Origin of the sequence: Microbacterium invictum, from assembly GCF_014197265.1 — a bacterium.
In the GTDB taxonomy this organism is placed as follows: domain Bacteria; phylum Actinomycetota; class Actinomycetes; order Actinomycetales; family Microbacteriaceae; genus Microbacterium; species Microbacterium invictum.
In genome coordinates, this window is the sequence record NZ_JACIFH010000001.1 from 1,527,990 (window position 1) to 1,583,241 (window position 55,252).

At 70.5% G+C, this 55,252-nt stretch carries 55 protein-coding genes (2 of these 55 only partly in view); 27 read left to right on the forward strand and 28 right to left on the reverse strand.

The window, feature by feature from the left end; all coding sequences use genetic code 11:
- The 4 genes from BKA10_RS07430 to BKA10_RS07445 all read left to right on the forward strand — a co-directional run.
- Positions 1–919, forward strand: the final stretch of a protein-coding gene (locus BKA10_RS07430) for a TPM domain-containing protein (RefSeq protein WP_183499304.1). Its footprint begins 1,145 nt before the window's first position; 919 of the gene's 2,064 nt are visible here — the last part of the coding sequence; its start codon lies off the left edge, out of view; it ends in the stop codon at positions 917–919.
- 63 nt (positions 920–982) lie between these two features.
- On the forward strand, positions 983–1,717 hold the full coding sequence (locus BKA10_RS07435; RefSeq protein ID WP_183499305.1) for a PspA/IM30 family protein: 735 nt from the start codon (positions 983–985) through the stop codon (positions 1,715–1,717).
- A gap of 70 nt (positions 1,718–1,787) precedes the next feature.
- Positions 1,788–2,600 carry an arginase family protein gene (locus BKA10_RS07440; RefSeq protein ID WP_183499306.1) on the forward strand — a complete coding sequence of 271 codons (813 nt, stop codon included), beginning with the start codon at positions 1,788–1,790 and terminating at the stop codon, positions 2,598–2,600.
- Positions 2,597–3,049, forward strand: coding sequence for a Fe-S oxidoreductase (locus BKA10_RS07445; protein WP_183499307.1), 453 nt, complete (start codon positions 2,597–2,599; stop codon positions 3,047–3,049). Before BKA10_RS07440 ends, BKA10_RS07445 begins: the two co-directional genes overlap by 4 nt.
- 31 nt (positions 3,050–3,080) lie before the next feature.
- Here BKA10_RS07445 and BKA10_RS07450 read toward each other — a convergent pair whose 3' ends face one another.
- The 3 genes from BKA10_RS07450 to BKA10_RS07460 are packed head-to-tail and all read right to left on the reverse strand — an operon-like array spanning position 3,081 to position 4,803.
- Entirely contained in the window at positions 3,081–3,545 is a 465-nt protein-coding gene (locus BKA10_RS07450; protein WP_183499308.1) for an SIP domain-containing protein, read from the reverse strand.
- A 32-nt stretch (positions 3,546–3,577) separates the two neighbouring features.
- A complete protein-coding gene (locus BKA10_RS07455) occupies positions 3,578–4,315 on the reverse strand; it encodes a tyrosine-protein phosphatase (protein ID WP_183499309.1) in 738 nt (245 codons plus the stop codon).
- Positions 4,312–4,803 (reverse strand): carboxymuconolactone decarboxylase family protein, encoded by a 492-nt coding sequence (locus BKA10_RS07460; RefSeq protein ID WP_183499310.1) that lies wholly within the window; start codon positions 4,801–4,803, stop codon positions 4,312–4,314. Before BKA10_RS07460 ends, BKA10_RS07455 begins: the two co-directional genes overlap by 4 nt.
- A gap of 178 nt (positions 4,804–4,981) precedes the next feature.
- Here BKA10_RS07460 and BKA10_RS07465 point away from each other — a divergent pair, with 178 nt between their 5' ends.
- Genes BKA10_RS07465 through BKA10_RS07495 form a run of 7 tightly spaced genes read left to right on the forward strand, consistent with a single transcriptional unit; the run spans position 4,982 to position 11,468 of the window.
- A complete protein-coding gene (locus BKA10_RS07465; protein ID WP_241739897.1) occupies positions 4,982–6,511 on the forward strand; it encodes an ABC transporter substrate-binding protein in 1,530 nt (509 codons plus the stop codon).
- A 56-nt stretch (positions 6,512–6,567) separates the two neighbouring features.
- On the forward strand, positions 6,568–7,518 hold the full coding sequence (locus BKA10_RS07470) for an ABC transporter permease subunit (protein ID WP_183499311.1): 951 nt from the start codon (positions 6,568–6,570) through the stop codon (positions 7,516–7,518).
- On the forward strand, positions 7,515–8,396 hold the full coding sequence (locus tag BKA10_RS07475) for an ABC transporter permease (RefSeq protein WP_183499312.1): 882 nt from the start codon (positions 7,515–7,517) through the stop codon (positions 8,394–8,396). Before BKA10_RS07470 ends, BKA10_RS07475 begins: the two co-directional genes overlap by 4 nt.
- A complete protein-coding gene (locus BKA10_RS07480) occupies positions 8,393–9,181 on the forward strand; it encodes an ATP-binding cassette domain-containing protein (protein ID WP_183499313.1) in 789 nt (262 codons plus the stop codon). Before BKA10_RS07475 ends, BKA10_RS07480 begins: the two co-directional genes overlap by 4 nt.
- Positions 9,178–10,005 (forward strand): ABC transporter ATP-binding protein, encoded by an 828-nt coding sequence (locus BKA10_RS07485; RefSeq protein ID WP_183499314.1) that lies wholly within the window; start codon positions 9,178–9,180, stop codon positions 10,003–10,005. Before BKA10_RS07480 ends, BKA10_RS07485 begins: the two co-directional genes overlap by 4 nt.
- 10 nt (positions 10,006–10,015) lie before the next feature.
- Positions 10,016–11,074 (forward strand): M4 family metallopeptidase, encoded by a 1,059-nt coding sequence (locus BKA10_RS07490; protein ID WP_183499315.1) that lies wholly within the window; start codon positions 10,016–10,018, stop codon positions 11,072–11,074.
- Positions 11,058–11,468, forward strand: a complete 411-nt coding sequence (locus tag BKA10_RS07495; protein ID WP_183499316.1) for a protealysin inhibitor emfourin — start codon at positions 11,058–11,060, stop codon at positions 11,466–11,468. The genes BKA10_RS07490 and BKA10_RS07495 overlap by 17 nt, the downstream gene beginning before the upstream one ends.
- On the opposite strand, the gene BKA10_RS07500 is transcribed toward BKA10_RS07495, so the two are convergent.
- The 3 genes from BKA10_RS07500 to BKA10_RS07510 are packed head-to-tail and all read right to left on the reverse strand — an operon-like array spanning position 11,445 to position 13,563.
- The gene (locus BKA10_RS07500; protein WP_183499317.1) at positions 11,445–12,062 is read right to left on the reverse strand and encodes a GNAT family N-acetyltransferase; all 618 of its coding nucleotides are present in this window, start codon (positions 12,060–12,062) and stop codon (positions 11,445–11,447) included. The two genes, BKA10_RS07495 and BKA10_RS07500, sit on opposite strands and share 24 nt — an antisense overlap.
- Positions 12,063–12,066: 4 nt before the next feature.
- A complete protein-coding gene (locus BKA10_RS07505; RefSeq protein WP_183499318.1) occupies positions 12,067–12,765 on the reverse strand; it encodes a uracil-DNA glycosylase in 699 nt (232 codons plus the stop codon).
- A 15-nt stretch (positions 12,766–12,780) separates the two neighbouring features.
- Positions 12,781–13,563, reverse strand: coding sequence for an SDR family oxidoreductase (locus BKA10_RS07510; protein WP_183499319.1), 783 nt, complete (start codon positions 13,561–13,563; stop codon positions 12,781–12,783).
- A gap of 169 nt (positions 13,564–13,732) precedes the next feature.
- On the opposite strand from BKA10_RS07510, the gene BKA10_RS07515 reads away from it, so the two are divergent.
- Positions 13,733–15,055: a bifunctional o-acetylhomoserine/o-acetylserine sulfhydrylase gene (locus BKA10_RS07515; RefSeq protein ID WP_183499320.1), complete on the forward strand. Its 1,323-nt coding sequence runs from the start codon at positions 13,733–13,735 to the stop codon at positions 15,053–15,055.
- 148 nt (positions 15,056–15,203) lie between these two features.
- A complete protein-coding gene (gene metX / locus BKA10_RS07520) occupies positions 15,204–16,406 on the forward strand; it encodes a homoserine O-acetyltransferase MetX (protein ID WP_183499321.1) in 1,203 nt (400 codons plus the stop codon).
- A gap of 1 nt (position 16,407) precedes the next feature.
- Here the strand turns inward: metX and BKA10_RS07525 are convergent, their stop codons facing one another.
- From BKA10_RS07525 to BKA10_RS07540, 4 genes are read right to left on the reverse strand one after another with little or no spacing between them, the layout of a single operon-like run.
- Positions 16,408–17,124, reverse strand: coding sequence for an NUDIX domain-containing protein (locus BKA10_RS07525; RefSeq protein WP_248198882.1), 717 nt, complete (start codon positions 17,122–17,124; stop codon positions 16,408–16,410).
- Entirely contained in the window at positions 17,121–17,429 is a 309-nt protein-coding gene (locus BKA10_RS07530; RefSeq protein ID WP_183499322.1) for a thiamine-binding protein, read from the reverse strand. The genes BKA10_RS07525 and BKA10_RS07530 overlap by 4 nt, the downstream gene beginning before the upstream one ends.
- Positions 17,430–17,443: 14 nt before the next feature.
- The gene (locus tag BKA10_RS07535) at positions 17,444–18,664 is read right to left on the reverse strand and encodes a glycosyltransferase 87 family protein (protein WP_183499323.1); all 1,221 of its coding nucleotides are present in this window, start codon (positions 18,662–18,664) and stop codon (positions 17,444–17,446) included.
- Between the two features lie 26 nt (positions 18,665–18,690).
- Positions 18,691–19,575 carry an ADP-dependent NAD(P)H-hydrate dehydratase gene (locus BKA10_RS07540; RefSeq protein WP_183499324.1) on the reverse strand — a complete coding sequence of 295 codons (885 nt, stop codon included), beginning with the start codon at positions 19,573–19,575 and terminating at the stop codon, positions 18,691–18,693.
- Positions 19,576–19,640: 65 nt separating this feature from the next.
- Between BKA10_RS07540 and BKA10_RS07545 the strand changes: the two genes are divergently transcribed.
- Positions 19,641–20,738: an NADH:flavin oxidoreductase/NADH oxidase gene (locus BKA10_RS07545; protein WP_183499325.1), complete on the forward strand. Its 1,098-nt coding sequence runs from the start codon at positions 19,641–19,643 to the stop codon at positions 20,736–20,738.
- Between the two features lie 149 nt (positions 20,739–20,887).
- Here BKA10_RS07545 and BKA10_RS07550 read toward each other — a convergent pair whose 3' ends face one another.
- Together BKA10_RS07550 and BKA10_RS07555 are read right to left on the reverse strand one after the other, a co-directional pair.
- A complete protein-coding gene (locus BKA10_RS07550; RefSeq protein WP_183499326.1) occupies positions 20,888–21,943 on the reverse strand; it encodes a hemolysin family protein in 1,056 nt (351 codons plus the stop codon).
- Positions 21,940–23,268, reverse strand: a complete 1,329-nt coding sequence (locus tag BKA10_RS07555) for a hemolysin family protein (RefSeq protein WP_183501106.1) — start codon at positions 23,266–23,268, stop codon at positions 21,940–21,942. The genes BKA10_RS07550 and BKA10_RS07555 overlap by 4 nt, the downstream gene beginning before the upstream one ends.
- Positions 23,269–23,397: 129 nt before the next feature.
- Between BKA10_RS07555 and BKA10_RS07560 the strand changes: the two genes are divergently transcribed.
- Positions 23,398–23,976, forward strand: a complete 579-nt coding sequence (locus BKA10_RS07560) for a GNAT family N-acetyltransferase (RefSeq protein WP_183499327.1) — start codon at positions 23,398–23,400, stop codon at positions 23,974–23,976.
- Positions 23,977–24,157: 181 nt separating this feature from the next.
- On the opposite strand, the gene guaB1 is transcribed toward BKA10_RS07560, so the two are convergent.
- Positions 24,158–25,615, reverse strand: coding sequence for a GMP reductase (gene guaB1, locus BKA10_RS07565; RefSeq protein ID WP_183499328.1), 1,458 nt, complete (start codon positions 25,613–25,615; stop codon positions 24,158–24,160).
- Positions 25,616–25,791: 176 nt separating this feature from the next.
- On the opposite strand from guaB1, the gene BKA10_RS07570 reads away from it, so the two are divergent.
- Together BKA10_RS07570 and BKA10_RS07575 are read left to right on the forward strand one after the other, a co-directional pair.
- Complete coding sequence (locus BKA10_RS07570) at positions 25,792–29,469, forward strand: multifunctional oxoglutarate decarboxylase/oxoglutarate dehydrogenase thiamine pyrophosphate-binding subunit/dihydrolipoyllysine-residue succinyltransferase subunit (RefSeq protein ID WP_183499329.1); 3,678 nt, start codon at positions 25,792–25,794, stop codon at positions 29,467–29,469.
- A 34-nt stretch (positions 29,470–29,503) separates the two neighbouring features.
- Positions 29,504–30,406 (forward strand): diacylglycerol kinase, encoded by a 903-nt coding sequence (locus BKA10_RS07575; RefSeq protein WP_183499330.1) that lies wholly within the window; start codon positions 29,504–29,506, stop codon positions 30,404–30,406.
- Between the two features lie 6 nt (positions 30,407–30,412).
- Here the strand turns inward: BKA10_RS07575 and BKA10_RS07580 are convergent, their stop codons facing one another.
- Together BKA10_RS07580 and BKA10_RS07585 are read right to left on the reverse strand one after the other, a co-directional pair.
- Positions 30,413–30,658: a zf-HC2 domain-containing protein gene (locus tag BKA10_RS07580; protein WP_183499331.1), complete on the reverse strand. Its 246-nt coding sequence runs from the start codon at positions 30,656–30,658 to the stop codon at positions 30,413–30,415.
- Complete coding sequence (locus BKA10_RS07585) at positions 30,655–31,314, reverse strand: sigma-70 family RNA polymerase sigma factor (RefSeq protein WP_183499332.1); 660 nt, start codon at positions 31,312–31,314, stop codon at positions 30,655–30,657. Before BKA10_RS07585 ends, BKA10_RS07580 begins: the two co-directional genes overlap by 4 nt.
- 50 nt (positions 31,315–31,364) lie before the next feature.
- Here BKA10_RS07585 and aroA point away from each other — a divergent pair, with 50 nt between their 5' ends.
- From aroA to bcp, 3 genes are read left to right on the forward strand one after another with little or no spacing between them, the layout of a single operon-like run.
- On the forward strand, positions 31,365–32,702 hold the full coding sequence (aroA, locus tag BKA10_RS07590) for a 3-phosphoshikimate 1-carboxyvinyltransferase (RefSeq protein WP_183499333.1): 1,338 nt from the start codon (positions 31,365–31,367) through the stop codon (positions 32,700–32,702).
- 16 nt (positions 32,703–32,718) lie between these two features.
- Positions 32,719–33,753: a ribosome small subunit-dependent GTPase A gene (rsgA, locus tag BKA10_RS07595; RefSeq protein ID WP_183499334.1), complete on the forward strand. Its 1,035-nt coding sequence runs from the start codon at positions 32,719–32,721 to the stop codon at positions 33,751–33,753.
- A gap of 20 nt (positions 33,754–33,773) precedes the next feature.
- Positions 33,774–34,235: a thioredoxin-dependent thiol peroxidase gene (gene bcp, locus BKA10_RS07600; RefSeq protein WP_183499335.1), complete on the forward strand. Its 462-nt coding sequence runs from the start codon at positions 33,774–33,776 to the stop codon at positions 34,233–34,235.
- A 22-nt stretch (positions 34,236–34,257) separates the two neighbouring features.
- Here bcp and BKA10_RS07605 read toward each other — a convergent pair whose 3' ends face one another.
- On the reverse strand, positions 34,258–34,659 hold the full coding sequence (locus BKA10_RS07605; RefSeq protein WP_183499336.1) for a histidine kinase: 402 nt from the start codon (positions 34,657–34,659) through the stop codon (positions 34,258–34,260).
- Positions 34,660–34,930: 271 nt separating this feature from the next.
- Between BKA10_RS07605 and BKA10_RS07610 the strand changes: the two genes are divergently transcribed.
- Positions 34,931–35,179 carry a WhiB family transcriptional regulator gene (locus BKA10_RS07610; protein WP_036295594.1) on the forward strand — a complete coding sequence of 83 codons (249 nt, stop codon included), beginning with the start codon at positions 34,931–34,933 and terminating at the stop codon, positions 35,177–35,179.
- A gap of 55 nt (positions 35,180–35,234) precedes the next feature.
- Here the strand turns inward: BKA10_RS07610 and BKA10_RS07615 are convergent, their stop codons facing one another.
- Genes BKA10_RS07615 through BKA10_RS07625 form a run of 3 tightly spaced genes read right to left on the reverse strand, consistent with a single transcriptional unit; the run spans position 35,235 to position 38,629 of the window.
- Complete coding sequence (locus BKA10_RS07615) at positions 35,235–36,722, reverse strand: sensor histidine kinase (RefSeq protein ID WP_183499337.1); 1,488 nt, start codon at positions 36,720–36,722, stop codon at positions 35,235–35,237.
- 9 nt (positions 36,723–36,731) lie between these two features.
- Positions 36,732–38,003, reverse strand: coding sequence for a CpaE/TadZ family protein (locus tag BKA10_RS07620; protein WP_183499338.1), 1,272 nt, complete (start codon positions 38,001–38,003; stop codon positions 36,732–36,734).
- Complete coding sequence (locus BKA10_RS07625; protein WP_183499339.1) at positions 38,000–38,629, reverse strand: SAF domain-containing protein; 630 nt, start codon at positions 38,627–38,629, stop codon at positions 38,000–38,002. Before BKA10_RS07625 ends, BKA10_RS07620 begins: the two co-directional genes overlap by 4 nt.
- A gap of 117 nt (positions 38,630–38,746) precedes the next feature.
- Between BKA10_RS07625 and BKA10_RS07630 the strand changes: the two genes are divergently transcribed.
- A complete protein-coding gene (locus tag BKA10_RS07630) occupies positions 38,747–39,028 on the forward strand; it encodes a helix-turn-helix domain-containing protein (protein ID WP_183499340.1) in 282 nt (93 codons plus the stop codon).
- Here the strand turns inward: BKA10_RS07630 and BKA10_RS07635 are convergent, their stop codons facing one another.
- A complete protein-coding gene (locus BKA10_RS07635) occupies positions 39,029–39,637 on the reverse strand; it encodes a hypothetical protein (protein ID WP_183499341.1) in 609 nt (202 codons plus the stop codon). It lies immediately after the preceding gene.
- Between the two features lie 129 nt (positions 39,638–39,766).
- Here BKA10_RS07635 and BKA10_RS07640 point away from each other — a divergent pair, with 129 nt between their 5' ends.
- Positions 39,767–40,186: an Rv3235 family protein gene (locus BKA10_RS07640; RefSeq protein WP_183499342.1), complete on the forward strand. Its 420-nt coding sequence runs from the start codon at positions 39,767–39,769 to the stop codon at positions 40,184–40,186.
- Positions 40,187–40,191: 5 nt separating this feature from the next.
- Here the strand turns inward: BKA10_RS07640 and BKA10_RS07645 are convergent, their stop codons facing one another.
- From BKA10_RS07645 to BKA10_RS07655, 3 genes are all read right to left on the reverse strand, one after another.
- The gene (locus BKA10_RS07645) at positions 40,192–41,415 is read right to left on the reverse strand and encodes a pyridoxal phosphate-dependent aminotransferase (protein ID WP_183499343.1); all 1,224 of its coding nucleotides are present in this window, start codon (positions 41,413–41,415) and stop codon (positions 40,192–40,194) included.
- A 47-nt stretch (positions 41,416–41,462) separates the two neighbouring features.
- A complete protein-coding gene (gene secA / locus BKA10_RS07650) occupies positions 41,463–44,261 on the reverse strand; it encodes a preprotein translocase subunit SecA (protein ID WP_183499344.1) in 2,799 nt (932 codons plus the stop codon).
- A gap of 100 nt (positions 44,262–44,361) precedes the next feature.
- Positions 44,362–45,039 carry a helix-turn-helix transcriptional regulator gene (locus BKA10_RS07655; RefSeq protein WP_183499345.1) on the reverse strand — a complete coding sequence of 226 codons (678 nt, stop codon included), beginning with the start codon at positions 45,037–45,039 and terminating at the stop codon, positions 44,362–44,364.
- Between the two features lie 71 nt (positions 45,040–45,110).
- Here BKA10_RS07655 and BKA10_RS07660 point away from each other — a divergent pair, with 71 nt between their 5' ends.
- From BKA10_RS07660 to BKA10_RS07670, 3 genes are all read left to right on the forward strand, one after another.
- On the forward strand, positions 45,111–45,434 hold the full coding sequence (locus BKA10_RS07660; RefSeq protein WP_183499346.1) for a DUF2249 domain-containing protein: 324 nt from the start codon (positions 45,111–45,113) through the stop codon (positions 45,432–45,434).
- A 125-nt stretch (positions 45,435–45,559) separates the two neighbouring features.
- Positions 45,560–47,284 (forward strand): DEAD/DEAH box helicase, encoded by a 1,725-nt coding sequence (locus tag BKA10_RS07665; RefSeq protein ID WP_183501107.1) that lies wholly within the window; start codon positions 45,560–45,562, stop codon positions 47,282–47,284.
- A gap of 71 nt (positions 47,285–47,355) precedes the next feature.
- Positions 47,356–48,684: a coiled-coil domain-containing protein gene (locus BKA10_RS07670; protein ID WP_183499347.1), complete on the forward strand. Its 1,329-nt coding sequence runs from the start codon at positions 47,356–47,358 to the stop codon at positions 48,682–48,684.
- A 123-nt stretch (positions 48,685–48,807) separates the two neighbouring features.
- Here the strand turns inward: BKA10_RS07670 and hpf are convergent, their stop codons facing one another.
- The 5 genes from hpf to mtrA all read right to left on the reverse strand — a co-directional run bounded on the left by hpf (position 48,808) and on the right by mtrA (position 54,397).
- Positions 48,808–49,470 (reverse strand): ribosome hibernation-promoting factor, HPF/YfiA family, encoded by a 663-nt coding sequence (hpf, locus tag BKA10_RS07675; RefSeq protein WP_183499348.1) that lies wholly within the window; start codon positions 49,468–49,470, stop codon positions 48,808–48,810.
- Between the two features lie 110 nt (positions 49,471–49,580).
- A complete protein-coding gene (locus tag BKA10_RS07680) occupies positions 49,581–50,237 on the reverse strand; it encodes a ComF family protein (RefSeq protein ID WP_183499349.1) in 657 nt (218 codons plus the stop codon).
- Positions 50,238–50,328: 91 nt separating this feature from the next.
- Positions 50,329–52,020 carry an LpqB family beta-propeller domain-containing protein gene (locus BKA10_RS07685; protein WP_183499350.1) on the reverse strand — a complete coding sequence of 564 codons (1,692 nt, stop codon included), beginning with the start codon at positions 52,018–52,020 and terminating at the stop codon, positions 50,329–50,331.
- Positions 52,017–53,705: an MtrAB system histidine kinase MtrB gene (gene mtrB, locus BKA10_RS07690; RefSeq protein WP_248198879.1), complete on the reverse strand. Its 1,689-nt coding sequence runs from the start codon at positions 53,703–53,705 to the stop codon at positions 52,017–52,019. Before mtrB ends, BKA10_RS07685 begins: the two co-directional genes overlap by 4 nt.
- A gap of 11 nt (positions 53,706–53,716) precedes the next feature.
- Entirely contained in the window at positions 53,717–54,397 is a 681-nt protein-coding gene (gene mtrA / locus BKA10_RS07695; protein ID WP_194385627.1) for an MtrAB system response regulator MtrA, read from the reverse strand.
- Between the two features lie 171 nt (positions 54,398–54,568).
- Here mtrA and BKA10_RS07700 point away from each other — a divergent pair, with 171 nt between their 5' ends.
- Positions 54,569–55,252, forward strand: the 5' portion of a protein-coding gene (locus BKA10_RS07700) for a DUF7847 domain-containing protein (RefSeq protein WP_183501270.1). It continues 600 nt past the right edge of the window; only the first 684 of its 1,284 coding nucleotides appear in the window; the start codon lies at positions 54,569–54,571; the stop codon falls past the right edge of the window.

Here is a 55,252-nt window from a genome sequence, read left to right on the forward strand (position 1 = left end):
GCTGGTATCGGCTCAGCAGGCGATCGGCGCCGGCAACGGCGGTGCGGCCGCGGTCAGCATCCGCGCCGCGGAGGAGGCGGTCGACCAGGCGAAGCACCTGCAGGACGCCGTCGGCGCCCTGGCCGACAACCTCGCCGAAGGCGAGCGCGAGGCGGCAGCGCTGATCGGCGAGCTTGAGACCGACATCGCCTCCGCGAGCGGTCTGCCCGACCCCGACGGCCGGATCGGCGCGGTCGTCGCCGCGACGCGACAGCGAGTGGATGCCGCGAAAGTCCACCTCGGCGCCACCGCCAAGCGCCCGCTGTTCGCTCTGCAGTCGCTCGAGCAGGCCAACACGGAGATCGACGCGCTGCTGGACGGCGTCCGCGACGCGCAGGCGAAGCAGCAGAAGGCCGCGCAGACCCTCGGTCACCTCATCGTGCAGGCCCAGGCACAGGTGAATGCCGCCGAGGAGTACATCACCTCGCGGCGGGGCGCGGTCGGAGCCCAGGCGCGCACACGACTGGCCGAAGCGGGAGCGTCGCTCGTGCAGGCCCAGCAGCTGCAGCACACCGATCCGGTCCAAGCGCTCCCGTACGCGCAGCGCGCGAACGACCTCGCAGGGCAGGCGATGCAGGCGGCGCAGAACGACGTCGGCGGCTTCGGCGGGGGCGGCATGTTCGGGGGCGGAGGCGGGGGCGGCGGCGGGGACGTCATGGGCGCTGTCCTCGGCGGCATCGTGATCAACTCGCTGCTCGGCGGCGGAGGCGGACGCTCCCGCGGCGGGGGCGGCATGTTCGGCGGAGGCGGCAGTCGGGGCGGCGGGTCTCGCGGCGGTGGCGGAGGCTTCGGCGGTGGCTCTCGTGGCGGCGGAGGCCGGTCGTCCGGCAGCTTCGGCGGCAGCGGCACCCGCGGGCGACGCGGTGGAGGTCGCTTTTGACGCCCGTTCACCTTCAGATCACAGACTCATCTCCCTGTACTTCCCTCTAGGAAAGGAAAACCGATGGCAAAGCAGTCCATCTTCGGCCGCATCTCGACTCTCATGAAGGCGAACATCAACGCCCTCCTGGATTCGGCTGAGGACCCGCAGAAGATGCTCGATCAGCTCGTCCGCGACTACACCAACTCGATCGCCGACGCCGAGTCGGCCATCGCCGAGACGATCGGCAACCTGCGCCTCCTCGAGCGCGACCACGAGGAAGACGTCAAGGCGGCCACCGAGTGGGGCAACAAGGCACTTGCGGCGAGCAGGAAGGCCGACGAGCTGCGCGGCACGGGCAACACCGCCGACGCCGACAAGTTCGACAACCTGGCCAAGATCGCCCTGCAGCGTCAGATCGGCGAGGAGAGCGAGGCCAAGGCGATCGCGCCGACCATCGCGTCGCAGACCGAGGTCGTCGACAAGCTGAAGGACGGCCTCAACGGCATGAAGCAGAAGCTGGAGCAGCTGAAGTCGAAGCGCTCCGAGCTGCTCGCCCGCGCGAAGACCGCCGAAGCCCAGAACAAGGTGCACGACGCGGTCAAGTCGATCGATGTGCTCGACCCGACCAGCGAGCTGGGCCGTTTCGAGGACAAAGTCCGCCGTCAGGAGGCCCTTGCCACCGGCAAGCAGGAGCTCGCCGCGTCGACGCTCGACGCCCAGTTCAACCAGCTCGAGGACGTCGGTGAGCTCACCGAGGTCGAGGCGCGCCTGGCCGCACTCAAGACGGGCGCTCCGGCACCCGCGATCGAGCAGTAGTCCACGCATCGCACGGCGCCGGGCATCGCACGATTCTCGGCGCCGTCGCGGCTGTGTCGAAGGAGGACGCATGACCCGATTCCTGGTCGTCCCGCAGTGGCAAGGCTCGCCGGCCGCGCGCGCGATGCTGCTCGCAGCCGGCGCCGAGGCGATCGCCGGCGACCTGCCGCGCTCGTCGTGCACCCGCATCGACGTGCCCGTCGAGGCCGGCGAGTCGCTCGGCACCGGCATCCGGCGGTACAGCACGCTCACCCGGGTGCGCGACCGCGTCCTCGACGCACTCGACGGCAACCACGAACCGGTCCTCATCGTCGGCGGCGACTGCGGTGTCGCCGTGCCCGGCATCGCACATGCGGCCACGCGCGACCCGGCCGTGGCCGTGCTCTGGTTCGATGCGCACGCCGACCTCCACTCGGTCGACACGTCCCCGTCGGGAGCGTTCGCGGGCATGGCGCTGCGGGCGGTGTTCGGCGACGGCGAACTGTCCATCGGTGGCGCCGTCTCCTCCGATCGCGTGATCCTCGCCGGCGCGCGCGAGTTCGACGACGCCGAGGCGGCTCTCATCGACGCGGTCGGGTTGCGCGTGATCCCGGTCGAGGGCGTCGCCGACCCCGAGAACCTCGCGGCGGCGGTCGTCGCCACCGGCGCGACCTCGGTCTACATCCACGTCGATCTGGATGTGCTCGACCCGGCGGTCATGACCGGTGTCGGGCTGCCGACACCGTTCGGTCTGCAGCCGGAGCAGCTGACCGCGGCGATCACCGCCGTCCGCGCCCGGCTCCCACTGGGCGGCAGCTCCATCACGGGGTTCGCCCCCGCGTCGCCGATGGCGGCGGTGGACGATATGGGAACCATCCTGCGCGTGGTCGGGGCGCTCGCATGACCCGCGCCCCGGCGCCCGGCTGGCGCGACCGCGCCGAGCGCGCGGTGGCGCGCGGCGAGCGCTGGGACCGGCTGATCCCGGGCGCCCTGCTCGATTCGCCGATCAGCCGGGTGGGGCTGTGGTGGGGAACCGCCGTCGGATGGACGTGGGGTGCGCTGTGGTCCACCGGCACTGTCGAGCGCAGCCACGGGCTGTGGGTGTTCCGAGGCATGCCGTCATGGGCATATCGTCGCGGCGGGGTATGCGTCGGGCGGTGCTATCTGACCGGCGACGGCACGCCCAGCGAGGCCGTGCTGCGTCATGAGGCTGTGCACGCGCAGCAATGGCGGCGCTACGGGTTCCTCATGCCGGTGCTGTATCTGCTCGCCGGATTCGATCCGATGACGAACCGGTTCGAGATCATGGCCGGCCTCGAAGACGGCGGCTACGTCCGTCGCGGGGCCCGCTGAGCAGTCGCGCTCGGACCGAGGCAGGCTCCGCTCAGCGAACGACGGCGAGGCCGAACTGTGCCGGCGTCGCGATCGCCGCGCCGTCGAGCTGCAAGTCGGCGGTGAGGTGATCGAAGATGTCGGCCGTGCCGAGATAGCCGCCGAGCAGGTGGATGCGCGTCTGGTCGTCCTCGCAGCACAGCATCTCGTCGGCCCAGGCGTTGACGGCCCGCGCGAGTGCCTGGCCGGGGGCGCAGGAGCGACCCGTGCCGGGTGCGCCACTGCGGCGCGAACGGTCGAGCCATGTGACGATCATGCGCGCGGGCACGGCGATCTCGCCGATCCACCCGGCGTCGGGGACCTCGATGAACACGCGCCCCGTGGAGCACATCGGCAGCGTGGCGATGAGCGCCTGAAGCTCGGCCAGTGAGTGCTCATCGGCGGTGATCAGCTGCTGCACGCGCGTGTGCTTGCTCGCCCGGCAGGCGGTGGCGTTGTGCGCGACGTAGGAGGTCATGATCCCTTCACTATACCCGAATGAAGGGTTGCCTAACCTTGGTGCGCGGGAATCCCCTCGATCAGCACGCGGCGCAGCTCCTGGATCTCTTCGTCGGCGAGCCCGTTCGCCCGCAGGAACTCGACCGGAGCCCCGTACTGCGTGCGCAGTTCGTCGAGCATGCCCTGCATGGCCGGCGCGGGCGAGCGGGTCGCGAGATCCTCGAGATGGCGGGCATGCGGGTGCAACCGCCGCAGGTAGGTCAGCACGCTCTCGTTGCGCCACGCGGGCAGCAGCTGCTCGGTGCGCGCGTAGTCGGCGACCACGGCATCCTCATCCACTCCTGCCGCCACGAGAGTGAGGGCGATGGTCACGCCGGTGCGGTCCTTGCCGACGGTGCAGTGGACGAGCACGGGCTGGTCGGCCAGCACCGCGCGGACGACATCGACGATCCCCGCCGACGACCCCTCGATCAGGGCACGGTACATCTCGGACAGGGACAGGTCGTCTTCGAAGAAGGATGCCGCCGACCCCACGAACAGCGGAATCCTGACGGTCTCGTGCCCGAGGTCCTCGAGTCGTGTGGGCTCGAGGGCGATCTCGGCGTCTTCACGCAGATCTACGATGCGCCGCAGGCCCAGCGCCCGCAGCGACTCACGGCCACCGGCATCCACCCGGGTCAGATTGCCCGAGCGGAACAGCACACCCGACCGGGTGCGTGCGGCACCGGCGGCCAGTCCCCCGGTGTCCCGGAAGTTGAGGGCCCCGGCGATGGACAGCGGGTCCGTCATGAGCCCGCGGCCGACGCCCGCTCTCCCCGGCGCGGCGGCACCGGGTACTTGCCGGCGACGGTGATGCGGTTGAACGCGTTGATCGACACGAGCAGCCAGCTGAGGGCGACGTACTCCTGCTCGGTGAGGATGCCGCCGACGTGGTCGTACACGTCATCGGGGACACCGGACTCGTGGATGTACACGTAGCTCTCGGCCAGTTCCAGCGCCGCACGCTCGCGAGCCGTGAACACGCCGGACTCGCGCCACACCGCGATCTGGGCGATCTCGTCGGCGGTCAGCCCCGCCGTCACGCCCCGATCGGCATGGATGCGCACGCAGTACGCGCAGCCGTTGAGCTGCGAGGAGTGGATGAGCGCGATCTCCTTGAGCCGGTCGTCGATGCCCGCTTCTGCCGCGATCGTCCCCACCGTCTTCGAGAAGGTCTCCAGTGCGTCGTAGGCCGGACGGGCCGAGCGGGACAGATGGACGCGACGTTCAGAGGCCATGTGCTCACCTTATCCGCGCGGTCCGGAAGAACGAGAGACGTGCTCGCCGACCGTTATGATGACGCCCGGTGACCGCGGCACCGCCGCGCGGACTCTAGGCTGTAACGCGCACCCGAGTTCGCAGGACCGCATTCCACAGCAACGATGCTCCTGCGCTTGCGAAAGGACCCCCCGCCACATGATTCGCCGATCGCCCCTGTCTCGCCGGGCCTCGTTGGCCGCCGCAGCCGTACTCGCCGCGGGCGCCCTGCTGCTCACCGCCTGCGCCGGGAACGCCGAGCCGGGTCCGACGAGCACCGAGGTGACCGCCGACCCCAGCGCATCGGTCGCGATCCGCCTGGTGCTCGAACCGGGCAACCTCGACGTGCGGGAGACCGCGGGCGCCGCGCTCGACCAGATCCTGATCGACAACATCTACCAGGGGCTCGTCTCGCGCACCGCCGAGCAGGAGATCGTGCCGGCTCTCGCGACCGACTACGAGGTCTCCCCCGACGGGCTGACCTACACGTTCACGCTGCGCGAGGGCGTGACCTTCCACGATGGGCAGGAGCTCACCCCCCAGGACGTCGTCTGGTCGCTGACCCAGGTCAAGCAGAATCCGGCGTACCGCGACTCGGCACGCCTGGCGAACGTCCAGGCGATCGCCGCCGAGGGGCAGACGATCACGCTGACGCTCAGCGCCCCCGACTCGACGCTGCTGTGGAGCCTGACCGGCCGGGCCGGCCTCATCCTCAAAGAAGGTGACACGATCGACCGCAAGACCGATGCCAACGGCACCGGTCCGTTCGTGTTCAGCGACTGGAAACAGGGCGACAGCATCACCTTCGAACGCAACGAGGACTATTGGGGCGAGAAGGCCCAGGTCGCCGAGGTCGTGTTCAGCTACATCCCGAACACGCAGGCCGCGATCAACGGGGCGCTGGCCGGCGAACTCGACGTGCTCACGGGCTTCGACGCCAACCTGACCGACCAGCTCGAGGCGAACGGCGACTTCGCCGTCGTCGTCGGGCCGTCCACGGACAAGGGCACGCTGGCGATGAACTCGACCCGGCCGCCGCTCGACGACGTGCGCGTCCGTCAGGCGATCCGTCAGGCGATCGACAAGGATGCCATCGTCGAGGCCCTCGGTGCCGGCCGGACCCAGTTCGGCCCGATCCCCTCGCTCGACCCCGGGTACGAAGACCTGTCCGACGTGGCGCCGTTCGACCCCGACGCCGCGAAGGCGCTGCTGGCCGAGGCCGGCGAGGAGGACCTCGACCTCACCCTCACGATCCCCGCCAGCTACGGGACGACGGTGACCCAGATCCTCGTGTCGAACCTCAACGACGTGGGCATCAGCCTCAACGTCACCACCGTAGAGTTCGGCGCGTGGCTCAACGACGTCTACATCAACCAGGACTACGAGCTGAGCTTCGTGCTCCACACCGAGGCACGCGACTTCGAGAACTGGGCGAACCCGGACTACTACTTCACGTACGACAACCCCGAGGTGCAGCGCCTGTACGCCGAGTCGGTGGCGTCGACAGATGAAGCCGAAGCCGAAGCGCTGCTGGCCGAGGCCGCGCGCATCGTGTCGGAGGATATGGCCGCCGACTGGCTCTACAACGGCGCTTCGGTGGTCGGGGTCGGCACGCACATCACCGGCATGCCGTCGACCAACGTGAACGAGCGGCTGAACCTCGCCGAACTGGTCGAAGGCAGCCAGTGAGCGACCGGATCGTCCGACGCCGTCACCGGACACGACAGACGGCCTGAGAACCGCGCGTGATCCGCTATGCGCTGAACCGGGTCGCCCTGCTGATCGTGGGGCTCCTGGTGGCCAGCGCACTCATCTTCCTCACCCTCCGGGTTCTCCCGGGCGACATCGCCCAGCTGATCGCCGGCACGAACTCGACACCCGAGCAGGTCGCGGCCATCAGCGATCGCCTGGGGCTCGACCGACCGCTGCCGGTGCAGTACATCGAGTGGATCGGCGGCCTCCTGCGGGGTGACCTCGGCGCCTCGCTGCTGACCGGCACGCCGGTGATCGACGAACTGGTGCAGAAGGCGCAGGTCACCGTTCCGCTGGGCCTCATGGCGATGGCCGTCGCCCTCGTGATCGCGTTGCCCTTCGGCGTGCTGGCAGCGGTGCGCCGCGGACGCGCGGACGGCACTGCGCTGAGCGTCGGCGCCCAGACCCTCGCCGCCGTGCCGGTGGTCTGGGCGGGCATGATGCTCGTGGTCGTCTTCGCGGTGTGGCTCGGCTGGCTGCCCGCGCAGGGCTTCCCGCGCGGCGGGTGGGACGACCCGGCGCGCGCATTCCAGTCGCTGCTGCTGCCCGCCCTCACCATCGGCATCGTCGAGGGCGCCATGCTCATGCGGTTCGTGCGATCGGCGACACTGCAGGCCGTCGGGCAGGACTACGTCCGCACCGCGGCGGCGAAGGGACTCACCCGCAACCGCGCGCTCGTCCGCCACGGCCTGCCGGCCGTGGGCCTGTCCATCATCACCGTGCTGGGCCTCCAGGTCGCCGGCATCATCGTCGGCGCGGTGGTCATCGAGGAGCTGTTCACCCTGCCGGGAATCGGCCGCATGCTCGTCGCCGACGTCGGCAACCGCGACCTCATCAAGGTGCAGAGCGAGCTGCTCGTGCTCACCGGCATGGTCCTGATCATCGGCTTCCTCGTCGACCTGTTCCACCGGGTCGTCGACCCCCGGCAGCGGGAGGCGGAATGACGCACCGACTCGCATGGCTGCGCCGCCTGTGGTCGTCGACCACGGGGCGGTTCGGTCTGATCATCGTGCTGACGGTGGGCGCCGTGGCGCTGGTCTCGGTGTTCTGGCTGCCGTTCGATCCGCGCCAGGTCGACATCTCCGCGCGCTGGCTGGGGCCGAGCTGGCCGCATCTGATGGGCACCGACGGCTCGGGGCGCGACATCCTCAGCCTCATCATGGCCGGCGCCCGCACCACGGTCTGGGTGGCGCTGGGCGCGGGCGTGATCGCCACGATCATCGGCATCCTGCTCGCCGCGCTCGGCGCCCTCACCGCCCGCTGGATGCGCGAATCGATCGCCGTCCTGGTCGACATCCTCATCGCATTCCCGGTACTCATCATCGCCATGATGATCTCCGCCGTGGCGGGCGGATCGCTGTGGGTCGTGATCCTCTCGGTCGGCATCGGCTTCGGCGTGAACGTCGCCCGTGTCACCCGGCCAGAGCTCCGCCGCGTGCTGCACAGCGACTTCGTCGTCGCGGGCCGGGCCTCGGGCCTCACGTCGTGGCAGAACCTGTGGCGGCACCTGTTCCCCAACGTGGCGCCGGTGTTCATCGTGCAGCTGTCGTGGGGCATGGCGGTCGCCGTGCTCGCCGAGGCGGGGCTGAGCTTCCTCGGCTTCGGCGCACCCGTCACCGAACCGTCGTGGGGCGTCCTGCTGAGCGAGCTGCAGGCCTACATCACCGTGCATCCGGTGTCGGTGATCTGGCCGGGCCTGGCGATCACCCTCACCGTGCTGGGCCTGAACCTGCTCGGCGACGCGCTGCGCGAGGCCACCGACCCGACCCTGTCGCGACGGCGCAGCGAGGCCGAGGCCCACGTGCCGGAGGTGGTCGCATGACCCTCGAAGTGCGCGACCTCGCCATCGAGATCGGCGGGCGCCGGGTCGTCGACGGCGTCTCGTTCGATGTGGCGGACGCCGCCCGTGTGGGACTCATCGGCGAGTCCGGCTCGGGAAAGTCGCTCACGGCGCTGGCGCTGCTCGGCCTGCTGCCCGAGGATGCCACGGCCCACGGCAGCATTCGCTGGAACGGCCAGGAGCTGATCGGGCTGCCTGACCGCGAACTGGCGGAGCTCCGCGGCGACGAGATCGGCATCGTGTTCCAGGAGCCGCGCACCGCGCTCAACCCGATCCGCACGGTCGGCAACCAGATCGGCGAGTCGCTGCGCATCCACGAGGGCATCGGCCGCCGCGCGGCGCGCGACCGTGCTGTCGCGGAAGCCGCCCGGGTGCACCTGCCCGCCCCCGAGCAGATCGTCCGCCGCTACCCGCATCAGCTGTCGGGCGGACAGCGGCAGCGTGTCGCGATCGCGATGGCCCTCGCCTGCCGTCCCCGGTTGCTGATCGCCGACGAGCCGACCACGGCCCTCGACGTGACGATCCAGGCCGACATCCTCGACCTGCTGCGCGCGCTCGTGGCCGACGACGGCATGTCGCTCGTGTTCATCACGCACGACCTGGCCGTGCTGTCGCAGGTCGCCACTCATGCCGTGGTGCTCGAAGAGGGCCGCGTGGTCGAGCAGGGGCCGATCTCGACGCTGCTGACCGCGCCGTCCTCTCCCGTCACGCAGGGACTGCTGCGCGATGCCACCGCGACCCTGTGGCGCCCGGGGGGTGCCCGATGAGCGATCCCGGCACTCCTCTCATCCGCGGCCGCGGCCTGACCCGGCGGTTCCGCGCGCCGAGCACCCGGCTCGCCGAGCCGCGTCGCCACACGGTCGCCCTGGACGACGCCGACATCGACGTGCGCGAAGGGTCGTCGGTCGGCATCATCGGCGAATCGGGGTCGGGCAAGTCCACGCTGATCCGGCTGCTGCTGGGCTTGGACACCCCGAGCGCGGGCACCGTCGAGGTCGAGGGCCGCCCGGTCGACGCGACGGCGGGCGCCCGGTCGCTGCACTGGCTGCGAGGGGCCACCGGCATCGTGTTCCAAGACCCCTACGCCTCGCTCGACCCGCGGATGAGCATCGGCCGCATCATCGCCGAGCCGCTGTGGGCGCTGGGTATCGAGGGCGACCGTCGCGCGCGGGTGCGCGAGGTCCTCACGAGTGTCGGACTCGAGCCCGAGATGGCCGGCCGCTTCCCTCACGAATTCTCCGGGGGGCAGCGACAGCGCATCGCGCTCGCCCGCGCGATCGTGCACCGCCCACGGGTGCTGGTCGGCGACGAGCCGCTGTCGGCCCTGGATGTGACCGTGCGGGCGCAGATCCTCCAACTGCTGCGCGAGCTGCGGGAGACCGAGCGGATGACGCTGGTGCTCGTCTCCCACGACATCGGCATCGTGCAGAACCTGTGCGATGAGGTCATCGTCATGAAGGACGGCCGGATCGTCGAGGAGGGCCCCACCGAGAAGGTGCTGCTGGAGCCTCAGGTCGCCTACACGCGCCGCCTGCTGGCATCCATCCCCGTCATCGATCCGCGCGGACACGATGTCACCGGCGGGCACTAGCCTGACCGCTATGCGCGCGATCATCCCCGAGTACCTGCTGGCCCGCCTCGCCGTCGCCCAGCAGCCGCATCTCGCCCGTGCCGCCGAGGCCGCTCGCAAGACGCTGGCCGCTCCACGCGACTATCGTCCGGACCGCGCGCGGTTCGAACTGTCGGTCGACGGCGACGCGCTGGTGGTCGAGGCCTCGCCCGCCCCCGACCGCGTCATCTCCGACGCGCACAACCGCGAGACGCTGCCCGGTGTGCGGGTGCGCGGCGAAGACGATCCGCCCACCGGCGACGTCTCGGCCGACGAGGCGTTCGACGGGCTCGGAGTGACGTTCGACTTCTTCTGGGATGCCTTCGGCCGCCGGTCGGTCGACGCGGTGGGAGGCACCCTCGCCGCGACCGTGCACTACGGCGACCTCTACGACAACGCGTTCTGGAACGGCGAGCGCATGGTGTTCGGCGACGGCGACGGCGAGGTCTTCGCCGGGTTCACGGGGTCGCTCACCGTCATCGCCCACGAGCTCACCCACGGCATCGTCGAGCACTCCGGCGGCCTGGTGTACCGCGGCCAGTCAGGCGCCCTCAACGAGTCCATCGCCGACGTGTTCGGCGCTCTGACCGAGCAGCATCACCTCGGGCACACCGCCGCCGAGGCGACCTGGCTCATCGGCGCGGGGATCTTCACCGACGCGGTGACCGGCGACGCGCTGCGGTCGATGAGCGCGCCGGGCACCGCCTACGACGACGACGTCCTGGGGCGCGACCCGCAGCCCGGACATATGCGGGACTACGTCGACACCGCGGCCGACAACGGCGGCGTGCACATCAACTCCGGCATCCCGAATCGTGCCTTCCACCTGACGGCGACCGCGCTCGGCGGGCACGCGTGGGAGCGCGCGGGGCGCATCTGGTACGCGACGCTGACCGGGGGGTTCCTGAACCCGTTGATCGATTTTGCGGGGTTCGCGGCGGCCACCCTGCAGGCCGCCGCGCAGGAGTACGGTGAGGACTCGGAGGAAGTCGCCGCCGTCCGGGCCGCGTGGGTCGGCGTCGGCGTGATCGATGATGACCAGGGCGCCTGAGCCGAACGAAGACCCCGCACCCGGGCCGAATCCCGGCCGCACCGCCGAGGTGGCCGTCACCGTCGTGCGCACGGGCGGCTTCGCGGGGATCGGCCGCCGGTGGCGGATCGAGGCGGATGCCGGTGACGCCCGCTTCTGGGTGCAGCTCATCGAGCGGTGCCCATGGGATCGTTGTGAAGCCGGCCCGGCAGACCCCCTCGGCGCCGACCGGTTCACCTGGGAGATCTCGGCCGCGCACGGGGCCGACGAGCACCGGGCGGAGCTCGCCGAGCAGCAGGTGCGCGGACCCTGGCGCGAGCTCATCGACGCCGTACGAGACGCCACCGCGCCGCCCGACGGCACCACCCCGGCCCCCGCCCGCCCGGGGCCGTCAGCCGCGCCGGCCGAACAGTGACTTCTTCTTCTTCTGCGGTGTGAGCGACTTCTGCAGGTAGATCGTGCCCAGCCAGCGTCCGAACTTGAACCCGACCCGGCCCATGCGCCCGACCTCGGTGAAGCCGAGCTTCTCGTGCAGCGCGACCGATCCCTCGGCGCCCTTGTCGCTGATCACCGCGACCATCTCACGGATGCCGAGCTTCTCGCACTCGGCGATGAGCGCCTCCAGCAACGCGCGCCCGAGGCCCTTTCCGGTCGCGGCCTGGCCGAGGTAGATCGAGTTCTCGACCGTGTAGCGGTATCCGGACTTGCCGGTCCAGGGGCTGACGAGACCGTAGCCGAGCACCTGCCCGGACGGTGAAACGGCGACGAGGAACGGCATGCCGATCTTCTCCAGGTGGTCGAACTTCTCCACCCATTGCCGGTGCGACCACCTCTTCTCGTCGAAGGTGACGACCGAATTGGTCACGTAGTAGTTGTAGATCTCGCGGATGTCGGGCACGTCCGAGCGCTCGGCAGGACGGATCTCGAACGAGAACGGCGTCTCGGGTGCGGGGGTACGGCGGAGGTGACGCGGCAGACGGCGACGGTCGCGGTCTTCTCCCTCGAGCATGGATTCAGCGTAATGGGCCCACGTGCCAGTCCACCGGTGCGGCACCCTGCTGCGCGAGCAGATCGTTGGCGCGCGAGAACGGTCGCGACCCGAAGAAGCCGCGGCGGGCCGACAGCGGTGAGGGGTGCGCCGACTCGATCAGGGGCGTGGTGCCCAGCAGGGGCTTCAAGCCCGCGGCATCCCTCCCCCACAGGATCGCCACCAGCGGCCGTTCGCGGGCCACGAGGGTGCCGATCGCATGATCGGTCACCTTCTCCCACCCCCATCCGCGGTGGGATGCCGGGGTCGCCGGCGCCACGGTCAGCACCCGGTTGAGCAGCATGACGCCCTGATCGCTCCAGGCCGACAGGTCGCCGTGCGCGGCGGGCGCGATGCCGAGATCGGCTTCGAGCTCCTGGTAGATGTTGCCGAGACTGCGCGGGAGAGCGCGCACATGCCGATCGACCGCGAACGACAGCCCGATGGGGTGACCCGGCGTCGGGTAGGGATCCTGGCCGACGATCAGCACCTTGACCTCGTCCATCGGACGCGAGAACGCCCTGAGCACGTGGTCACCGGCCGGAAGGTAGCTCCTGCCGGCCGCGGTCTCGGCGCGCAGCCGCTCGCCGAGCGCGGCGATGTCGGGGGCGACCGGTGCCAGCGCAGTCGCCCACTGCGGGTCGATGAGCCCCGCCTCACCGAGCTCTTCCAGGCTCCGCGCCATCGGCGTCATCCCGCGTCAGCGGTCGAGCTTCGGACGCAGGGGTCCGCGCGCGAGCAGATGCTGCGCGGACTGGGCGACCGGGCGCATCGTGATGAGGTCGAGGTTGACGTGGCCCGGCGCGTTCAGGGCATAGACGATGACGTCGGCGACGTCCTCGGCGGTGAGCGGGTTCGCCACGCCCTCGTAGACGCGTTCGGCCGCAGCCTTGTCGCCACCCAGCCGATTGAGGGTGAACTCGTCGGTGTGCACCATGCCCGGCGCGACTTCGACGACCCGGATCGGCTCGCCGTTCAGTTCGAGACGCAGCGCGCGGGCGAGCATCGACTCGGCCGCCTTGGCCGCGTTGTAGCCGGCTCCACCCGGGTAGGCGGTCTGCGCGGCCGTCGAGGTGACGTAGACGGTGTCGGCGTGGCCGCCGTCGGCGGCCGCCTCCCGCAGCAGCGGGAGCAGGGCCGCGGTCACCAGCTGCGCCGACAGGACGTTGACCTCGAACATCCACTGCCAGTCGGCGGGGTCGCCGTTCTCGACCCGCTGGGTTCCGCGCGCGCCACCGGCGACGTGGACCAGTGCGTGGACCGGCCCGGAGTCCGCCAGGTGCTGCGCGAGCGCATCGACATCGGCCTGCTGGGTGAGGTCTGCGGCGAACGACGCCGACCCGACCTCGGCATCGAGTGCGGCCAGCCGCTCACCGCGTCGCGCGACGCCGACGACGTCCCACCCGGTGGCGCGCAATGAGCGGACCACCGCCTCGCCGATCCCCGAGCTCGCACCCGTCACCACTGCACGTCTGGTCGTCATGCCCCCACGCTACCCACGCCGGCGACGGAATTCCCGCCTCACCGGGAGCGAGTCGCGCTCCGAGAAGGTTACGTAACATTTCCCACACCTTGGTTCCGCCGGTCGCGTTGCCTACCGTCTAGTGAGCGACCGCATCCGACCGTCGCAGGGAAACTCAGGGGAGTCCGATATGTCCGCACCCGAGAACTGGCGCTTCGAGACCAAGCAGATCCACACCGGCGCCGCGCCGGACCCGGTCACCAAGGCTCGCGCCACGCCGATCTACCAGACCACGTCGTACGTGTTCGACAACACCGAGCACGCCGCGAACCTGTTCGCGCTGGCCGAATTCGGCAACATCTACACCCGCATCCAGAACCCGACCCAGGACGTCGTCGAGCAGCGGGTCGCCGCGCTCGAAGGCGGCACCGGTGCGCTGCTGCTGGCCAGCGGCCAGGCAGCGTCGACGTTCTCGGTGCTCAACATCGCGCAGGCCGGCGACCACATCGTCTCGTCGAGCTCGATCTACGGCGGCACGTACAACCTGTTCAAGTACACGCTGGCCAAGCTCGGCATCGAGGTCACCTTCGTCGAGAACCAGGACGACGCCGAGGAGTGGCGTCGCGCGGTCCGTCCGAACACGAAGCTCTTCTTCGCCGAGACCATCGGCAACCCGAAGATCAACGTCCTCGACATCCGCACGGTCGCCGACATCGCGCACGAGGCGGGCGTGCCGCTGATCGTCGACAACACGATCGCGACCCCGTTCCTGATCCGCCCGATCGAGCACGGCGCCGACATCGTCCTGCACTCGGCGACCAAGTTCCTCGGCGGCCACGGCACCACCATCGGCGGCGTCATCGTCGACGGCGGCACGTTCGAGTGGTCGAAGAACGTCGACAAGTTCCCCGGCCTGACCGAGCCCGACCCCTCGTACCACGGCGCGTCGTACACGACCGCGGTCGGCGACGGCCTCGCCTACATCATCAAGGCCCGCGTGCAGCTGCTGCGCGACCTCGGCGCGGCCATCTCGCCCAACAGCGCGTGGCTGCTGATCCAGGGCATCGAGACGCTGTCGCTGCGCATCGAGCGTCACGTGCAGAACGCGCAGGAGATCGCCGAGTGGCTCGAGAACCGCGATGACATCGCCTCGGTGAACTACTCGGGCCTGCCCACGTCGCCCTGGTACGCCGCGGCGAACACCTACGCCCCGAAGGGCGTCGGCGCGGTGCTGTCGTTCGAGCTCAAGGGTGGCGTCGAGGCGGGCCGCGAATTCGTGAACTCGCTGAACCTGTTCAGCCACCTGGCGAACATCGGCGACGTGCGCTCGCTCGTGATCCACCCGGCATCCACCACGCACTCGCAGCTGACCCCCGAGCAGCAGCTCACCGCCGGCGTCACGCCGGGCCTGGTGCGCCTGTCGGTCGGTCTCGAGAACATCGACGATCTGAAGGCCGATCTGGAGCACGCCCTCGTCGCCGCGCGCCGCGTCTCGGACGCCGCCCGCGCCTGACCCCGCACACCATCCACGAGAGCACCCGGCCGCCGGAACAACGGCGGCCGGGTGCTCTGTCGTTCACGGGGTGTCCCCTGGCGCCCGGTGTGGAGGCGGCGGCGTAACACGGGGCCCGGAGTCCACCCCGACCCGGGACAATGGAGACATGGACTGGCAGACCTCCGAAGACACGGTGCCCAGCGCGCCGATCACGGAGGCCGACGCCCGGCAGTTGCTGGGGCGTCCTCCGGCCACCGGTGCCTGGCGTGACGGCGACCCGGTCGGCGAGCGCCTGTTCGCGGCATCCGGCCCCTTCCGTACCGAGGGCGGCCGTGAGCTGCCCGGCATCCGTCTCGCGTATGAGACGTGGGGCGAGCTGAACGCCGCTCGCGACAACGCGGTGCTCATCGCGCACGCGCTCACCGGCGACAGCCACGTCCGCGGGGTGGCCGGTCCTGGGCACCCGACCGATGGCTGGTGGGGCGATGTGGTCGGCCCGGGCGGTGCGATCGACACCGACCGGTGGTTCGTCGTCGCGCCGAACATGCTGGGTGGATGCCAGGGCTCGACCGGCCCGTCCTCCATCGCGCCCGACGGCTACGAGTGGGCCGCGCGCTTCCCGTATCTGACCATCCGCGACCAGGTGGCCGCGCAGGTGCGCCTGGCCGACGCGCTCGGCATCGACGCGTGGGCCGGGGTCGTGGGCGGATCGATGGGCGGCATGCACGCGCTGGAGTGGGGCGTGACCCACCCCGAGCGCGTGCGGCGGCTTGCCGTGCTGTCGGCCCCGCCGGTGACGACGGCCGACCAGATCGCGCACAACTCGCTGCAGCTGGCGACGATCCAGATGGACCCGAGGTTCCACGGCGGCGAGTACTACGACGCCGGTGACGGCGACGGCCCGCACCGTGGCCTGTCGATCGCGCGGCGCGCGGCGATGCTCAGCTACCGCAGCGACACCGAGCTGAACCAGCGGTTCAGCCGCACGTGGCAGTCCGGCAAGAGTCCGCTCGGGCACGGCGGCCGGTTCGCCGTCGAGAGCTACCTCGACTTCCACGGCAACAAGTTCACCCGCCGCTTCGACGCCAACTCGTACATCACCCTCGTCGAGGCCATGAACTCGCACGACATCGGACGCGACCGCGGCGGTGTCGAAGACGCCCTGGCGCGCGTCACCGCCCGCACGCTGATCGTCGGGGTCGACAGCGACCGCCTGTTCCCGCTCGACGGCCAGCAGCGCATCGCCCGCGGCATCGGCTCTACGATCGACGACGGCGCGGCGGTGCTGGCCAGCGACTTCGGCCACGACGGCTTCCTCATCGAGAAGGCCGCCGTCGGCGCGCACCTGCGGCGCCTGTTCGCAGACTGACTCAGTCGCGGGTGTAGACCCAGGGCAGCCCCGAGATGTCGAGGCGGTGCCGGGAACCGGATGCCGGGTCTGCGGCATCGACGTCGTATTCGGCGTCGTCCGGCCACAGCAGCAGCGGTCCGTCCGGCCCCTGACGGGCGAGGGTCTCGAATTGCTGCACCCCCGACAGCCGCGCCACCGCGAAGATGTCGTCGACGTCACCGTGCGCGGCGAGGTCGTGCAGCGTCACCCACGTCGGCGGGTAGAGCGTCACGTCGCCGCGACCGTGGCGCTCGAGGGCCTCGGCGGGGCGCACCCAGTCGCTGGCGACCGCTTCGTCCGCGGCGAGAGTGAGAGCGCCGCCGGGATCGCGTGCGACGAAGAACCAGGTGCGGATGCGGAGCGTGACGGTCGGCGGCGGGTTCCAGCGGCTGAGGGTCTGCATCGCCTCGCCGAGGAGCACGAGGCCGGTCTCCTCCTGCGTCTCGCGGACGCCGGCGGTCCGCGCGACGTCCTCCTCGGTGTCGCCGGTATCGCCGGGCTCGGTCTTGCCGCCGGGGAAGACCCACGCGCCGGCGAAGCTGCCGCGGTCGGGGCGCTCGATCATGAGCACCTCCGGCCCAGCCTCGCTGTCGCGCAGGATCAGGACCGTCGCCGCGACCGGGATGTCGACGGCGCGGGCGTCACCCGCGGTGTCGATCATGTCGGCCAGCACCCGCGCGAACCGGTCCCCGGTCACGGGGCGTCTTCGATCGCCTGCTCGAGCCGTTCGATCTTCGCGTCGAGCTCGCCGGTGTAGCCCGGCCGGATATCGGCCTTGAGCACGAGGGAGACCCGCGAGCCGAACGGCCCGACGGCCTCGGTGGCCGCCTTCACGACCGCCATCACCTCGTCCCACTCCCCCTCGAGCTCGGTGAACATCGAGGTCGTGCGGTGCGGCAGGCCCGACGCGCGGACCACCTGGACGGCCGCGGCGACCGCGTCGTGCACCGAGCCGTCGGCGCGTCCGGTGCCGCTGGGGGCGACGGAGAAGGCGATGAGCATGGGAACCTCCGGTTTCAGGGGATGGATGCCGGGCGTGCGGCGCCCAGCCTGCCGTGGACGGGCACGCGCGCGACGCGCGCGACCATCCAGACGAACAGGGCCACCAGGGCCGCGTTGCGCAGGGTGAGCACCGTGACGGCGACCGGCTCGGGGGTGAGGAGCCCGCCGTACAGCATGGGGTACACGGTCTGGGTCAGCAGGGCGATCGCGCCCGCGAGGGCGGCGGGAGCGAACCAGCGTCGCCGGTCGAACATGATGCCCACCACCAGCGAGGGGATCAGCCAAGAGGCGTACTGGGGCGAGCCGACCTTGTTGCAGACGATGAAACCGGTCACCAGCGCGAGCGACAGCGCCGGGAAAAGCGCCGCGAACCGGGCCCCGCGCACCGCCTGCACGCCGCCGAGGACGGCCACGGCGGTGACCACCGCGACCAGCACCGGGGTCATCGCGGCGATGAGCGGGTCGATGCCGGTGCCGGTCACCTCGAAGGTGAGCAGATCGGGCGAGTAGTAGACCCAGAACCCTTCGATCTCCTGCAGCGCACCCCACATGTAGGGAGTGCTCACGGGCGCTTCGATCTGCAGTCCGCGCGTGCCCTGGTCGGCGATGAACGAGAACAGGTTCGCGCCGCCGCCGGCGAGGATCACGCCGGCCATCGTGAACACGCTGATGAGGACGGCTCCGCCCATCAGCGCCGCCCGGCGGCGGACGGCGATGATCGCGGCGGCGAGGACGGCCGCCGGCCACACCTTGATCCACGTCGCTGCCGCCAGCAGCAGCGCTGCCGCCCAGGGGCGGCCGATCAGCCACAGGCATGCGACGATGACCAACGGCACCGTGAAGCCGTCGAGCCGGTACATGCCGACCGGCCCCAGCAACACCATGTAGCCGAGCCAGAACCACGCGGCCGCCCGGCGCCCGTTTGATCGGGCACGGCCGACCAGCATTGCGAACGCCACGGCGTCGACGGCGGTCACCAGCAGCGCCCAGCCGACCGTGTACCCGGCGATCCACGCGAAGCCGTGCGTGAGCACCATCGGGATCAGCGCGAGCTGCGGATACACCCAGCCCGAGTCGATGCCGACGATGCCGCCGCCGGTCAGTGCCGCCGTCGACCACGGCTCGTACACGCGGTAGACGTCGCCCATCGGCTCGTTGGGCAGGATGAAGCCGAGCACCGCGACCCAGACGTGCGCGACAGCGAAGACGACCCAGAGCACGGCACGCCTTGACATGCCCCCATCCTAAGGAGAGCCTCTCGTCATGCCCCGGCGAGCGCCTCGCCGACGGCGGGCGCGACGTGCTCGGCGATGTCGAGCGCTGTCACCGGTCCCCCCGCATGGGCCGCCGAGGCGCGGCGGGCGGCGGCGCCGTGCAGCACGGCGGCGGTGGCGGCGAGCGGGCCGAGCTGCTCGACGGTGAGCGCGCCGGCCCGGCCCGCGCGTTCCGCTTCCCCACCGGCCGCCTGCTCCGCGGCGGCACCTGCCGCAGCCACGAGGGCCCCGAGGATCCCGCCCAGCACATCACCGGTGCCGGCGGTCGCGAGCCATGCCGTCCCGGCACGCACGGTGCGCGTCCACCCTGCCGGCGTCGCCACCACGGTCTCCGCCCCCTTCAGCAGGACCGTCGCGCCGAGCTCGGCCGCGGTCTCGGCCGCCGACGCCAGGCGGTCGCCCTCGCCGTCGCCGGCCAGTCCGAGCTGCCGGCGCAGCCGCGCGTGCTCGCCGGCGTGCGGCGTCACGACCAGTGGAGCCGCGGCATCCATCGCCAGGTCGAGCGCGCCCGCGTCGACGATCACCGGCAGGGCGCGGCGGAGGATCGCGCGCAGCGCGTCGGTCTCGGCCGGAGTGCGCCTCGCGGCATCCGTCCCCGACCCGATCAGCCACGCCTGCACGCGGCCGTCGACGGTCACCGTCTCGGGGCGGCGGGCCAGCACGAGGCCCGTGGGCCGGTCGGGGCCGAGGTAGCGGACCATGCCGAGCCCCGTCCGCCACGTCGCCTCGACCCCGAGGACCGCGGCGCCGGGGTACGCGTCCGATCCGGTGCGCACGCCGAGCACGCCTCGGGAATACTTGTCGTCGGAGCCGGTTGGCACACGCAGGTGCGCTGCCGCCTGTGCCGCCGTCCATTCGCCGGTGGAGCCCATGGCGCCACCCTAGCGGCGACGCCGTCGCCGCGACACAGAGCCGTCACCGACCCCGGAGCCCACGCATGAGCCTGCTGCTGTCCCCGTTCGACCTCGGCCCGATCACGTTCCGCAACCGGCTGTGGGTGGCGCCGATGTGCCAGTACTCGGCCGTCGAGGGCGTGCCGAACGACTGGCATCATGTGCACCTGGCGCAGTTCGCGTCCGGCGGCGCGGGCCTGGTCATCGCCGAGGCGACCGCCGTGCTGCCCGAGGGCCGCATCTCGCCCGATGACACCGGCCTGTGGAACGACGCCCAGCAGAGCGCATGGGCGCCGATCGCTGCCTCGATCCGCGCGCGCGGGGCCGTCCCCGGCATCCAGCTCGCCCACGCGGGGCGCAAGTCGTCGACGTGGGCCCCGTTCGCCGACGAGCGCGGATCTGTGCCGGCTGATCGGGGCGGGTGGCAGACCGTGGCGCCGTCGGCTGTGGCCTTCGACGGGCTCGCCGCTCCGGTCGCGCTCGACCTCGCCGGCATCGACGCGGTCGTGGCCGCGTTCGGCGAGGCCGCGGCGCGCGCCGTCGCCGCCGGCTTCGAGGTGCTCGAGATCCACGCCGCGCACGGCTACCTGCTGCACCAGTTCCTCTCGCCACTGTCGAACCTGCGGGGCGACCAGTATGGCGGGCCGCTGCACAACCGCGCCCGGCTGCTGCTGCGGGTGATGGATGCCGTGGCTGCCGCCGCCCCGCACGCGACCCTGTTCGTGCGGTTCTCGGGCACCGATTGGGCCGAAGGCGGCTGGGACGAAGCGCAGACCGCGACGGTGGCGGGGTGGGCGGCCGAACGCGGCGCCCGGTTCTTCGACATCTCCAGCGGCGGACTCGTCGCTCACCAGCAGATCACGGTGGGTCCGGGCTACCAGGTGCCCGTCGCCGCCCAAGTGCGCCGTCTCACCGGGCTGCCGGTCAGCGCCGTGGGCGAGATCACCGACGGCGCCCAGGCCGAGCGGATCCTTCAGGCCGGTGAGGCCGACGCCGTCATGGCCGGCCGCGAGTGGCTGCGCGACCCGCACTTCGCGCTGCGCGCGGCAACCGAGCTGGGCGAGACGGATGCCGCGCCGTGGCCGCCGCAGTATCTGCGCGCCCGGCCGCGTCCGGCGCACACGCCGCAGGCCGCCCGATAACCGCGCCCGCCGCGCCGACCGCGCCCGCCGCGCCCACCGCGCCACCGCGCCGACCGCGAGAGAACAACGGGCGGCCGAGAGAACGGGTGTCACCCGTTCTCTCGGCGCCGAACTGTTCTCTCGACACCCAGACGCCCGCCCGCCGCGGGTTAGAACCCGCGACGGGTCGCGTCGTGCACCTCGCCCACGAGCTCTTCGATGATGTCCTCCAAGAACAGCACCGCCGTCGTCTCGCCCTGCGCGTTGCGCACCTGTGCGAGGTGACGGCTCGAGCGCCGCATGAGCGCGAGCGCGTCCTCGAGGTCGGTCGTCTCGGTGATCGGCACCATGTGGTGGATCCGCTTCGGCTTGACCGGCTCGACGGTGACCACCGCGGCATCCGTCCCCTCGGCCGCGCGGAGGATGTCCTTCAGGTGGACATAGCCCAGCGGCGCCCCCTCGTCGTCGACGATCACGTAGCGCGAGAACCCGTGCTTCGCGACCGCGCGCTCGATCTCGTCGGGCGTGGTCGTGGCGGGCAGGGTGACCAGCTGCGAGAGCGGCACCGCGATGTCGGCGGCCTTCTTGTCGGTGAACTCGACGGCCGCGGCCACCGCCCCGGACGCATCGTCGAGAACACCCTCGATGCGCGACTGGTTGACGATCGTGGCGACCTCGTCGAGCGTGTAGGTCGAGGCGGCCTCGTCCTTCGGCTCGACCCCGAACAGCCGCACGATGTGGTTGGAGATCCAGTTGAGCGTCACGATGATCGGGTGGAACAGCTTCGACACCCACACCAGCGGGGTCGCCAGCAGCAGCACTGCCCGGTCGGGCAGCGAGAACGCGAGGTTCTTGGGCACCATCTCGCCGAACACGACGTGCAGGTACGAGACGAGCACGAGCGCGATCGCGAACGCGAGCCCGCTGATCAGCCCTTCGCTCCAGCCGGTGAGTCCCAGCGGCACCGCGATCAGATGGTGGATCGCCGGCTCGGAGACGTTCAGGATCAGCAGCGAGCAGATCGTGATGCCCAGCTGGCTCGTCGCCAGCATGAGCGTCGCGTGCTCCATCGCGTAGAGCGCGGTCTTGGCCGGCTTCGAGCCCGCGTCGGCGAGCGGCTCGATCTGCGACCGCCGCGCCGAGATGACGGCGAACTCCGCACCGACGAAGAAGGCGTTGAAGGCCAGCAGGACCACCAGCCATGCGATTCCGGCCCAGTCGCTCATCGGCGCTCACCCCCATCCGTCTCGTCCGCGTCGGGGTGCGGTACGGGGGTGAAGCGCACGCGGTCCACACGCCTGCCGTCCATGCGCTGCACGGTCAAGGTGCCGTCCACGATCTCGACGGTGTCGTCGACGACCGGGATGCGCTCGAGCACCGACATCAGGTACCCGCCCACGGTGTCGTAGAGATCGTCCTCCGGAACGCGGATGCCGGTACGGTCGAGCAGCTCGTCTGGGCGCAGATCGGCGGGGAAGACCACCCCGTCTGTCAGGCGAACGATGCCCGCCCGAGTGCGGTCGTGCTCGTCGAGCACCTCCCCGACGATCTCCTCCACCAGGTCCTCGAGGGTCACCACGCCGGCGGTGCCGCCGTACTCGTCGACGACGATCGCCATCTGGTAGCCACGTGCCCGCAACTCGGACATGAGCGAGTCGAGGTGCACGGCCTCGGGCACGCGCAGCGGCTCCTCCGCAATCGCGGCCGCCGGCACGTCTGACCGGCGGTCGCGTGGCACACTGACGGCCTGCTTGAGGTGGGCGATGCCGACCATGTCGTCCATCGATTCGCCGTACACCGGGAATCGACTGTGCCCGGTGCGGCGGGCGAGCTGGATGACATCCTCGACGCTGTCACCGGCGGCGATCGCGTGGATACGCGGGCGCGGTGTCATCACATCGGCCGTGCTCAGCCGCGCGAAGGTGAGCGTGCGGTCCAGCAGCGACGCGGTGTCCTGCTCGAGTGAGCCGGCACTGGCCGACCGCCGCACGAGACTGGACAGCTCTTCGGCCGTGCGGGCGCCCGACAGCTCTTCCTTGGGCTCGACGCCCATGGCCCGCAGGATCGCGTTGGCGCTGCCGTTGAGGAGGGCGATGGCCGGACGGAACACCGTCGTGAAGCCGACCTGGAACGGCAGCACGAGCTTGGCCGTCTGCCGCGGGACGGCCAGGGCGAAATTCTTCGGCACCAGTTCGCCGATGATCATCGAGAAGATCGTCGCGATCGAGATCGCGATCACCGTCGCTATGGGACGGACGGCCGACTCCGGCATCCCCCACCCGATCATCAGCGGGCTCAGCAGATTGGAGATCGCCGGCTCCATCGTGTATCCGGTCAGCAGCGTCGTCAGGGTGATGCCCAGCTGTGCGCTGGAAAGGTGGGTCGAGGTGATCCGCAGCGCGCTGATGGTCAGCGCGAGGCGGGACTCGCCCGCGGCCTGTCGGGATTCGAGATCGGCACGGTCGAGGTTGACGAGGGCGAACTCGCTGGCGACGAACAGTCCCGTGCCGATTGTCAGAAGGAGCCCCACGCCCAGCATGACGAAGTCCATCACGCGTCGCCTCCGTTCGTGGAGGCCGCAGGTCGGTGGGGCGAGCGTCTACTACTGGGAGGGTCGTCCATCGTGCCAGAAATCTTACGGCATCCGCCCCCTGTCGAAGCTGCGTGCGACGATGGTCCGATGCAGTGGATCGGACGCGCGGAGTCGGTCGGGGTGCGCCTGCTCGCAGCGCCGGACATCGAGCAGCTGCGGCGGTGGTTCCAGCCCGACCAGGAGTGGCACCGGTGGGACGGCCCGTACTTCGCGAAGATGATCCCGGCCGAGGTGGACACCGCGATGGACCGGCTGGCCACGACCATCGCCGACGGGTCGTACGCCGCCGAACACCCGGTGCGGCGCGCCGCGATCGTGCCTCCGGACGACCCGGGCACCGTCATCGGATCGGTGTCGTGGCACTGGGAATCCGAGGAGTCGGACTGGCGCCGCATGGGCGTCACCGTCTACGACCCGGCCGGGCGCGGGCACGGCGTCGGCACTGCGGCGCTGCGGATCTGGACCGACTACCTGTTCGCCACGACCGACGTGGTGCGCCTGGACTACTCGACGTGGTCGGGCAACACCCGCATGCTCGCCGTCGGTGCCCGGCTGGGCTTCACCGAGGAAGCCCGGTTCCGCGACGCCCGCGAGGTGCGCGGCGCCCGCTACGACTCGGTCGTGATGGGCGTGCTGCGCCGCGAGTGGGAGATGCGCGAGGAGTGACCTCACGCGACCGCGCCCCTTCCCGGCATCCGCGCCACAAATAACCGGCGCGGATGCCGGGAAGTGGCGCCGATGGGCGTGAATGGGACCGCGGGGCGCGACGCACGGGGCGCGGACAGCGGCGCCGGACCCGTTCCACGCGGTATCGGTGCGCCGGCTACGCACCCACCGGCAGGCCGCGTCACCAGCTGACCGGCAGCGCCTTGCCCTCTTCGTAGCCGGCGGCCGACTGCAGGCCGACCAGTGCGCGCTCGTGGAACTCGGGGACGGATGCCGCGCCTGCATACGTGAAGGACGAGCGCACCCCCGACGTGATCATGTCGAGGAGGTCCTCGATGCTCGGCCGCAGCGGGTCGAGGTAGATCTTCGACGACGAGATGCCTTCGGCGAACAGCTCCTTGCGGGCGAGCTCGTACGGGTCGAGACGACCGAAGCGGTCGTGGACGGCCTTGGTCGAGGCCATGCCCCACGACTCCTTGTACACACGGCCCTGCTCGTCGGTCAGAAGAGTGCCGGGAGCCTCGATCGTGCCGGCGAACCACGACCCGATCATGACAGAGGCCGCCCCGGCCGCCAGCGCCAGTGCGACGTCGCGCGGGTAGCGCACGCCACCGTCGGCCCACACATGGGCGCCCGCCTTCGCCGCCGCCTCGGCGGTCTCGAGCACGGCCGAGAACTGCGGCCGTCCGACCGCGGTCATCATGCGGGTCGTGCACATCGCCCCGGGGCCGACGCCGACCTTGATGATCGTGGCGCCGGAGTCGGCGAGGTCGTAGACGCCGTCGGTCGTGACGACGTTGCCGGCAGCGATCGGCAGGCGCAGGTCGAGGGCGGCGATCGTGCGGAGCGCGGCGAGCATGCCTTCCTGGTGTCCGTGCGCGGTGTCGACGACGAGCACGTCGACACCGGCGTCGGCGAGCGCCTGCGCCTTGGACGCGACGTCACCGTTGATGCCCACGGCCGCGGCGACGATGAGACGTCCGTCCGCGTCCACCGCCGGCTCGTACAGCGCCGAGCGCAGTGCGGTCCGGCGCGACAGCGTGCCGACGAGGAACCCGTGGTGGAGGACGCACACCGTCTCCGCGTCGGCGGCGACCATGAGGTCGAAGGCGTGCCGGGCGTCTTCGATGTCATCGGCGTCGATCGACGCCGTGCGCCCGCGGGCGAGGTCGCCCAGCTGCGCGTCCGGCAGGGCGGTGCCCAGTCGGGCCGCCGGCACCACGCCGAGGATCTCGTCGATGTGGACGCGGGAGGCGGATGCCGCGGTGACCACGATGCCGTAGCCGTCGGTGGGCGGCAGCAGGCGCGCGGCATCGGCCACGGTCGCGTGCGGCGGGAGCACGAGCGGGGTGTCCCACGAGACGGGCTGGTCCTTGACCCACCGGATCGCGGCGTCCAGTTCCTGCAGCGGCATGTCCTGCGGCAGCACGCCCAGTCCCCCGCGGCGGGCGAGGGTCGAGGCCAGCCGGGCGCCGGTGACGGAGTTCATGTTGGCGGCCACGAGCGGAATCGTCGTACCCGTCCCGTCGCGCGGCGACAGGTCGACGTCGAGGCGGCTCGAGACCGCCGACCGGCGCGGGACGAGGAACACGTCGGAGTAGGTGAGATCGACCGTGGGCCGGGCGTCGAGGAACTGCATGGACACCACGGTACTCACTGCATCGGCGTTCCTCATCGGGCGCGCTCCGACGATGCAATGCGCACTCTAGCGCCGGGAGTCCGTTCCGCAAACCTGGGATACCCTTGATACACGTGTGCGCGGGACGAGAATCGTGACCCGCGATCTGATCTTCACCGATGAAAGCAGGCGCAACCGTGTCCAGTCCGACGACCGGCGTGGGAACTTCGAGCGACGGCGATTTCGGGGCCAATGAGTGGCTCGTCGCCGAGATGTACGACCAGTACACGAAGGACAAGAACTCGGTCGATCAGGCCTGGTGGCCGATTCTGGAGTCGTATCGCACACAGCAGGCGGCCGGATCGGCGAAGGTGGATGCCACGGCATCCGAACCCCACCCGATGACCGCCCCGATCCCCGTCGTCGGCGCGCAGCCGGTCGCACGCACGACGGCCCGTCCCGCCGCGCCGCAGCCGATCCCGGCGCAGGCGCCGAAGCAGGCCCCCGCCGAGGAGCGTGAGAACGGCGAGGACGTCGTCACCCCGCTGCGTGGGATGACCAAGACCCTCGCGACCAACATGGACGCGTCGCTGACGATCCCGACCGCGACGAGCGTCCGCACCATCCCGGCCAAGCTGATGATCGACAACCGCATCGTCATCAACAACCACATGTCCCGCACCCGCGGCGGCAAGGTCAGCTTCACCCACATGATCGGGTGGGCGCTCATCCAGGCCCTGAAGGTGTTCCCGAGCCAGAACGTGGCCTACGCCGAGGTCGACGGCAAGCCGTCGGTCGTCGCGCCGGCGCATGTGAACCTCGGCATCGCGATCGATCTGCCCAAGCCCGACGGCACCCGCGCGCTGATGGTCCCGGCGATCAAGCACGCCGAGTCGCTGACGTTCAACGAGTACCTCTCCTCCTACGAAGACCTCGTCAAGCGCGCGCGGGCGAACAAGCTCACCGCGGCCGACTTCGCCGGCACCACCATTTCGCTGACCAACCCCGGCGGCATCGGCACGGTCCACTCCGTGCCGCGTCTCATGAAGGGCCAGGGCTGCATCATCGGCGCCGGCGCGCTGGAGTACCCCGCCGAATTCCAGGGGTCCAGCGACAAGACCCTTGTCGAGCTGGGCATCGGCAAGACGATCACTCTGACCAGCACCTACGACCACCGCGTCATCCAGGGCGCCGGCTCGGGCGAGTTCCTCAAGATCGTGCACGAGCTGCTGACCGGTCAGCGCGGCTTCTACGAAGGCATCTTCGCCGCCCTGCGCATCCCCTACGCGCCGATCCACTGGGGCCAGGACATCAACGTCGATCTCGCCGAGCGCGTCGACAAGACCGCCCGCGTGCAGGAGCTCATCAACTCGTTCCGCGTCCGCGGTCATCTGATGGCCGACATCGACCCCCTCGAATACGTGCAGCGTACGCACCCCGACCTCGAGATCGAGTCGCACGGGCTCACCTTCTGGGACCTCGACCGCGAATTCGTCACGAACGGCTTCGGCGGCAAGCGCCAGATGAGGCTGCGCGACATCCTCGGGGTGCTCCGCGACTCGTACTGCCGCACGATCGGCATCGAGTACATGCACATCCAGGACCCGGGCCAGCGCAAATGGTTCCAGGACAACGTCGAGATCAAGTACGAGAAGCCCAGCCACGACGAGCAGCTGCGCATCCTCGCCAAGCTCAACCAGGCCGAGGCGTTCGAGACGTTCCTGCAGACAAAGTACGTCGGCCAGAAGCGCTTCAGCCTCGAGGGCGGCGAATCGCTCGTCCCGCTGCTGGACGAGATCCTGCAGGGCGCCGCCGTCGACGGACTCGACGGCGCCGCGATCGGCATGGCCCACCGTGGGCGCCTCAATGTGCTCACGAACATCGCCGGCAAGACCTACAGCCAGATCTTCCGCGAGTTCGAGGGGTCGGTCGCGATCGGCTCGAAGAGGGGGTCGGGTGACGTGAAGTACCACCTCGGCACCGAGGGCACCTTCGTCGCCGACGGCAAGCAGGAGCTGCCCGTCTACCTCGCGGCCAACCCGTCGCACCTCGAGACCGTCGACGGCGTGCTCGAGGGCATCGTCCGCGCCAAGCAGGACCGCATGCCGATCGGCTCGTTCTCGTGGCTGCCGATCCTCGTGCACGGCGACGCGGCGTTCGCCGGCCAGGGCGTCGTCGTCGAGACCCTGCAGATGTCGCAGCTGCGCGCGTACCGCACCGGCGGCACGATCCACGTCGTCGTGAACAACCAGGTCGGCTTCACGACCCTGCCGCAGGACGGCCGCAGCTCGGTGTACGCGACCGACGTCGCCAAGACCATTCAGGCACCGGTGTTCCACGTGAACGGCGATGACCCCGAGGCAGTGGCGCGCGTGGCCGAGCTGGCGTACAAGTACCGCCAGGAGTTCAAGCGCGACGTCGTCGTCGACCTCATCTGCTACCGCCGCCGCGGTCACAACGAGGGTGACGACCCGTCGATGACCCAGCCGCTGATGACCAACCTGATCGAGGCCAAGCGCTCGGTCCGGCGACTGTACACCGAGTCGCTCGTCGGCCGCGGCGACATCACCGAGGAGGAGTACGAGCAGGCCAAGCGCGACTTCCAGGATCGCCTCGAGATCGCCTTCGCCGAGACGCACGCGGCCGAGACCGGCTCGTCCGGGATCATCACCAGCGCCACCGAGACGACCACGATCGACGTCGCCGTCGGCGAGCCCGAGACCACCGGCATCCCCTCGGAGTCGGTCGGCAAGATCGGCGACGCGTTCGTGAACAAGCCCGAGGGCTTCACGGTGCACGCGAAGCTGCAGCAGCTGCTCGACAAGCGCCGCGACATGAGCCGAGGCGGCAACATCGACTGGGCCTTCGGCGAGCTGCTCGCGTTCGGCTCGCTGCTGATGGAGGGCACCAACGTCCGCCTCGCCGGTCAGGACTCGCGCCGTGGCACGTTCGTGCAGCGGCACGCGGTCATGCACGACCGCGCGAACGGGCAGGAATGGCTGCCGCTCGCGAACCTCATCGAGGGTCAGGGCCGCTTCTACGCCTACGACTCGCTGCTGAGCGAGTACGCGGCGATGGCGTTCGAGTACGGCTACTCGGTCGAGCGCGCGGACACCCTGACGCTGTGGGAGGGCCAGTTCGGCGACTTCGCCAACGGCGCCCAGTCTGTCATCGACGAGTTCATCTCCTCGGCAGACCAGAAATGGGGTCAGCAGTCGAGCGTGGTGCTGCTGCTCCCCCACGGCTACGAGGGCCAGGGCCCCGACCACTCGTCGGGCCGCATCGAGCGCTACCTGCAGATGTGCGCGCAGGACAACATGACCGTCGCCCGGCCGTCGACGCCGGCGTCGTACTTCCACCTGCTGCGCCGCCAGGCGTACGCGCGTCCGCGCCGGCCGCTGATCGTGTTCACGCCCAAGGCCATGCTCCGCCTGCGGGGCGCGACCAGCAGTGTCGACGACTTCGTGAAGGGCCGGTTCGAGCCCGTGCTCGACGACAGCCGCGGCATCGACAAGTCCGCCGTCACCCGCGTGCTCCTGCACGCCGGGAAGATCCACTGGGATCTGAAGAGCGAGCTGGACAAGAATCCGAACCCGGCCATCGCGCTGGTGCGACTCGAGCAGTATTACCCGGCGCCGATCGAGCAGTTGCGCGCCGTGCTCGACACGTACCCGAACGCCGAACTGGCGTGGGTGCAGGATGAGCCCGAGAACCAGGGGGCCTGGCCGTTCATCGCACTCGATGTCGTCCAGCACCTGGGCGAGCGTCCGGTCCGTCGCATCTCACGGGCGGCGGCCGCATCGACGGCGACCGGGTCGGCGAAGGTGCACGCGATCGAGCAGGCCGAGATCCTCGCGCAGGCACTCACGCTGTAGGCGTGCGGCTCCGGCCGCAGGCAGAACGGACGACATGCACGTCGCGCTGCTCGTGAACCCCACAGCGCGCAGCGGTACGGGGATCCCCGCGGCACGCCGCGCGGAGGATCGGCTGCGCGGCCACGGCATCCACACCACGACCCTCGCCGCGGCGAGCGCGGCCGAGTCGTCGCGCCTGCTGCACGCCGTGCTCGATGAGGGAGTGGATGCCGTTCTCGCCGCCGGCGGCGACGGCACCGTCAACCTCGCGATCCAGCAGCTCGCAGGCAGGCCGGTACCGCTCGGCGTCATCCCCATCGGCACCGGCAACGACCTGGCCACCGCGCTGGGGCTGCGCGACCTCGACGCCGAGGGGGCCGCCGATGCGGTGATCGCCGGCGTGACGCGCACGATCGATCTCGCGCGGGTGACCCGTGCGGACGGTTCGATCACGCGCTACGGCACGGTGCTGGCGGCCGGTTTCGACTCGCGGGTCAATGACCGCGCGAACCGGATGCGCTGGCCGCGCGGTCACGCGCGCTACACCATCGCACTGCTGGTCGAATTCGCCACCCTGCACGGCGTCCCGTTCGTCGTCGAGCTCGAACTGGCCGACGGCGGCGTCGAGCGGATCGACCGCGAGCTCATCATGGCGACCGTCGGCAACGGGCGCACGTACGGCGGTGGCATCCCGATCTGCCCGGACGCCGACCTCGAAGACGGTCTGCTCGACGTGACGCTCGTGCGTCCGGCGGGGCGCCTGCATCTCCTGCGCCTGCTGCCGCGGGTGTACAAGGGCACGCACACGACCGTCGACGAGGTGTCGACCTACCGCGTCCGGTCGGTGCGGATCGAGGCGCCGGGCGTCACCGCGTACGCCGACGGCGACCCCCTGGGCGCGCTGCCGCTGCAGGTCGACGTCGAGCCGCGGGCGCTGACGGTGTTCGCCCCCGCGTAGGGCGTGTCAGTGGTGGGTGGCCTGCTCGGCGCGCAGACGGCTCAGCACCTGGTTGCGCAGCTCTTCGGGCGCAGACTCCTTGCACGCGCGCGCGACGACCTCGGTGAGGGTGCGCGCGACCAGCGCCTCCTGCTGACATGTCGGGCAGTTGTCCAAGTGCTCCTTGATGTCGGAATGCTGGGTCTTGCAGACCTCGTTGCGCAGGTACTCCTCGAGGTCCTTCTGCGCCTTGTCGCAGCCGCAATCGCTCATTTCGTGCTCCTTGTGGCGGGCACTTCGATGCCGCGCTCTCGTGCATAGTCCGACAGGAGGTCACGCAGCATTCGCCTGCCACGATGCAGGCGGCTCATGACCGTGCCGATGGGGGTCTTCATGATGTCCGCGATCTCCTGATACGCGAACCCCTCCACGTCGGCGAGATACACCGCCAGACGGAAGTCTTCCGGAATCGACTGCAACGCGTCTTTGACGACGGATGCCGGCATCCGGTCGATCGCCTCGGCTTCGGCCGAGCGTGAGCTCGTCGCCGTCGTGATGGACTCGGCACCGCCGAGCTGCCAGTCCTCGAGCTCGTCGATCGTGCCCTGATACGGCTCACGCTGCTTCTTGCGATACGTGTTGATGTACGTGTTCGTCAAGATCCGGTACAGCCAGGCTTTGAGATTGGTGCCCTGCGTGAACGACGCCCAGGCGGCGAACGCCTTCACGAACGTCTCCTGCACGAGGTCGGCCGCATCGGCCGGGTTGCGCGTCATGCGCATGGCCGCGGCGTACAGCTGATCCATGAAGGGGAGCGCCTGCTCTTCGAACTGTGTGCGCGGGTCGTCGACCGCCTGCTCTTCCATCACGCGCCAGTCTACGTCGGGCAGCGCATCGAGCCCGGGAAGCGTGTCCGCCGTCGCGATCATGACGCTCCTTTCGGCTCAGCTGTCACATACCTTCAGTAGGCTAGGAACCGATGACCACCGCCGGGTATTCCCCTCAGTTCCCCGCCACGGGTGTCGCCTGGCCTGCGCCCGCGGCAGACGCTCCCGTGCACGCCACCGTGACCGTGCCCGGTTCGAAGTCGCTCACCAACCGCGAGCTGGTGCTGGCCGCCCTCGCCGACGGGCCGAGCCTGCTGGTCGCTCCCCTGCATTCCGACGACTCCGACCGCATGATCGGCGCGCTGCGCACGCTCGGCGTGCAGGTCGAGCAGGTCGAGGGTGCGGGCGAGTTCGGCCCCGATCTCGAGGTGACGCCGCCGGCTGCATTCGCCGGCGACACGGTCGTGGACTGCGGCCAGGCCGGCACGGTGATGCGCTTCGTCGCGCCGCTGGCCGGGTACGCCGTCGGGGACGTGACCCTCACCGCAGCCGAGAACGCCCTCCACCGTCCGATGGGCTCGATGATCAAGGGCCTGCGCGAGATCGGCGTGGACATCGACGACGGCGGCAGCTGGACGCTGCCGTTCACCGTCCGCGGGCGTGGGCACATCCGCGGCGGCGAGGTCACCATCGATGCGAGCGCGTCCAGCCAGTTCGTATCGGGTCTGCTGCTGAGCGCGCCCCGGTTCGACGTCGGCCTGCGCCTCACCCACGAGGGCGAGCGGCTGCCCAGTCAGCCCCACATCGACATGACGATCGAAGCGCTCGCGCGCCGCGGGGTGCACGTCGAGCACCCGAACGCGCACGAGTGGGTCGTCCCCGCCGGGCACCTGCGCGGCAAGGAGATCGCCATCGAGCCCGATCTGTCCAACGCGGCGCCGTTCCTGGCATCCGCTCTGGTCACCGGCGGCTCCGTGACCGTGCCGGGCTGGCCGGCGCACTCCACCCAGCCGGGCGGACTGCTCTCCGATATCCTGTCGCTCCTCGGTGCGCGCACGTCGCGCCGCGCCGGCGCCCTCACCGTGACCGGCGGCGACCGCATCGCCGGTGTCGATCTGGACCTGTCGGCGGCCAGCGAGCTCACCCCCGTCCTGTTCGCGCTCGCGGCCTTCGCCGACGCCCCCACGACCCTGCACGGCATCGGCCACATCCGCGGGCACGAGACCGACCGCATCGCGGCGCTCGTGGCGAACCTGCGCGCGCTCGGCGGTCACGCCGAAGAGCTGCCCGACGGCATCCGCGTGGTCCCCCGGCCCCTCCGCGGCGGCGTGTGGCGCGCGTTCGACGATCATCGCATCGCGCAGGCCGGGGCGGTCATCGGACTGGGCGTCCCGGGTGTCGAGATCGACGACATCCGCTCCACCGCGAAGACCATGCCGCAGTTCCCCGAGCTGTGGCGACGGATGCTGGACGGAGACGGGCCGCAGTGACCGGACGGCGCACCGCGTGAGCTGGCTCGGCGACGACGACGACGAACCGGAGTTCGACGAGTCCGACATCCGGGTCCGCCCGAATCCCAAAGCCAACCGCCCGCGCACCAAGCGCCGCCCCGCCCATGCCGACGCGCAGGTCGCCCGCGTGCTCGGCGTCGACCGCGGCCGCTACACGGTACTGGTCGACGAAGACGGCCCCGACGAGCATCGCGTGCTCGCCAGTCGCGCGCGCGAGCTGCGCAAGCAGGCGATCGTCAACGGCGACCGGGCCCGCATCGTGGGCGACATCTCAGGCGCCGAGGGCACGCTGGCGCGGATCGTGGGCATCGAGCCGCGCACCTCACTGCTGCGCCGCAGCGCCGACGACACCGACCAGGTCGAGCGCATCATCGTCGCCAACGCCGACCAGATGCTCATCGTCGTGGCCGCCGCCGACCCCGAGCCGCGGCCGCGCCTGGTCGACCGCTATCTCATCGCGGCTCTGGATGCCGGCATCCACCCCCTGCTCGTCGTCACCAAGACCGATCTCGCGGACCCTGCCGACTTCCTCGCGAACTTCGAGGGACTCGACGACCTCGAAGTGCTCACGAGCCGAGAGGACCGGATGCCGGTGGACGAGATCGGCGCGCGCCTGTCCGGCCACGCGACGGTGTTCGTCGGCCACTCGGGCGTGGGCAAGTCCACCCTCGTGAATGCTCTCGTGCCCAGCGCCGAGCGTGCCACCGGGCACGTCAACGAGGTCACCGGGCGCGGACGCCACACCTCCAGCTCGGCGGTGTCGCTGCGCTACGAGGGTGAGGCGGGGCGCGGCTGGGTCATCGACACCCCCGGCGTCCGCTCGTTCGGGCTCGGGCACGTCAATCCCGCCAACATCCTGAAGGCGTTCACGGACCTCGCCCTCGTCGCCGAAGCGTGCCCGCGCGGGTGCACCCACCGGGCCGACGCGCCCGACTGCGCGATCGCCGAGGCCGTCGCCGACGGGCGGCTGGGCGAGCGCGGACCTGCGCGTCTGGACTCGCTGCAACGGCTGCTCGAGACCTTCCACTGAGCGTCTCGTAGGCTGGGAGCATGCCTCTTCAGACCGGATCGCCTGCCCCCGACTTCACCCTGCCCGACCAGGACGGCCGTGACGTGCGGCTCAGCGACCTGCGCGGCGGACGCGTCATCCTGTTCTTCTACCCGGCGGCGATGACCCCCGGGTGCACGACCGAGGCGTGCGACTTCCGCGACTCGCTCGCACCCCTGCAGGCGGCCGGCTACACGGTGCTGGGAATCTCCCGCGATGCGCCCGCGAAGCAGCGGGAGTTCCGTGAGCGCGACGGGCTCACCTACGACCTGTTGAGCGATCCCGACCATGCGGTGCACCTGGCGTACGGCGCCTGGGGCGAGAAGATGAACTACGGCAAGAAGATCGAGGGCGTCATCCGCTCCACCGTCGTCATCGACGAGGACGGCGCGATCGCCCATGCGCTGACGAACGTCAAGGCGACCGGGCACGTCGCCCGGCTGCGGCGACTCCTCGAGGTCTGACCCGGCCCGAAGACCCGGCGATTCAGCGGGCGCCGTCGGCGGCGGGTTCGCGGCGTCTGCCCGCGGCCCGCACGCCCAGCACGAGGCACACCAGCACGATGACGGCCGGCACTGCGAGCTGCACGGCGAGGATGGGCTGACCGTACGATCCGGTCGCCGCGCCGAGCGCCACCGCAAGGATCAGCAGCTGCGCGACGATGCCGCCCGATCGTCCCCACGAAGCGCCCCGCCAGGTGGCGATGCCGAAGCCGAGCACGGCCGCGGCGCCGATCGTCGTCAGCACGATGAGCGCCAGCGACGTGGGCAGCAAGCCGGCATCCCCCGATACGAGCGCAGCGATCTCCCAGCCGACGATGAGCAGCAGGCCCAGCCCCTCCAGGCCGAGCAGCACCGCGGCGACGCGTTCGACGAGGGTGGTCCGCATGCGGCGGGAGCCTCCTGGGTTCGCTCGACCGCTGCGCGACGCCGGTGCGCGCGTGCAGGGAACGCCCAGCCAATCCAACAGAAACTGCCGAATTAACCCTTGATTCACCTGGCCGTGCGTGCGACGATTGAGGAAGCGTGTGCTCCCACAGCGCAGTGGGGCGAGCATTCTGCTCGCACACCCACCAGGGTACCGGACATCACGTCATGTGATGTTCGCTCCCGTCACCCGAGAAACGCACACTTTCCATCCCGCATCAAGGAGCACCCCTATGGATTGGCGCGACAAAGCCGCCTGCCTGACTGTCGACCCCGAGCTGTTCTTCCCCGTGGGGAACACCGGTCCCGCTGTAGACCAGATCGAGAAGGCCAAAGCCGTGTGCGCACGGTGCACGGTCACCGAGATCTGCCTGCAGTACGCGCTGGAGAGCGGTCAGGACTCGGGCGTCTGGGGCGGCCTGTCGGAGGACGAGCGTCGCGCCCTGAAGCGCCGCGCCGCCCGCGCCCGTCGCGCCAGCTGATCGCGCGACATCGAGGGCCCTCTCGGGGGTAGCAGAAGGCCTGCGGGGTGACCCCTCAGGCCTTCGCTATGTAGCGCAGCGGGATGTCGATCGTCACCTCGGTGCCGCTGCCCACCAGGGTGTGCCAGTCGATTGTGCCGCTGAGCTCCCCCTGGATGAGGGTGCGCACGATCTGCGTCCCGAGGCCGCGGCCGACCTGACCCTCCGGAAGACCGACCCCGGTGTCGCGCACCTTCACCGCGAGCCGCTCGTCGGTGCGTTCGGCGACGATCTCGACGTCGCCCTCGGAGTCCTTCAGCCCGTGCTCGACGGCGTTGGTCACCAGCTCGGTCAACGCGAGTGCGAGCGGCGTCGCGTACTCGCTCGGCAGCGTGCCGAAGATGCCGGTCTTGTGGGTGCGCGCTCGGGTGTTGGGCGAGGCGGCAACCTCGGCGACGAGCTTGAGCACCTGGTTGAACACCTCGTCGAAGTCGACGTCCTGCGCCAGGCCGGACGACAGCGTGTCGTGGACCACGGCGATCGCCGACACCCGTCGCATCGCCTGGGTGAGCGCCTCGCGGGCCTCGTCGGAGTGCGTCCGGCGCGCTTGGATGCGCAGCAGCGACGCGACGGTCTGCAGGTTGTTCTTGACGCGGTGGTGGATCTCCCGGATCGTCGCGTCCTTGGTGATGAGCTCCTGCTCCTGGTGGCGGATCTCGGTGACGTCGCGGCACAGCACGATCGCGCCGGTGCGGGTGCCGTGATCCTTCAGCGGGATGGTGCGCAGCGACACCGTCACCCCGCGCGCGTCGAGGTCGGCACGCCACGGTGCGCGGCCGGCCATGACGATCGGGAGGGACTCGTCGAACTGGCGTGCCGCGGGCAGGATCTGGGTGGCGACCTCGATGAGGGACTCCCCCTCGAGCTCGTCGTCGAAGCCGAGGCGGTTGAACGCCGACAGCGCGTTCGGGCTCGCGAAGGTGGCGATCCCGTCCACGTCGATGCGGATCAGGCCGTCCGATGCGCGCGGCGCCCCGCGACGGGGCGACGTCGGCGCGGCGAGGTCGGGGAAGCCCGCGGAGGCCACCATGCCGAACAGGTCGTCGGCGCAGTCGTTGAAGGTGATCTGCTGCCGCGACGGCGTGCGCGCCTCGCCGAGGTTGGTGTGCCGGGTGAGCACGCCGATGATCGTGGCCGCCCGTCCCTCGATGGCGGTCTCGCGCACGATGGGGACGGCGCGGACCCGGGTCGGGGTCTCTTCGAACCAGTCTGGGGAGGCGGAGTCGACGATGCGGCCGTGGGTGAATGCGTCGGTGACCTGAGTGCGCCACTGCGGACGCACGAGGTCTCCGACGATGTCACGGTAGAAGAGGGTCGCGGCGCCGCTGGGGCGGGTGTGCGCGACGGCGATGAATGAGTCGTCCGCCGTCGGCACCCAGATCACGATGTCGGCGAACGCCAGGTCGGCGAGCAGCTGACCGTCCCCCGCCAGCCGATGGAGCCATTCGACATCGGCTTCGGTGGAACGGCCCTGGGCGTAGAGGAGATCGCTGAGCGTCGACACGGATTCAGCCTACGGGGCCGCGACGCGGGAGGACGCCCGCGCCGGTCGCGCCACGAGGCTCCGGCGCTGCCGCTCGCGACGGACCGGCGCCACCCGCTCGGCCGGCGCCACCGTCTCGCCGACGAAGCGACGCACGGCTGCGGTCAGCGACGATCGCGGGGACGTGTGCGCGACAGGCCGCGCAGCCAGCAGCCCGGCGTCGGCCGCTTTGGCGTCCCACGGCACGAACCACACGTCCCTGACGCCCACGAAACGCTCGAGTGCGCGCCGCACCTGACCGCGCGCATCGATGCCGAGGGCGCCCGGGCGGGTCTTGTTCACCACGACGCGCACCGGTGCCGCCCCGACGAGGGAGCGCAATTCCGGGTACCCGCGCACGAACCGCGCCACACCGACCGGATCCGCCGCCACGACGGCCACGACCACGTCCGCACTGCCGAGCGCGGCGAGAGTGGCGGCGTTGCGGCGCGGTCCGTCGAGATCGCTCACGATCTCCTCATCGCGCTCGAGGGAAGCGGCCACGTCGACGACGACGTCGTCGGCCCAGTCCCGGCAGACATCCAGGGCCGCACGGACCCGCTCGGCGCCGAGCTCCGGCCAGCGACCCGGCCGGTTCAGGCCGGTGAGCACGTCCACGTCGCCGAGCGATGTGGAGATGCGATCGAGTTCGGTGACCGTCAGCGCACCGCGCTCGGCCTGCCGGCACGCCGCCGCGAACCCAGGCCCCTCGTCAGGCAGCCCCGTGGTCAGCGCCAGCGCGGGGGCGTGGGAATCGGCATCCACCAGCCCCACGTGACGCCCGTCGCGGGCGAGCTCGCACGCCAGCTCCACGGCGATCGTGGTCCGCCCCGGCGCACCTTCGGGCCCCCACACGACGATGACGCGTCCGCGCCCGGCGGGCGTGCTCGACCCGGGGTCGGATGCCACCGGAGCCAGCAGATCGGCCGCAGCCACCTCGAACGGGAACGACGCCAGTCCGAACATCGCCGCCAGGCGGCGATCGGCGTCGCGCTCGCAGAGCGGCGCGACCCTGACGCCGAACCGGTCGCAGGCGCGCACCAGCTCGGCGGTGAGGGTGGACCTGTCGGCTTCGACGATCAGCAGGTCGGCGCGGGACAGCTCGGCCAGCAGCTCGGCGGCCTCGGGACCCGCCATGGCGTCGGCGACCGCACCGGCCGGCGCCCCGGCATCCACCATCGTCCGCACGTCCACGTCGTCGGCGCGCAGGCGCTCCACGAGGGCACGGCCGCGCGCACCGTCGACCGCGGCGACCACCCTCATCGCGCACTCCCCGCCGTCGGCACCACGGACAACCGGGCGTCGGCGGCGATCGCTGCCAGCGCGTCCGCGACAGCGGCGCGGTCGATGACGACCTCGAGCGCTGTGCCGGAGGTGCCCATCATCGAGTCGTCGCGGGTAACCGAGACGACTGTCGCCGACGGCACCAGGATGCGTGGGGTGTCGAACTCGCCCCGCTCGAGCTGCGGCGCCGCCCAGATCTCCACCACGGTGCCGGTGGCCACCGCGCTGGGCACCTCCCCCGCGCTGCGCAGGCTGATGGTGGTGGTCACCGCCCGCTCGGCGTCGTCGATGGCGGTGAGCGGCACGAGCTCACCGGCCTCGATCGTTCGGACGGCGACCGCGCCGGGCTCGAGCGTGGTGGGAGTCGCATAGGTCTCGGCAGTGGCCCCCAGGGCGACCTCGACCACATGCAGGTCGTCGGCGACCACGGTGTCACCGGGGACGAGCGTGCGCGCGGCGGCGAACACCGGCGAGGTCTGTCGTGCGGTGGCCACGACGAGCCAGACCCCGGCGACCGAGGCGACGATGAGGACCACCCCCAGCAGGAAGCGCGCGTCCGACCAGAACGCGCGCGGACGGGGACGAGCGGCACCTTCTGCGGTCATGCGAACATCGTGGCCCAGAGCCCGCTGAGACGTCGGAGGTTATCCACAGGGGCGGCTTATCCACAGGCTGTCGCGTCGTGCGTGACGGATGTCGTGTGGCGGACGGATAATGGCCACATGCCCGAAACGCCCGCGGAGGACGTGCGCATGCTCGCGCCCGCTCAGGTCGCCGACGCACTGCAGCTCGACGTCGACGAAGTCGTCGCGCTGGTGGTCGACGGCAGGCTGCGCGGCGCGAAGGTGGGCCGCCCGGCGCGGTGGCGCATCGAGGCGCCCAGTGTCGAGGCATACCTCGACGACCAGGCCGAGGAGGCCCGCAGGTTCGCGCTATGGCGGGAGTCCAATGCGGCCAGCTTCCCCGAGCTGTGGGGCCGCGGCACCGTCCGCAACCCCGACTGATCACCCCAGGCGCACCGGAGCTTGAATCCGGAGCCTGAGCACGGCTGCGTATGGGACGATGCGATACCCCGAGACCAGCTCGCCGCGCCGGGGTGTGCCCCATTCGTGCAGCGCGAGGTCGAGGTGGTCCTCGCCCGCGCGATCGATGGTCCCGCACAACTCGAGGCCGCCGGCGACCGACACCGTGACCTGCGCGCGCTTGCGGACGAGGTCGCGCAGGACGAAGCCGAGCGTCATCCGCTCGGCGAGCCTGGGACGGGGGTGGGCCGCGTCGCCCCGCGCGCTGCGGAGCAGATCGGTCTGCGCCATGCCGATCGTGGCGATGGATGCCAGTGGCACCACGGCACCGTCCCCGCGGCGCGTCGCACCGGCCAGCGCCAGCCAGTCGGCTCCGACGGCGGTCACCCTCCCGGCCAGCGCGGTGCCGTCGACGAGCCCGATGCTCGGCACCGATTCGGCGCGGTCACCGAGATGGGAGACGAGGCGCTCACGCAGGCTGAGCCGGGCCAGCCGCAGACGTTCGGCCTCGGTGTCGAGCGCGGCGCGCTCGGCCTCCCACTCGGAGTCGAGCTGGTCCTCGAGGTCTTCGAAGAATCGGTCCCACTGCACCATGCAGACGGTAGACGAATCCGGTCCAGGCGCGCCGCATTCATCCACAGGTTGGAGGATTCTCATGCGAGCGGCTGAAGGGTTGTGCTCTACTCGGGGCCACGGAAATCCCTTCCAGAGAGGCTACGCATGGTTGCGCAACGGGCTGCGCGCGGCTCCGGACTCGCCGCTGCGGAGTATTTCGCTCCCCAGCGCACGACGACCCAAGAGCTGCCCGATCCGGACCCCCTGTTGAAGAATCTGACGATCGGCGTGCTCGAGGTGCTCGCCGGCGCACGCGAAGTGGACCAGCTGGCGAGGTGGTTGGGCGAGGATGCCTTCCGCGCGCTGGTCACCCGCGCGAACCTGGCGGCGCGCGCACGCAGCGCGCGCGGCGTGCGCGTCACCATGCCCGTGCACAGAGTGCTATCGGTGCATCGCGACACACCGGCCGACGGCGTGGTCGAGGCCGTCGTGATCGTCGCGGGACCGGCGCGCACCCGGGCGATCGCGATCCGCCTCGAGGGCTGGGACTCGCGCTGGCGCGCCACGTCCCTCGCGCTGCTCTGACCGGACTACTGCCGGTACGACGACAGGAAGTTGCCGAGCCGCTCGATCGCCTCCGTGAGCACGCGGGCCTCGGGCAGCGTGACGATCCGCAGGTGATCGGGAGTCGGCCAGTTGAACCCCGTCCCGGGCACGATGAGCACGTGCTCGGCCACGAGGAAGTCGTACACCAGCTTGCCGTCGTCCCGGATGTCGTACACGTCCGGGTCGAGCCGCGGGAACGCATACAGGGCCCCGGCGGGCTTGACGCACGTGACGCCCGGGATGGCGGTGAGCGTCTCCCACGCGGCATCCCGCTGCTCGTGCAGCCGCCCCGCCGGACCGATCAGCGCGTCGATCGACTGCACGCCCGAGAGTGCCGCCTGAACGGCGAACTGCGCGGGCACGTTCGGGCAGAGGCGAGTGGATGCCAGCAGCTGGATCCCTTCGAGGAATCCGGCTGCGTGCTTCTTCGGACCGGTGATGACCATCCACCCCGACCGGTAGCCGGCGACGCGATAGGTCTTGGAGAGGCCGTTGAAGGTCAGGCAGAGGAGGTCCGGCGCGAGGGTGGCCAGCGGGATGTGCGACGCGTCGTCGAAGAGGATGCGGTCGTAGATCTCATCCGACAGGAGCAGCAGGTCGTGCTCGCGGGCGATCTCGACGATGCCCTCGAGCAGTTCGCGCGAGTAGACGGCGCCGGTCGGGTTGTTCGGGTTGATGACGACGATGGCCTTGGTCGCGGGGGTGATCTTGGCCCGGATGTCGTCGAGATCCGGCATCCACCCGTTGCTCTCGTCGCACATGTAGTGCACGGGAGTGCCGTCGGCGAGGCTCGTCATCGCCGTCCACAGCGGGTAGTCGGGCGCCGGGATGAGCACCTCGTCGCCCTCGTCGAGCAGCGCCTGCATCGTCATGGTGATCAGCTCTGAGACGCCGTTGCCCAGGTACACGTCGTCGGGGTCGAACTGAGGGAAGCCGGGCTCCTCCTCGTACCGCGACACGACCGCGCGGCGTGCGGACATGATGCCGCGGCTGTCGCTGTAGCCGTGCGCGTGGGGCACCGCCTCGATCATGTCGCGCACGATCTGGAACGGCGCCTCGAACCCGAAGATCGCCGGGTTGCCGGTGTTGAGCTTGAGGATCGCGTGGCCCTCGTCCTGCAGCCGGTCGGCCTCGACCAGGGCGGCCCCACGGATCTCGTAGAGGACGTCCTTGAGTTTGGATGACTGGTCGAGGATGCGGGGACTCATCCGTTCAGGATATCTCCGCCGCGGCCGGGCCAATCGACCGTTCGTGGCTACTTGCGACGATCCTGCGCCCGGCGCTGCGCGCGGTTCTGCGGCGCCGCCTGGCTGTCAGCCCCGCCCTGGACGGCCTGCCCGAACGCTCCGCGCTGGGGCTCGGCGGCCGGCTGCTCGGGGGCGCCGGCCGCCGCTGCCGCGGCACGCACCTTGCTCGTGGCCGCCTGCTGCACCTGGCCGCGCTCATTGCGCACCTCCACCTCACCGGCGTCGTTGGCCGCGGTGTACTGGAGCTTCTGAGTCTCGACGCTCGGGGTGGTCAGGCCCTTGGCCTCGACCTGCCCGCCCTCGGTCTGACGGACCTCGACCTCGAGGTTGTAGAGGAATCCGACCGACTCCTCCTTGATCTGGCCCATCATGGCCTGGAACATCTGGTAGCCCTCGCGCTGGTACTCGATCAGCGGGTCGCGCTGTGCCATCGCGCGCAGGCCGATGCCGTCCTTGAGGTAGTCCATCTCGTAGAGGTGGTCGCGCCAGCGGCGGTCGAGAACCTGGAGCACGACCCGGCGCTCGAGCTCGCGCATCGCCGGCTCACCGAGGGTCTCCTCGCGCTTCTGGTACGCGATCCTGGCATCCGACACGATCTCGCGCTTGAGTCCTTCGGCGGTGACCCGGCCCTTGCTGCCGCTCTCGGCGACGACCTCGTCGATCGTGACACCGACCGGGTAGAGCGTCTTCAACTCGGCCCACAGTGCGTCGAAGTCCCAGCTCTCGGTGTGCCCGTTCGAGGTGTGGTCCTCGATGACGGCGCCCACGGCGTCTTCGACGAAGTGCTGCACGCGCTCGGAGAGGTCGTCGCCCTCGAGCATCTGCCGGCGGTCGGCGTAGATCGCCTCACGCTGGCGGTTGAGGACGTCGTCGTACTTGAGGACGTTCTTGCGGATCTCGGCGTTGCGCGCCTCGACCTGGGCCTGCGCGCTCTTGATCGCCCGCGACACCATGCCCGATTCGATCGCGACGTCGTCGGGGAAGTTCGTGCGCGCCAGGATCGCCTCGGCGGCGCCCGACTGGAACAGGCGCATGAGGTCGTCGGTGAGCGACAGGTAGAAGCGGCTCTCACCGGGGTCGCCCTGACGACCGGATCGTCCGCGCAGCTGGTTGTCGATGCGGCGCGACTCGTGACGCTCGGTGCCCAGCACGTAGAGGCCACCGGCCTCGACGACCTTCGTGCTCTCCTCGGCGACGAGGTCGCGCATCGCGGCGTAGACCTCGGTCCACGCCACCTCGTACTCGTCGGGGGTCTCGACCGGGTCGAGCTCGCGGGCCTTCATCTCCTGCACGGCGAGGAACTCGGCGTTTCCGCCGAGCATGATGTCGGTGCCTCGGCCGGCCATGTTGGTGGCGACGGTGACGGCGCCCAGGCGCCCGGCGCGCGCGACGATCTCGGCCTCACGCGCGTGGTTCTTCGCGTTGAGGACCTCGTGCTTGATGCCCTTCTTCGCGAGCAGCCGCGACAGGTACTCGCTCTTCTCGACGCTCACCGTGCCCACGAGCACCGGCTGACCCGACGCGTGGCGCTTCGCGATGTCTTCGACGACCTGGGTGAACTTTGCCTGCTCGTTCTTGTAGACCAGGTCGGACTGGTCCTTGCGGACCATCGGGCGGTTCGTCGGAATCGGCACGACCCCGAGCTTGTACGTCGACATGAACTCGGCCGCCTCGGTCTCGGCGGTACCGGTCATGCCGGCGAGCTTCTCGTACAGGCGGAAGTAGTTCTGCAGGGTCACGGTCGCGAGCGTCTGGTTCTCGGCCTTGACCGGGACGGACTCCTTGGCCTCGATGGCCTGGTGCACGCCTTCGTTGTAGCGCCGGCCGACCAGGATGCGACCGGTGTGCTCGTCGACGATCATGACCTCGTCGTTCATGACGACGTAGTCGGTGTCGCGCTTGAAGAGCGCGAGAGCCTTGATCGAGTTGTTGAGGAACGAGATCAGCGGCGTGTTGGCCGACTCGTACAGGTTGTCGATGCCGAGGTAGTCCTCGACCTTCTCGATGCCGGGCTCGAGCACGCCGACAGTGCGCTTCTTCTCGTCGACCTCGTAGTCGACGCCGGCCTCGAGGGTGCGGGCGATCTTGGCGAACTCGACGAACCAGCGGTTCGCCTCGCCCGACGAGGGGCCTGAGATGATCAGCGGCGTGCGCGCCTCGTCGATGAGGATCGAGTCGACCTCGTCGACGATCGCGAAGAAGTGGCCGCGCTGGACGAGGTCTTCCTGACGCCACGCCATGTTGTCGCGCAGGTAGTCGAAGCCGAACTCGTTGTTGGTGCCGTAGGTGATGTCGGCGGCGTACTGCTCACGGCGGACAGCCGGAGTCTGGCCGGAGACGATCGTGCCGGTGGTCATGCCGACGGCGCGATACACACGGCCCATCAGCTCGGACTGGTACGACGCGAGGAAGTCGTTGACGGTGATGACGTGGACGCCCTTGCCGGCGATCGCGTTGAGGTAGACCGCGAAGGTCGCGGTGAGCGTCTTGCCCTCACCGGTCTTCATCTCGGCGATGTTGCCGAGGTGGAGGGCCGCGCCGCCCATGATCTGCACGTCGTAGGGCCGCTGGCCGAGCGTGCGCTTGGCTGCCTCGCGCACGGCCGCGAAGGCCTCGGGCATGAGCTTGTCGAGCGTCTCGCCGGCTTCGTGGCGCGCACGCAGCTCGGCGGTCTCGCCGCGCAGCTCTTCGTCGGTCAGCTGCGCGTAGTCCTCTTCAAGGGCGTTGACGGCCTTGACGACCTGCTGGAGCCTGCGAAGGACGCGTCCTTCACCGGCGCGAAGCAGTTTCTCGAGGGGGTTGGCCACGGAGGATCTCCATCTGTCGGGTTCGGCCGACGACCCGCGCCGGCCGGTGCCGGCGCAGTCGCGCACAGACACACCGTTCCATGTTATCCGTCCGTGACCTTCAGGATGGCTGTGTGTTCGCCGCCCGCATGAGGAGGGTGCATTGGCTCGGGCCCGTGAACGGCACGAGGCCGACGCGGTCGTCGCGTCCGATCGCGTGCAGCACGCCGTCGATCATTCCCAGGTGCACGGCGCAGACGACATCGGTGTGCCGCGCAGCGGCCTGAATGAGCGGGCAGCGGCGCAGGACGATGGCTCCGCCGGTGTCGTCGGGCGCGAAGCCCTGATCGCGCATGACGGAGACCACCGCCCGCCGGGCGGATCCGGCATCCACTTCGCGATCGAGCCCCGCGCCGATCTCGCGTCCCCACCCCCGGCCTGCCTCGCGGGCGTCGGCGACGGGGTCGACGCTCGTGCGGGCGAGGGTACCCGCCAGGACGCTCGCGAGGGCGGCGTAGGGCGATTCGGGATCGCGCGTCACCGGGTGCCAGAGCCACGCGGGCCGGCCGCGGCCCGCCGCCGGCTCGCGCTCGCGCGTGAGGTAGCCGTCCTCCAGGAGGTGCTCGAGGTGACCACGCACCGTGTTCTCGTGCAGGCCCGCGGACTGTGCCAGCGCAGTGGTCGACACGCCGGCCGATTGCGCTTCGACCATGCGCAGCAGCATCTCTCGGGTCGACGAGTGGCGGCGGCCGGTGGATGCCGTGCGTCGCGGCACATCGGAACGGGAGATATTTTCCACGGGTTCAAGTGTAATAAACTCGGGACAAGGAAGTCTGCGGCGACACCGCCGCCTGAGAGACAGGAGCCGTCATGGCCGGAATCGAGATCCACCGCTCACGCGAAGAAGCGGTCGAGCAGCGTCCTGTCGATCAGGGCAGCGGGTGCGCGTGCGGCGAGCACGACGATGACATTCCGGTGCTCGACGTGCAGACGATCCCCCACGCGATCCGGCACGCCTCGATCTTCGGTGCGATCGAGTCACTGAGCCGCGGCGGCGCAATGGTGATCTCGGCGACGCACGACCCGGTGCCGCTGCTGAACCAGCTGGCGCGGCGCCACGGCGATGCGTACGCCACGGAGTACCACGAGCGCGGTCCCGAGCGCTGGCGCATCCTGATCCGCCGCGCCGCCTGATCCGCTCGGCACCGGGCGCACGCGCCGGGCATCACCTGTCGACTCCCAGCGGTCGCGCATTAGTCTGAAGCGTGACCACATCCGAAGACCAGGTCGATGTCGAGGCCCCCAGCGAGCCCGCCACGATGACGTTCGCCGACCTCGGGCTGGGCGATGCAGTGCTCAAAGCGCTCCGCGATGTCGGCTACGAGACGCCCTCGGCGATCCAGGCCGCGACCATCCCGACCCTGCTCGCGGGGCGCGATGTCGTGGGTCTGGCCCAGACCGGAACCGGCAAGACCGCGGCGTTCGCCCTGCCCGTGCTCGACCGGCTCGACGTATCGCAGAAGAGCCCGCAGGCGCTCGTGCTGGCGCCGACGCGAGAGCTCGCCCTGCAGGTCTGCGAGGCGTTCGAGAAGTACGCCTCGCATCTGAAGGGCGTCCATGTCCTCCCCGTCTACGGCGGCCAGGGCTACGGCGTGCAGCTGTCGGCGCTGCGCCGCGGCGTGCACATCGTCGTCGGCACCCCGGGCCGCATCATGGACCACCTGGAGAAGGGCACGCTCGACCTCTCCGAGTTGAAGTACCTCGTCCTCGACGAGGCCGATGAGATGCTCAAGATGGGTTTCGCCGAGGACGTCGAGACGATCCTCGCCGACACCCCCGACGACAAGCAGGTCGCCCTGTTCTCGGCCACGATGCCGGCCGCCATCCGCCGCATCTCACAGCAGTACCTGCATGATCCCGCCGAGATCACAGTCAAGAGCAAGACGACGACATCGTCGACGATCACGCAGCGCTATCTGATGGTCTCCTTCCCGCAGAAGATCGACGCCCTCACCCGCATCCTCGAGGTGGAGAACTTCGAGGCGATGATCATCTTCGCCCGCACCAAGAGCGCCACCGAAGAGGTGGCCGAGAAGCTCCGGGCCCGCGGCTACTCCGCCACCGCCATCAACGGCGATGTCGCGCAGGTGCAGCGCGAACGCACCGTGAACCAGCTCAAGTCGGGCAAGCTCGACATCCTCGTCGCGACCGACGTCGCTGCGCGCGGCCTCGACGTCGAGCGCATCTCCCACGTCGTCAACTTCGACATCCCCACCGACACCGAGTCGTACGTGCACCGCATCGGGCGCACCGGCCGGGCCGGCCGCACCGGCGACGCGATCAGCTTCGTGACGCCGCGCGAGCGTGGTCTCGTGAAGGCGATCGAGCGCGCGACGCGTCAAGAGCTCACGCAGATGCAGCTGCCCAGTGTCGACGAGGTGAATGTGACGCGGCTGGCCCGTTTCGACGACCGCATCACCGCGGCGCTGGGCGACACCGACCGCGTCGAACGGTTCCGCGACATCGTCGCCCACTACGTGTCGCACCACGACGTCCCCGAGGTCGACGTCGCCGCCGCGCTCGCCGCCGTCGCCCAGGGCGACACACCGCTGCTGCTGGAGCCGGAGCCCGAGCCGGAGCGTCGGGAGCGCTTCGAGCGGAACGACCGCGGCGACCGGCCCGAGCGCGGAGCGCGAAGCGACCGTCAGCCCCGCGCCGGGTTCGCGAACTACCGCATCGCGGTGGGCAAACGGCACCGCGTCGAGCCGCGCCAGATCGTCGGCGCGCTCGCCAACGAAGGGGGCCTGCGTCGCGACGACTTCGGTGCGATCCAGATCCGCCCCGATTTCTCGCTCGTCGAACTCCCCGCCGACCTCCCTCGCGGCACGCTCGAGCGCCTCTCCGACACCCGCATCTCCGGCAAGCTCATCGAACTCCGGCTCGACACCGGTGCCCCGGGTCGCCGCGGGCCGCGCGAGGAGCGCGGGAGCGGGCGGGACGATCGTGGCTCCCGCGGGCCCCGTCAGGACCGCTACGGCCGCTGAACCGGCATCCGCCACCCGGCATTGGGCGTCCCCACAGCCGGCGCCGATCGGGGGCGACCTAGGATCGATCCATGGCCGGATTCTGGGGAAAGCGCAAGCGAGACACCGAGCAGCAGCTGGCGCAGGACGCCGAACTGACGCGGCAGGCGGATGCCGCCCTCGTCTCGACCGACGAGCGCGTGCGACTCGTGTCGGACGAGCTCGCCTATGCGGAGATCGAGTTGGGGAAGGATGCCACGTCCGACCTCCGGGCAGCGCTGACGGCCGTGCGCCAGCACCTCGGCGAGGCCTTCCAGCTCAATCAACTCAACCACGACGATATCCCCGATACCTCGGAGGAGCTGCGCACGCGCAACGCGCGCATCATCCAGCTGTGCCGGTGGGCCGACGACCTGCTCGACGACCGCACGGCGGCCCTCGCCGCGCCGATCGAGCGGGCCCGCCGGGCGCCGGAGATCATCGCGGGCATCCGTCGCGACGCCGAGCACCTGCGCGGCCGGCTGCCGCGCACGCAGGCGACGAGTGACCGGGTTGCGATGCGGTACTCCTCCACGGCGCTGCGCAAGGTCTCGGGCAACGCGTCCGAAGCCGGGCAGCTGATCGAGTTCGCGCTGCACGGCGCCGATGTGTCCACCGATCGCCGTGAGGCCGGTCAGCGCGAACAGGCCAATCTGGCCCTCGAGACGGCGATCGAAGCGGTCCGCCGTGCCACGACGCTGATCGACGCGGTCGACCAGTTCGAGGTGGAGGCGCTGCGCGCCGAGTCGACGCTCGCGGCGATCGTCGACGACTCGCGCGAAGACCTGGTCACGGCCCGCGACGTCGCCGACGTCCCCACCGTGGCGGCCGCGATGACGGCTCTGGAGACCGCACTGGACGAGCTGACCCCGGTCGGCGAGAAGCCCGATCCGTTCGGTGAGCTCACCTCGCTGCGACAGGCCAATGCGGCGTTGGATGCCGCAGTCGACGCCGCACGGGAGCGCGCGGCGCGGCCGGTCATCCCCGAGTCGCACGTGCGGCATGCGCTGGACGATGCGGATCGCCAGCTGGGCGTGGCGCGCAGCGTGATCTCGGGCCACCGCGGGTGGATCGGGGCCGAGGCGCGCACCCGGCTCGCCGAGGCCGAGCGTCTCCGGCTGGATCTGGGCACCGTCGTCGCCGCGGCGATCCCCGAAGAGGTGCGCGAACGAGTCCTCGCTGATGCACGCCGGTGCGCTCTGCTGGCTGCGGAGGCACTGCAGTACGCACAGCGCGACATCGATCAGTCCCGCCCGCACGACCGCGATCAGGGCGGCTGGGGTGCGGGCGGCGGCGGGCGACGCGGCAGCGGGAACGACCTCGTCGGCGGGATCCTGGGCGGGCTCGTGATCGGCAGCATCCTCGACGGCATCTTCGACTGACGATCGGCGGCCGGTTGCCGGCCCGATCGTGAGATCGGCCGTGTGCCGTGGCGCCTCAGCGTGGATGCCGGCACTCAGGATGGATGCCGGGACTCAGCCCCGGCATCCACCTCTGCGACCGTGCTATGACGCGAGTTCCGCGGTGGGCGCAGCCGTCGTCGTGAGCGAGATCACACCGTAGTCCCAGCCCTTGCGCCGGTAGACGACGCTCGGCTGGTCGGTGCGCGCATCGATGAACAGGAAGAAGTCGTGGCCGACCAGCTCCATCCGGTCGACCGCTTCTTCCACCGGCATCCACTCGGCGTCGAACCGCTTCGTGCGGATGACGACCGGCGTGTAGTCCGCTTCCTCCTCGTTGCCAGTGATCAGAGGAATCTCACCGGTGGCGACCGCCCGGATCATGTCGACCGAGGCAGGCTGGACGTCGATCCCCGTCAGCGTGCCGCTGCCCTTCTCGAGCTTGGCGCCGCGGGGGTGGTTGCGGGCGTCGACGCGCTTGTCCTTGGCGCGCCGCAGCTGCTCGGCCATCTTGTCGACGGCCAGGTCGAGTGCGGCGAACTTGTCGCCGTCGACGGCTTCGGCACGGACGATGGGGCCCTTGCCGGTGAGCGTCAGCTCGACCGTCTCGTCCTCACGGGTGCCGTTGTGGTACGCGCGATGGGTGACTTTGATGTCGAGACTCTGCGCACGGGGGGCGAGGGTCGCGATGCGGCTGGACTTCTCCTCCACGACCGACCGAAATCGATCCGTGATGTTCACGCCCACGCCGACGATGCTGGTTTCCATCCCTGACCTCCTTGTTCCGGTCCACCCGGTCAAGGGCGGACCTCGTTCGCCTTGTCCCCCCAACGTAGCCCGCCGGGCACCAAGTGTCACGCGCCGCGTGCCGGGACAATTCACGCGGCGGGAGAACGGCGTGCGGTTGCGGCCACTGTTGCTGCGCGCAGCACGTCTGCCCCGGCCGTGCGAAGCACCCGCACGGCCTCGCTCAGGGTCGCCCCGGTGGTCACGACGTCGTCGACCACGATGACCCTGAGCCCGGCCACCGGACCCGCACGCAGGGTGCCGTGCACGTTGGCGGCACGGGCTTCGCGGCCGAGCTCACGCTGATCGGCGGCGACGGCGGCGGGATGCAGCAGCCGGCGCGGTGCGAGGTCCGCGCGCCGGGCCAGCAGCTCGGCGACCCGGTAGCCGCGGCGGCGAATCGCCGCGCGGGAGGACGGCACCGGCACGATGACGGTGTCCGCGTCGACCGTGCCGACGGCCGCGGCCAGCGCCGCCCCCAGCGGGCGGGCCAGCCCCGTCCGCCCCTCCTGCTTGTACGCGCGGATGACGCGCGCAGCCACCCCGTCGAACGGGAGCGCGCTGCGCACCTCGAAGCCGTCGAGGCGTCGCGCGGCCGGATGCGGCTGCAGCGCTGCGGCGCACGCCCCGCACAGCGACACGTCGAGCTCATCGCATCCCGCGCACCATGTCGGGAACACGAGCGAGAGCGCTTCGGCGAGCGAGGCGCGGACAGCTGTCGACACCCGGGACTCGAGAGGCACCGGCATCCACTCATCGTCTCTGCCGATGGATGCCGGTGGACGGGCGTTCGCAGAATCCGTGGACAACCCGCGCGACCGACTCCCTGGGGAGGAGACGTCAGTTCAGCGCGCCCTGCTGCGACGCGAGCACGCGGATCTCAGACGCCTGGTGCTGCCAGGACACCCCGCGCTGCACGTACAGGTTCCCCGCTTCGCTGCGGAGGCGGACCGCGCCCGGCTGGTTGCCGCCGCTCACGGTCGTGACGTCGACCGGCGCCCGCAGCTGCGTGGCCGGGCCCCCGACCGGGATCTGGACCACGAAGCCCTGCTCGCCGACGACGCCCGCGGCGGCGAGGGTCTTGCCGTCGAGCCAGGCGACATCGACACCGGTCCCCGGCAGCTGTGCGAGGAGCTTGACCTCGCCGAGTTCCAGTGGCACACCGCGCTCGTCGCGCACGATGCCCGCCACCCACACCGAAGGCTGGGTGCCGTCGAGCACGAGCGCGGCGACGCGTGTGCCGTCGCGGGACACGTGCATCGCCGAGATGCTCGTCGCGCCCGGCCAGGCGCCTGCGAGTTCGACGAAGCTGCCGTCGGACGCACCGGCGACCACCGCTGCGGGCGCATCGGCGGGGACCGTCCAGATGTGGTCGAACGGGTCGATGGTCGGGGCGATCAGGCCGCTGCGACTGTTGACCTCGCTCACGGTGCCGTCCGCCCGGACGCGCACGACGCCGCCCGCGCCGTTCCTCACCGCTGCCGTCTCGCGACCGGCGTTCAGCTCGATCGCGGTGGCCCCGAACTCGGCGTCGACACCGAGCACCGCATCCGACAGGCCGACGATCGATTCGATCTGGGTGCCCGACAGGTACCCGAAGTCATCCTCGGTGAGCACGAGCGGCCGGCTGTCGATGCCCATCCGGGCGACCGGCACCGCCTCGGCGACCAGGATCTGGTCGTCCACCAGCATGTCGACGCTGACGATGCCGGCCGTGGCGAGGCTCTCCTCCAGCTGCGTCTGCATGCGGTCGAGCATCTGCTGGTCGAGACCACGCGCCGACGCGCCCAGCGACACCTCTGCGACGCCGGAGCGTTCGGGCACCGAGCGCTGGGCGAGACCGACCGAGGGCGAGAACGCGGTGACGACCGCGTCGAGCAGCCACGGCGTCGGACTGCCGTCGACCAGTGCGACGGCGATGTCGGTGACCGCGGTCGAGGGCGGGAACCACCGCGTGTCGGGGACCAGGCGCGACCAGGACGCGTCGAAGTACATCAGCTCGTAGTTGTGGAACACCGACTGGAATCGGTTCTCGTCGAGGATGATCCCGTCGGGAGCCTGCGAGATGCGCCACTGGCCGTCGACCTGTTCCAGCTGGAACAGGAACGGTGTCTCGCCCTCACCGGCAACCGAGTATGCGCCCGTGGCATCCACCGTCGCCTCGAGCTCGATCGTGACGGTGATCTGACCCTCGCTCGCTTCGGTCAGCCGGCGCGACCCCGATTCGTAGATCGTGACTCCCGCCCGCGGCTTCCACACTTCCCGCGCCTGGTCGGTGAGGAAGTCCTGTGCCGTGGACCAGTTCCCACGAGGACCGGAGCCCGCCGCGATGAAGCCCTCGACGATCTGCGCCGGGGTGGCGTCGGGTGCAGGTCCCGCCGGAACGAACGAGACGTCGCCCTGCCCGCCGTCGTCGGTGACGGGCTGACCGGCGTTGACCGGGCCGCTCACCGGCAGTCCCGCACACGCCGACAGCACGAGCGCGAGCGATGCCAGACCGGCGACGACGATCGCACGCAGACGGCGGGTCATGAGCGGCCTCCGAACGCGGCGTCAGGGATGTCGATGGGCTGGGTGTGCCCGAGGTCCTCGAGCGGTGCGCCGTCGTCGCCGGGATCCAGCGGGATCGGCGACGCGCCTGCGAGACCGCCCTCGTGCCGCGGCAGGGTCAGCACGAAGTTCGTGCCGCGACCGGGCTCTGACCACACTTCGAGCGCACCGCTGTGCAGGCGCGCGTCGCCGAGCGCGATCGACAGCCCCAGACCGGTGCCGCCCAGGGTGCGCTTGCGCGACGGGTCGGCCCGCCAGAACCGGTCGAACACCCGCTCGGCGGCCTCCGCGCTCATCCCCAGGCCGTAGTCGCGGACGCCCAGTGCCACCGCCTGCTGGTTGCTGTCGACGGTGACCACGATCGGACGGCCCTCACCGTGCTCGATGGCGTTGCCGAGCAGGTTGCGCACCACGCGCCGCACGCGCCGGGGATCCATGTCCACCGGCGAATACCCGCCGGGAGCGACCATCCGCACGTCGGTGCCGTGCTGCTCGGCGACCTGCTGCATCGACGCGATGACGTCCTCGGCCAGCTGCGCCAGGCTCGTCGGCTCGACCTCGAGCTGGACCGAGCCCGCGTCGTAGCGGCTGATCTCGAGCAGGTCGGTCAGCAGCGTCTCGAAACGCTCGACCTGAGCGTGCAGCAGTTCAGCGGCGCGCGCGGTGGTCGGGTCGAACTCGGTGCGCTGGTCGTTGAGCATGTCGGATGCCAGCCGGATCGTGGTCAGCGGGGTGCGCAGCTCGTGCGACACGTCTGACACGAACCGCTGCTGCACCAGCGAGAGCTCTGCGAGCTCTTTGATCTGACTCTCGATGCTGTCGGCCATCGCGTTGAACGAGCGGCCCAGCGTCGCGAACTCGTCCTCTCCCTGCACGGGGAGGCGAACCTCGAGCTCACCCGCCGCGAGCTTCGCGCTGGTCTCGGCCGCCCGCGCGATCGGCACGGTGACCGATCGGAGGACGAACCACGAGACGGCGCCGATGAGCACCACGAGCGCCGCGCCCACGACCCACAGCGTCACCTGCACGAACTGCAGCGTCGCCGCCTCCGAGGCGAGATCATAGGCGAAGTACAGCTCATAGGCGCCCGTCTCGGGCACGATGATCTGCTGGCCGACCACGATGCCCGGCAGATCGCCCTCGTCGGTCGGGATGCCGATGGACTGCCACCACTGCTGTCCCGCTTCGCCGCGGACGGTCTCGCGGAGTCCGTCGGTCAGCATGGCATCGGTGAACTCCCCGGCCACGAAGTCCTGCGGTGCGATCGCCGACGGTTGCGTCGAGATCCGGAACGCAGCCATCATGTCGGTGCCCGCCTGCCGGCGCAGCGATTCGCGCACCCGGTCCATGAGGATCTGCAGCGCCACCGGATCGCCTTCGATCACGGCCGCGTCCAACGTGGTCTGGGCCGACTGCGTGGCGCGGCCGGCGGCGGACTGCACCTGCTGCGCGCGCGAATCGAAGAGGTCGTTCTGGATCGCCAGGGCCATCCACACCAGCGCGACGAGGATGGTCAGCGCGGTCAGTCCCAGCGTCAGGGCGACCGTGCGGAACCGCAGCGACCGGCGCCACGAGCGGGTCAGCCTGTCGGGCCATGCCCGCCAGTCCCGCCAGTCGGTGACGATGGCGCGGTTGGCGGCGGTGACGGTGACGGTCGGCGCAGGCACGGTGTGCGGCGTCAGACCACCACGCCGGCGCGGTACCCGACGCCGCGCACCGTCGTGACGATCTTGGGATTGTCGGGATCGACTTCGACCTTGGCGCGCAGCCGCTGCACGTGCACGTTGACCAGTCGGGTGTCGGCCTTGTAGTGGTAGCCCCAGACCTGTTCGAGCAGCATCTCCCGGGAGAAGACCTGCTGCGGCTTGGATGCCAGGGCGACGAGCAGCTCGAACTCGAGCGGCGTGAGGGCGATGATGTCGTCGCCGCGGCGCACCTCGTGCGCGGCCACGTCGACGCTCAGGTCGCCGATGCGCAGGGTCTCGCCGGCCGGTGAACTGGCCGGCCGCAGCCGGGTGCGGATGCGGGCGACGAGTTCCTTGGGGTTGAACGGCTTGACGATGTAGTCGTCGGCGCCCGATTCGAGACCGCGCACGACGTCGGCGGTGTCGGTGCGGGCGGTGAGCATGATGATCGGCACACCCGACTCGGCGCGGATTCGGGTGCAGATCTCGATGCCGTCCATGCCCGGCAGCATGAGGTCGAGCAGGATGAGCTCGGGCCGCTCGTCCTTCCAGACCTCGAGCGCCTTGGCGCCGTCGGAGCAGAACACCGTCTCGAACCCCTCGGTGCGCAAGACGATGCCGATCATCTCAGCCAGAGCGGTGTCGTCGTCGACCACCAGGATGCGCGAGGCCATAGATCCAATTCGTCCTTCGGATACGGCGGATGCCGGCGCGCCACACGAGCGCCGTTCCCACAGTATCCGACATGAGCGCCGGACGAGCCGAGTCCCTGTGGAGGTTCGCTTCCCCGCCGGCAGGGTGTGGAACGATAGGAGCAGCCACGCCGAGTCTGCGAGGAGGGCACCGTGACGGCCTACCCGACGTGGACGCCCGCGCCCAGGCCCGGAATCATCCCGCTGCGCCCGCTGGGATTCGGGACGATCCTCGGCCGCTCCTTCACCGCGCTGCGTCAGAACCCGCGCGTGCTGCTCGGATTCGCGCTGGTCGTTCAGACGGTCGCGACTCTGGTCGTGACGGCTGCGATCGTCGGGGCGAGCGTGTTCGCGCTGTCGCGGCTGGCGACACTCGATCCGCGCAGCGATGAATTCGACACCGTCATGGCCGGTTCCATCGCGCTGATCGGCGTGGTCTCCATCGTGCTGAGCCTGGCCGCCGGCGCACTCGGGGTCATCGTGCAGGGTGTCGTGGTCTCCGAGGTCTCCCACGCGGTCGTGGCCGAGAAGCTGACGCTGGGCCGGGTGTGGCGGCGGGTCAAGCCCGTCGCCTGGCGGCTGGTGGGCTACACCCTGCTGGTGACCCTGGCGATCGCCGTCGTCGCCGGCGTCCTGGTCGGACTGCTCCTGCTGCTGGCGCAGGCGCTGCTGCCCCTCGTGATCGTGCTCAGCGTGCTGCTGCTGATCGCTGCGATCCCACTGTGGCTGTGGCTGACCGTCAAACTACTGCTGGTGCCGGCCACGATCGTCATGGAGCACGCCACCATCCGCGGCGCGATCGTCCGATCGTGGGTGCTCACGCGCGGCCGGTTCTGG

Excerpts from the sequence above, each read along its gene's own strand:
- bcp (WP_183499335.1), top strand. The coding sequence starts at position 33,774 with ATGCCTCTTCAGACCGGATCGCCTGCCCCCGACTTCACCCTGCCCGAC.
- BKA10_RS07475 (WP_183499312.1), top strand. The coding sequence starts at position 7,515 with ATGACGCACCGACTCGCATGGCTGCGCCGCCTGTGGTCGTCGACCACG.
- BKA10_RS07465 (WP_241739897.1), top strand. The coding sequence starts at position 4,982 with ATGATTCGCCGATCGCCCCTGTCTCGCCGGGCCTCGTTGGCCGCCGCA.
- BKA10_RS07550 (WP_183499326.1), bottom strand. The coding sequence starts at position 21,943 with ATGAGCGACTGGGCCGGAATCGCATGGCTGGTGGTCCTGCTGGCCTTC.
- BKA10_RS07455 (WP_183499309.1), bottom strand. The coding sequence starts at position 4,315 with ATGACGGACCCGCTGTCCATCGCCGGGGCCCTCAACTTCCGGGACACC.
- BKA10_RS07605 (WP_183499336.1), bottom strand. The coding sequence starts at position 34,659 with ATGCGGACCACCCTCGTCGAACGCGTCGCCGCGGTGCTGCTCGGCCTG.
- hpf (WP_183499348.1), bottom strand. The coding sequence starts at position 49,470 with ATGGAAACCAGCATCGTCGGCGTGGGCGTGAACATCACGGATCGATTT.
- BKA10_RS07485 (WP_183499314.1), top strand. The coding sequence starts at position 9,178 with ATGAGCGATCCCGGCACTCCTCTCATCCGCGGCCGCGGCCTGACCCGG.
- BKA10_RS07580 (WP_183499331.1), bottom strand. The coding sequence starts at position 30,658 with ATGAGCGATTGCGGCTGCGACAAGGCGCAGAAGGACCTCGAGGAGTAC.
- BKA10_RS07500 (WP_183499317.1), bottom strand. The coding sequence starts at position 12,062 with ATGCTCGAGGGAGAAGACCGCGACCGTCGCCGTCTGCCGCGTCACCTC.
- BKA10_RS07660 (WP_183499346.1), top strand. The coding sequence starts at position 45,111 with ATGGCCGGAATCGAGATCCACCGCTCACGCGAAGAAGCGGTCGAGCAG.
- metX (WP_183499321.1), top strand. The coding sequence starts at position 15,204 with ATGGACTGGCAGACCTCCGAAGACACGGTGCCCAGCGCGCCGATCACG.
- BKA10_RS07535 (WP_183499323.1), bottom strand. The coding sequence starts at position 18,664 with ATGTCAAGGCGTGCCGTGCTCTGGGTCGTCTTCGCTGTCGCGCACGTC.
- BKA10_RS07490 (WP_183499315.1), top strand. The coding sequence starts at position 10,016 with ATGCGCGCGATCATCCCCGAGTACCTGCTGGCCCGCCTCGCCGTCGCC.
- BKA10_RS07670 (WP_183499347.1), top strand. The coding sequence starts at position 47,356 with ATGGCCGGATTCTGGGGAAAGCGCAAGCGAGACACCGAGCAGCAGCTG.
- BKA10_RS07585 (WP_183499332.1), bottom strand. The coding sequence starts at position 31,314 with ATGATCGCGACGGCGGACACGCTTCCCGGGCTCGATGCGCTGCCCGAC.
- BKA10_RS07510 (WP_183499319.1), bottom strand. The coding sequence starts at position 13,563 with ATGACGACCAGACGTGCAGTGGTGACGGGTGCGAGCTCGGGGATCGGC.
- BKA10_RS07575 (WP_183499330.1), top strand. The coding sequence starts at position 29,504 with ATGCACGTCGCGCTGCTCGTGAACCCCACAGCGCGCAGCGGTACGGGG.
- BKA10_RS07480 (WP_183499313.1), top strand. The coding sequence starts at position 8,393 with ATGACCCTCGAAGTGCGCGACCTCGCCATCGAGATCGGCGGGCGCCGG.
- BKA10_RS07515 (WP_183499320.1), top strand. The coding sequence starts at position 13,733 with ATGTCCGCACCCGAGAACTGGCGCTTCGAGACCAAGCAGATCCACACC.
- mtrA (WP_194385627.1), bottom strand. The coding sequence starts at position 54,397 with ATGGCCTCGCGCATCCTGGTGGTCGACGACGACACCGCTCTGGCTGAG.
- guaB1 (WP_183499328.1), bottom strand. The coding sequence starts at position 25,615 with ATGCAGTTCCTCGACGCCCGGCCCACGGTCGATCTCACCTACTCCGAC.
- BKA10_RS07545 (WP_183499325.1), top strand. The coding sequence starts at position 19,641 with ATGAGCCTGCTGCTGTCCCCGTTCGACCTCGGCCCGATCACGTTCCGC.
- BKA10_RS07560 (WP_183499327.1), top strand. The coding sequence starts at position 23,398 with ATGCAGTGGATCGGACGCGCGGAGTCGGTCGGGGTGCGCCTGCTCGCA.
- BKA10_RS07665 (WP_183501107.1), top strand. The coding sequence starts at position 45,560 with ATGACGTTCGCCGACCTCGGGCTGGGCGATGCAGTGCTCAAAGCGCTC.
- BKA10_RS07610 (WP_036295594.1), top strand. The coding sequence starts at position 34,931 with ATGGATTGGCGCGACAAAGCCGCCTGCCTGACTGTCGACCCCGAGCTG.
- BKA10_RS07445 (WP_183499307.1), top strand. The coding sequence starts at position 2,597 with ATGACCCGCGCCCCGGCGCCCGGCTGGCGCGACCGCGCCGAGCGCGCG.
- BKA10_RS07555 (WP_183501106.1), bottom strand. The coding sequence starts at position 23,268 with ATGGACTTCGTCATGCTGGGCGTGGGGCTCCTTCTGACAATCGGCACG.
- BKA10_RS07440 (WP_183499306.1), top strand. The coding sequence starts at position 1,788 with ATGACCCGATTCCTGGTCGTCCCGCAGTGGCAAGGCTCGCCGGCCGCG.
- BKA10_RS07680 (WP_183499349.1), bottom strand. The coding sequence starts at position 50,237 with ATGCCGGTGCCTCTCGAGTCCCGGGTGTCGACAGCTGTCCGCGCCTCG.
- BKA10_RS07495 (WP_183499316.1), top strand. The coding sequence starts at position 11,058 with ATGACCAGGGCGCCTGAGCCGAACGAAGACCCCGCACCCGGGCCGAAT.
- BKA10_RS07505 (WP_183499318.1), bottom strand. The coding sequence starts at position 12,765 with ATGGCGCGGAGCCTGGAAGAGCTCGGTGAGGCGGGGCTCATCGACCCG.
- BKA10_RS07530 (WP_183499322.1), bottom strand. The coding sequence starts at position 17,429 with ATGCTCATCGCCTTCTCCGTCGCCCCCAGCGGCACCGGACGCGCCGAC.
- BKA10_RS07630 (WP_183499340.1), top strand. The coding sequence starts at position 38,747 with ATGCCCGAAACGCCCGCGGAGGACGTGCGCATGCTCGCGCCCGCTCAG.
- aroA (WP_183499333.1), top strand. The coding sequence starts at position 31,365 with ATGACCACCGCCGGGTATTCCCCTCAGTTCCCCGCCACGGGTGTCGCC.
- BKA10_RS07460 (WP_183499310.1), bottom strand. The coding sequence starts at position 4,803 with ATGGCCTCTGAACGTCGCGTCCATCTGTCCCGCTCGGCCCGTCCGGCC.
- BKA10_RS07645 (WP_183499343.1), bottom strand. The coding sequence starts at position 41,415 with ATGAGTCCCCGCATCCTCGACCAGTCATCCAAACTCAAGGACGTCCTC.
- BKA10_RS07540 (WP_183499324.1), bottom strand. The coding sequence starts at position 19,575 with ATGGGCTCCACCGGCGAATGGACGGCGGCACAGGCGGCAGCGCACCTG.
- BKA10_RS07435 (WP_183499305.1), top strand. The coding sequence starts at position 983 with ATGGCAAAGCAGTCCATCTTCGGCCGCATCTCGACTCTCATGAAGGCG.
- BKA10_RS07640 (WP_183499342.1), top strand. The coding sequence starts at position 39,767 with ATGGTTGCGCAACGGGCTGCGCGCGGCTCCGGACTCGCCGCTGCGGAG.
- BKA10_RS07450 (WP_183499308.1), bottom strand. The coding sequence starts at position 3,545 with ATGACCTCCTACGTCGCGCACAACGCCACCGCCTGCCGGGCGAGCAAG.
- BKA10_RS07620 (WP_183499338.1), bottom strand. The coding sequence starts at position 38,003 with ATGAGGGTGGTCGCCGCGGTCGACGGTGCGCGCGGCCGTGCCCTCGTG.
- BKA10_RS07685 (WP_183499350.1), bottom strand. The coding sequence starts at position 52,020 with ATGACCCGCCGTCTGCGTGCGATCGTCGTCGCCGGTCTGGCATCGCTC.
- BKA10_RS07625 (WP_183499339.1), bottom strand. The coding sequence starts at position 38,629 with ATGACCGCAGAAGGTGCCGCTCGTCCCCGTCCGCGCGCGTTCTGGTCG.